This is a genomic window from Arthrobacter sp. BPSS-3 (genome assembly GCF_044628475.1).
Taxonomy (GTDB): domain Bacteria; phylum Actinomycetota; class Actinomycetes; order Actinomycetales; family Micrococcaceae; genus Arthrobacter.
The window spans coordinates 176,597-233,414 of sequence record NZ_JBIMMV010000002.1 but is presented as its reverse complement, the minus strand read 5'-3'; the positions used below and the strand labels follow the sequence as shown (position 1 = coordinate 233,414).

49 protein-coding genes and 2 tRNA genes (2 of these 51 cut by a window edge) are annotated in these 56,818 nt (G+C 70.3%); 18 read left to right on the top strand and 33 right to left on the bottom strand.

Annotation, left to right across the window (positions count from 1 at the left end):
• Positions 1–242: the end of a phosphomethylpyrimidine synthase ThiC gene (gene thiC, locus ACFVY3_RS04030; RefSeq protein ID WP_400159055.1), read on the top strand. Its footprint begins 1,474 nt before the window's first position; 242 of the gene's 1,716 nt are visible here — the last part of the coding sequence; its start codon lies off the left edge, out of view; its stop codon occupies positions 240–242.
• A 40-nt stretch (positions 243–282) separates the two neighbouring features.
• Here thiC and ACFVY3_RS04025 read toward each other — a convergent pair whose 3' ends face one another.
• Together ACFVY3_RS04025 and ffh are read right to left on the bottom strand one after the other, a co-directional pair.
• On the bottom strand, positions 283–1,032 hold the full coding sequence (locus ACFVY3_RS04025) for an alpha/beta fold hydrolase (protein ID WP_364134999.1): 750 nt from the start codon (positions 1,030–1,032) through the stop codon (positions 283–285).
• A 69-nt stretch (positions 1,033–1,101) separates the two neighbouring features.
• A complete protein-coding gene (ffh, locus tag ACFVY3_RS04020) occupies positions 1,102–2,682 on the bottom strand; it encodes a signal recognition particle protein (protein WP_364134996.1) in 1,581 nt (526 codons plus the stop codon).
• A gap of 150 nt (positions 2,683–2,832) precedes the next feature.
• On the opposite strand from ffh, the gene ACFVY3_RS04015 reads away from it, so the two are divergent.
• Positions 2,833–4,221, top strand: coding sequence for a glucose-6-phosphate dehydrogenase (locus ACFVY3_RS04015; protein WP_400158840.1), 1,389 nt, complete (start codon positions 2,833–2,835; stop codon positions 4,219–4,221).
• A gap of 112 nt (positions 4,222–4,333) precedes the next feature.
• Here ACFVY3_RS04015 and ACFVY3_RS04010 read toward each other — a convergent pair whose 3' ends face one another.
• Positions 4,334–4,672, bottom strand: a complete 339-nt coding sequence (locus ACFVY3_RS04010) for a P-II family nitrogen regulator (RefSeq protein WP_136322366.1) — start codon at positions 4,670–4,672, stop codon at positions 4,334–4,336.
• Positions 4,669–6,045 carry an ammonium transporter gene (locus ACFVY3_RS04005; protein ID WP_377970110.1) on the bottom strand — a complete coding sequence of 459 codons (1,377 nt, stop codon included), beginning with the start codon at positions 6,043–6,045 and terminating at the stop codon, positions 4,669–4,671. Before ACFVY3_RS04005 ends, ACFVY3_RS04010 begins: the two co-directional genes overlap by 4 nt.
• A gap of 227 nt (positions 6,046–6,272) precedes the next feature.
• On the opposite strand from ACFVY3_RS04005, the gene ACFVY3_RS04000 reads away from it, so the two are divergent.
• Complete coding sequence (locus ACFVY3_RS04000; protein ID WP_400158839.1) at positions 6,273–7,523, top strand: MFS transporter; 1,251 nt, start codon at positions 6,273–6,275, stop codon at positions 7,521–7,523.
• 26 nt (positions 7,524–7,549) lie between these two features.
• On the opposite strand, the gene ftsY is transcribed toward ACFVY3_RS04000, so the two are convergent.
• Positions 7,550–8,746, bottom strand: a complete 1,197-nt coding sequence (ftsY, locus tag ACFVY3_RS03995; RefSeq protein WP_400158838.1) for a signal recognition particle-docking protein FtsY — start codon at positions 8,744–8,746, stop codon at positions 7,550–7,552.
• A 56-nt stretch (positions 8,747–8,802) separates the two neighbouring features.
• The gene (gene smc, locus ACFVY3_RS03990; protein WP_400158837.1) at positions 8,803–12,411 is read right to left on the bottom strand and encodes a chromosome segregation protein SMC; all 3,609 of its coding nucleotides are present in this window, start codon (positions 12,409–12,411) and stop codon (positions 8,803–8,805) included.
• A gap of 263 nt (positions 12,412–12,674) precedes the next feature.
• Here smc and ACFVY3_RS03985 point away from each other — a divergent pair, with 263 nt between their 5' ends.
• Genes ACFVY3_RS03985 through ACFVY3_RS03975 form a run of 3 tightly spaced genes read left to right on the top strand, consistent with a single transcriptional unit; the run spans position 12,675 to position 17,400 of the window.
• Positions 12,675–13,697, top strand: a complete 1,023-nt coding sequence (locus ACFVY3_RS03985; protein WP_400158836.1) for a 3-oxoacyl-ACP synthase III — start codon at positions 12,675–12,677, stop codon at positions 13,695–13,697.
• On the top strand, positions 13,691–16,375 hold the full coding sequence (locus ACFVY3_RS03980) for an alpha/beta fold hydrolase (RefSeq protein ID WP_400158835.1): 2,685 nt from the start codon (positions 13,691–13,693) through the stop codon (positions 16,373–16,375). The genes ACFVY3_RS03985 and ACFVY3_RS03980 overlap by 7 nt, the downstream gene beginning before the upstream one ends.
• Positions 16,372–17,400, top strand: coding sequence for an NAD-dependent epimerase/dehydratase family protein (locus ACFVY3_RS03975; RefSeq protein WP_400158834.1), 1,029 nt, complete (start codon positions 16,372–16,374; stop codon positions 17,398–17,400). Before ACFVY3_RS03980 ends, ACFVY3_RS03975 begins: the two co-directional genes overlap by 4 nt.
• Here the strand turns inward: ACFVY3_RS03975 and mutM are convergent.
• The 5 genes from mutM to coaD all read right to left on the bottom strand — a co-directional run bounded on the left by mutM (position 17,336) and on the right by coaD (position 20,447).
• Positions 17,336–18,340, bottom strand: coding sequence for a bifunctional DNA-formamidopyrimidine glycosylase/DNA-(apurinic or apyrimidinic site) lyase (gene mutM / locus ACFVY3_RS03970; RefSeq protein WP_400158833.1), 1,005 nt, complete (start codon positions 18,338–18,340; stop codon positions 17,336–17,338). The genes ACFVY3_RS03975 and mutM overlap by 65 nt on opposite strands.
• An 8-nt stretch (positions 18,341–18,348) precedes the next feature.
• Positions 18,349–19,098 (bottom strand): ribonuclease III, encoded by a 750-nt coding sequence (gene rnc, locus ACFVY3_RS03965; protein WP_377970097.1) that lies wholly within the window; start codon positions 19,096–19,098, stop codon positions 18,349–18,351.
• A 21-nt stretch (positions 19,099–19,119) separates the two neighbouring features.
• The gene (rpmF, locus tag ACFVY3_RS03960) at positions 19,120–19,323 is read right to left on the bottom strand and encodes a 50S ribosomal protein L32 (RefSeq protein WP_056738282.1); all 204 of its coding nucleotides are present in this window, start codon (positions 19,321–19,323) and stop codon (positions 19,120–19,122) included.
• A gap of 36 nt (positions 19,324–19,359) precedes the next feature.
• Positions 19,360–19,884 (bottom strand): DUF177 domain-containing protein, encoded by a 525-nt coding sequence (locus tag ACFVY3_RS03955; protein ID WP_290257876.1) that lies wholly within the window; start codon positions 19,882–19,884, stop codon positions 19,360–19,362.
• A gap of 83 nt (positions 19,885–19,967) precedes the next feature.
• The gene (gene coaD, locus ACFVY3_RS03950; protein WP_290257515.1) at positions 19,968–20,447 is read right to left on the bottom strand and encodes a pantetheine-phosphate adenylyltransferase; all 480 of its coding nucleotides are present in this window, start codon (positions 20,445–20,447) and stop codon (positions 19,968–19,970) included.
• A gap of 48 nt (positions 20,448–20,495) precedes the next feature.
• Between coaD and ACFVY3_RS03945 the strand changes: the two genes are divergently transcribed.
• From ACFVY3_RS03945 to ACFVY3_RS03935, 3 genes are read left to right on the top strand one after another with little or no spacing between them, the layout of a single operon-like run.
• Positions 20,496–21,443 (top strand): SDR family NAD(P)-dependent oxidoreductase, encoded by a 948-nt coding sequence (locus tag ACFVY3_RS03945; protein WP_400158832.1) that lies wholly within the window; start codon positions 20,496–20,498, stop codon positions 21,441–21,443.
• Positions 21,440–22,651, top strand: a complete 1,212-nt coding sequence (locus ACFVY3_RS03940; protein ID WP_400158831.1) for an aminotransferase class I/II-fold pyridoxal phosphate-dependent enzyme — start codon at positions 21,440–21,442, stop codon at positions 22,649–22,651. The genes ACFVY3_RS03945 and ACFVY3_RS03940 overlap by 4 nt, the downstream gene beginning before the upstream one ends.
• Positions 22,648–23,436: a spermidine synthase gene (locus ACFVY3_RS03935; RefSeq protein WP_400158830.1), complete on the top strand. Its 789-nt coding sequence runs from the start codon at positions 22,648–22,650 to the stop codon at positions 23,434–23,436. The genes ACFVY3_RS03940 and ACFVY3_RS03935 overlap by 4 nt, the downstream gene beginning before the upstream one ends.
• Positions 23,437–23,464: 28 nt before the next feature.
• Here ACFVY3_RS03935 and ACFVY3_RS03930 read toward each other — a convergent pair whose 3' ends face one another.
• Positions 23,465–23,950 carry a MarR family winged helix-turn-helix transcriptional regulator gene (locus tag ACFVY3_RS03930; RefSeq protein WP_400158829.1) on the bottom strand — a complete coding sequence of 162 codons (486 nt, stop codon included), beginning with the start codon at positions 23,948–23,950 and terminating at the stop codon, positions 23,465–23,467.
• Between the two features lie 230 nt (positions 23,951–24,180).
• Between ACFVY3_RS03930 and ACFVY3_RS03925 the strand changes: the two genes are divergently transcribed.
• A complete protein-coding gene (locus ACFVY3_RS03925; RefSeq protein ID WP_290257510.1) occupies positions 24,181–25,158 on the top strand; it encodes an ABC transporter substrate-binding protein in 978 nt (325 codons plus the stop codon).
• A 3-nt stretch (positions 25,159–25,161) separates the two neighbouring features.
• Here the strand turns inward: ACFVY3_RS03925 and rsmD are convergent, their stop codons facing one another.
• The 4 genes from rsmD to ACFVY3_RS03905 are packed head-to-tail and all read right to left on the bottom strand — an operon-like array spanning position 25,162 to position 30,155.
• Positions 25,162–25,764, bottom strand: coding sequence for a 16S rRNA (guanine(966)-N(2))-methyltransferase RsmD (gene rsmD, locus ACFVY3_RS03920; RefSeq protein WP_400158828.1), 603 nt, complete (start codon positions 25,762–25,764; stop codon positions 25,162–25,164).
• A gap of 18 nt (positions 25,765–25,782) precedes the next feature.
• Complete coding sequence (locus ACFVY3_RS03915) at positions 25,783–28,044, bottom strand: ATP-dependent DNA helicase RecG (RefSeq protein ID WP_400158827.1); 2,262 nt, start codon at positions 28,042–28,044, stop codon at positions 25,783–25,785.
• Positions 28,034–29,101 (bottom strand): DAK2 domain-containing protein, encoded by a 1,068-nt coding sequence (locus ACFVY3_RS03910; protein WP_400159054.1) that lies wholly within the window; start codon positions 29,099–29,101, stop codon positions 28,034–28,036. Before ACFVY3_RS03910 ends, ACFVY3_RS03915 begins: the two co-directional genes overlap by 11 nt.
• Before the next feature lie 22 nt (positions 29,102–29,123).
• The gene (locus ACFVY3_RS03905; protein WP_400158826.1) at positions 29,124–30,155 is read right to left on the bottom strand and encodes a thiamine-phosphate kinase; all 1,032 of its coding nucleotides are present in this window, start codon (positions 30,153–30,155) and stop codon (positions 29,124–29,126) included.
• Between the two features lie 71 nt (positions 30,156–30,226).
• Between ACFVY3_RS03905 and ACFVY3_RS03900 the strand changes: the two genes are divergently transcribed.
• A complete protein-coding gene (locus ACFVY3_RS03900; RefSeq protein WP_400158825.1) occupies positions 30,227–30,730 on the top strand; it encodes a DUF3515 domain-containing protein in 504 nt (167 codons plus the stop codon).
• Between the two features lie 27 nt (positions 30,731–30,757).
• Here the strand turns inward: ACFVY3_RS03900 and ACFVY3_RS03895 are convergent, their stop codons facing one another.
• From ACFVY3_RS03895 to ACFVY3_RS03875, 5 genes are all read right to left on the bottom strand, one after another.
• Positions 30,758–31,906 (bottom strand): D-alanine--D-alanine ligase family protein, encoded by a 1,149-nt coding sequence (locus tag ACFVY3_RS03895; RefSeq protein WP_364135782.1) that lies wholly within the window; start codon positions 31,904–31,906, stop codon positions 30,758–30,760.
• A gap of 32 nt (positions 31,907–31,938) precedes the next feature.
• Positions 31,939–32,997 (bottom strand): NAD(P)H-dependent glycerol-3-phosphate dehydrogenase, encoded by a 1,059-nt coding sequence (locus tag ACFVY3_RS03890; protein WP_400158824.1) that lies wholly within the window; start codon positions 32,995–32,997, stop codon positions 31,939–31,941.
• Positions 32,994–33,818: a lysophospholipid acyltransferase family protein gene (locus ACFVY3_RS03885; RefSeq protein WP_400158823.1), complete on the bottom strand. Its 825-nt coding sequence runs from the start codon at positions 33,816–33,818 to the stop codon at positions 32,994–32,996. Before ACFVY3_RS03885 ends, ACFVY3_RS03890 begins: the two co-directional genes overlap by 4 nt.
• Before the next feature lie 9 nt (positions 33,819–33,827).
• On the bottom strand, positions 33,828–35,153 hold the full coding sequence (murA, locus tag ACFVY3_RS03880; RefSeq protein ID WP_400158822.1) for a UDP-N-acetylglucosamine 1-carboxyvinyltransferase: 1,326 nt from the start codon (positions 35,151–35,153) through the stop codon (positions 33,828–33,830).
• Positions 35,154–35,288: 135 nt separating this feature from the next.
• Positions 35,289–36,701: a PLP-dependent aminotransferase family protein gene (locus ACFVY3_RS03875; RefSeq protein ID WP_400158821.1), complete on the bottom strand. Its 1,413-nt coding sequence runs from the start codon at positions 36,699–36,701 to the stop codon at positions 35,289–35,291.
• Here ACFVY3_RS03875 and ACFVY3_RS03870 point away from each other — a divergent pair.
• The gene (locus ACFVY3_RS03870) at positions 36,700–37,626 is read left to right on the top strand and encodes a DMT family transporter (RefSeq protein WP_400158820.1); all 927 of its coding nucleotides are present in this window, start codon (positions 36,700–36,702) and stop codon (positions 37,624–37,626) included. The genes ACFVY3_RS03875 and ACFVY3_RS03870 overlap by 2 nt on opposite strands.
• A gap of 322 nt (positions 37,627–37,948) precedes the next feature.
• The gene (locus tag ACFVY3_RS03865; protein ID WP_400158819.1) at positions 37,949–39,448 is read left to right on the top strand and encodes an HNH endonuclease; all 1,500 of its coding nucleotides are present in this window, start codon (positions 37,949–37,951) and stop codon (positions 39,446–39,448) included.
• Between the two features lie 65 nt (positions 39,449–39,513).
• Here ACFVY3_RS03865 and leuD read toward each other — a convergent pair whose 3' ends face one another.
• Both leuD and leuC read right to left on the bottom strand, forming a co-directional pair.
• On the bottom strand, positions 39,514–40,116 hold the full coding sequence (gene leuD, locus ACFVY3_RS03860) for a 3-isopropylmalate dehydratase small subunit (RefSeq protein ID WP_290257497.1): 603 nt from the start codon (positions 40,114–40,116) through the stop codon (positions 39,514–39,516).
• Positions 40,117–40,125: 9 nt separating this feature from the next.
• Positions 40,126–41,580 carry a 3-isopropylmalate dehydratase large subunit gene (gene leuC, locus ACFVY3_RS03855; RefSeq protein ID WP_400158818.1) on the bottom strand — a complete coding sequence of 485 codons (1,455 nt, stop codon included), beginning with the start codon at positions 41,578–41,580 and terminating at the stop codon, positions 40,126–40,128.
• Positions 41,581–41,726: 146 nt separating this feature from the next.
• Between leuC and ACFVY3_RS03850 the strand changes: the two genes are divergently transcribed.
• Positions 41,727–42,446, top strand: coding sequence for an IclR family transcriptional regulator (locus ACFVY3_RS03850; RefSeq protein WP_400158817.1), 720 nt, complete (start codon positions 41,727–41,729; stop codon positions 42,444–42,446).
• A 38-nt stretch (positions 42,447–42,484) separates the two neighbouring features.
• Positions 42,485–43,036 carry a DUF1697 domain-containing protein gene (locus tag ACFVY3_RS03845; RefSeq protein ID WP_400158816.1) on the top strand — a complete coding sequence of 184 codons (552 nt, stop codon included), beginning with the start codon at positions 42,485–42,487 and terminating at the stop codon, positions 43,034–43,036.
• Here the strand turns inward: ACFVY3_RS03845 and ACFVY3_RS03840 are convergent.
• The 4 genes from ACFVY3_RS03840 to ACFVY3_RS03825 form a co-directional block, all read right to left on the bottom strand.
• Entirely contained in the window at positions 43,033–44,649 is a 1,617-nt protein-coding gene (locus ACFVY3_RS03840) for a GTPase (protein WP_400158815.1), read from the bottom strand. The genes ACFVY3_RS03845 and ACFVY3_RS03840 overlap by 4 nt on opposite strands.
• Positions 44,646–46,439 carry a dynamin family protein gene (locus ACFVY3_RS03835; RefSeq protein WP_400158814.1) on the bottom strand — a complete coding sequence of 598 codons (1,794 nt, stop codon included), beginning with the start codon at positions 46,437–46,439 and terminating at the stop codon, positions 44,646–44,648. The genes ACFVY3_RS03840 and ACFVY3_RS03835 overlap by 4 nt, the downstream gene beginning before the upstream one ends.
• 97 nt (positions 46,440–46,536) lie before the next feature.
• A tRNA-Glu gene (locus ACFVY3_RS03830) sits at positions 46,537–46,609 on the bottom strand.
• A 108-nt stretch (positions 46,610–46,717) separates the two neighbouring features.
• Positions 46,718–46,789 (bottom strand) — tRNA-Gln (locus ACFVY3_RS03825).
• A gap of 344 nt (positions 46,790–47,133) precedes the next feature.
• Between ACFVY3_RS03825 and ACFVY3_RS03820 the strand changes: the two genes are divergently transcribed.
• Positions 47,134–48,564, top strand: coding sequence for a hypothetical protein (locus tag ACFVY3_RS03820; protein WP_400158813.1), 1,431 nt, complete (start codon positions 47,134–47,136; stop codon positions 48,562–48,564).
• Positions 48,565–48,608: 44 nt separating this feature from the next.
• Here ACFVY3_RS03820 and ACFVY3_RS03815 read toward each other — a convergent pair whose 3' ends face one another.
• The 6 genes from ACFVY3_RS03815 to ACFVY3_RS03790 form a co-directional block, all read right to left on the bottom strand.
• The gene (locus ACFVY3_RS03815) at positions 48,609–49,355 is read right to left on the bottom strand and encodes an HAD family hydrolase (RefSeq protein ID WP_400158812.1); all 747 of its coding nucleotides are present in this window, start codon (positions 49,353–49,355) and stop codon (positions 48,609–48,611) included.
• A gap of 2 nt (positions 49,356–49,357) precedes the next feature.
• Entirely contained in the window at positions 49,358–50,905 is a 1,548-nt protein-coding gene (gene gltX, locus ACFVY3_RS03810) for a glutamate--tRNA ligase (protein WP_400158811.1), read from the bottom strand.
• Positions 50,906–51,008: 103 nt separating this feature from the next.
• On the bottom strand, positions 51,009–51,785 hold the full coding sequence (locus ACFVY3_RS03805) for a fumarylacetoacetate hydrolase family protein (protein WP_290257489.1): 777 nt from the start codon (positions 51,783–51,785) through the stop codon (positions 51,009–51,011).
• Between the two features lie 10 nt (positions 51,786–51,795).
• Positions 51,796–52,581 (bottom strand): MBL fold metallo-hydrolase, encoded by a 786-nt coding sequence (locus ACFVY3_RS03800; RefSeq protein ID WP_364134908.1) that lies wholly within the window; start codon positions 52,579–52,581, stop codon positions 51,796–51,798.
• A 47-nt stretch (positions 52,582–52,628) separates the two neighbouring features.
• Positions 52,629–53,741, bottom strand: a complete 1,113-nt coding sequence (locus tag ACFVY3_RS03795; RefSeq protein WP_400158810.1) for a branched-chain amino acid aminotransferase — start codon at positions 53,739–53,741, stop codon at positions 52,629–52,631.
• 112 nt (positions 53,742–53,853) lie between these two features.
• The gene (locus tag ACFVY3_RS03790) at positions 53,854–54,906 is read right to left on the bottom strand and encodes a 3-isopropylmalate dehydrogenase (RefSeq protein WP_400158809.1); all 1,053 of its coding nucleotides are present in this window, start codon (positions 54,904–54,906) and stop codon (positions 53,854–53,856) included.
• 150 nt (positions 54,907–55,056) lie between these two features.
• Between ACFVY3_RS03790 and ACFVY3_RS03785 the strand changes: the two genes are divergently transcribed.
• Together ACFVY3_RS03785 and ACFVY3_RS03780 are read left to right on the top strand one after the other, a co-directional pair.
• Positions 55,057–56,250, top strand: coding sequence for a sensor histidine kinase (locus ACFVY3_RS03785; protein WP_400158808.1), 1,194 nt, complete (start codon positions 55,057–55,059; stop codon positions 56,248–56,250).
• A gap of 2 nt (positions 56,251–56,252) precedes the next feature.
• Positions 56,253–56,818, top strand: the 5' portion of a protein-coding gene (locus ACFVY3_RS03780; RefSeq protein ID WP_400158807.1) for a response regulator. It continues 163 nt past the right edge of the window; 566 of the gene's 729 nt are visible here — the first part of the coding sequence; it begins with the start codon at positions 56,253–56,255; its stop codon lies beyond the right edge, outside the window.

Here is a 56,818-nt window from a genome sequence, read left to right as displayed (position 1 = left end):
CCGAGGCCTTCCACGACGAGACGTTGCCCGCCGAGCCGGCCAAAACGGCGCACTTCTGTTCCATGTGCGGGCCGAAGTTCTGCTCGATGCGGATCAGCCAGGACATCCGGAACGAGTTTGGTTCCGCCGAGGCGCAGGCGGCCCGGGCCGACGCGGGCATGCGGGAGAAGAGCGAGGAGTTCCTCGCCTCCGGCGGCAAGGTCTACGTGCCGGATCCGGGTGTGGGGGCTGCCCGGGACTAGCAGGCTGGGGCTAGGAGGACCGGAGTTAGGAGGCGCGGGGCTAGGAGGCGCGGGCGTGCCGGCTGCGGACGACGTCGGCGATAAAGGAGCGGATCGCCCGGTCCCCTTCCGGTGAGTCCTGCGGCCGGTGCCCGCCCGGGGCGGTGCGGTGCCGGGCGCCGGTCTCCACGAGGTAGCCGGCGATCTCCTCGTACAACGGTTCCCAGCCGCCGGTGAGGACCAGGGTGGGGACGCCGGGGACGATGTGCAGGGGCGCCTCCCAGGCCGGGGCCTGCAGCCGGAGCCGCCGCGCCTCCCGGGCGTTGTCCGCCGCGACTTCCCCGGCGGCGCCGTGCAGCGGGGCGTGCGCGGCGAACACCCGGCGGACGAATTCGCGGTGGAAGTCCTCGTCGCCCAGGCTGTGCCGGACGTCGAAGAGCGGTTCCATCAGGGCCCGGTGCGCGGCGGTGGCCGGCAGTTCCGCCGTCAGGGACAGGCAGGCCGGTTCCACCAGCGTGAGGGACTGGACCAGGTCGGGCCGTTCGACGGCAGCCATCATCGCGGCGATGGCGCCCTGGGAGTGGGCGACGACGTGGCCTCCGGCGGCACCGCGGCCGTCGTCGGCCAGCGCGCCGAGGACGATCCCGGCGTCGGCCGCGAAGTCGGTTTCCAGCGGCTCGGCCACCGGGTCGAAGCCGTGCCGGCGGAGGAAGAGCGCGTCATAGGCCAGCGCCATGCCGTGCTGTTTCGGCCACGCCGCGGCACCGAAACTGCCGGCCCCGTGGACGAAAACTACGCGCTCCTTGAACATGCTCCAAGCCTATTCCACGGGTCCGTCAACGGGGCCGCGACATACGCCGCGGCCCGCCGCAGCGTGTCGCTACTTGCTGCCGCCGAGGAACTTGTCGAAGCCCTTGGGCAGGTTCAGCTGGGAGGGGTCGAAGTCGCCCTGCTGGCCGAAGGAGGCGCCGGTGGGGACGGCCTTGGCGCCGGCTGCGCGCCGTGCCTCCGCGTCCTTGAGCTCCTGCGCGGCCTTGGCCGGGTTGCCGGAGCGGGCCTTCTTCTTGGGCGCGGGCTTGTTGCCCTTGCGGGCCCCGCCGCCCATGCCCGGCATCCCGGGCATCCCCGGAATGCCGCCGCCGGCGGCCATCTTCTTCATCATCTTCTGCGCCTGGGCGAAGCGTTCCAGCAGGCCGTTGACCTCGGAGACGTGCACGCCGGAGCCGCGGGCGATGCGGGCGCGGCGGGAACCGTTGATGATCTTCGGCGCGACCCGCTCGTGCGGGGTCATGGACCGGACGATCGCCTCAACCCGGTCGATTTCGCGCTCGTCGAATTGCTCGAGCTGCTGCCGGATGTTCTGCGCGCCGGGCATCATCATGAGCATTTTCTTCATCGAGCCCATGTTGCGGATCTGCTGCATCTGGGCGAGGAAGTCCTCGAGGGTGAAGTCTTCCTGGTCGGCGAACTTCTTCGCCATCCGGGCCGCTTCGTCCTTGTCCCAGGACTTCTCGGCCTGCTCGATCAGGGTGAGCACGTCGCCCATGTCGAGGATGCGGGAGGCCATGCGGTCCGGGTGGAAGAGCTCGAAGTCGTCCAGGCCTTCGCCGGTGGAGGCGAACATGACCGGCTTGCCGGTGACCGACGCGACGGAGAGCGCGGCACCGCCGCGGGCGTCGCCGTCGAGCTTGGAGAGCACGATGCCCGTGAAGTTCACGCCCTCGTCGAACGCCATGGCGGTGTTGACCGCGTCCTGGCCGATCATCGAATCGATGACGAACAGGACTTCGTTCGGGACGATGGCCCGGCGGATCTGGCGCGCCTGCTCCATCATGTCCGCGTCGACGCCGAGGCGGCCGGCGGTGTCAACGATCACGACGTCGTGCAGGGTGCGCTTGGCTTCCTCGACGCCGGCGCGGGCGACGGCGACCGGGTCGCCGGCCGGGTGGTCCAGCTCGGTGGAGGTGGCGCCGGGGTGCGGGGCGAACACCGGTACGCCGGCGCGCTGGCCGACGACCTGCAGCTGGGTAACGGCGTTGGGGCGCTGCAGGTCACAGGCCACCAGCATGGGGCTGTGGCCCTGGGACTTCAGGTGCTTCGAGAGCTTGCCGGCGAGGGTGGTCTTACCGGCGCCCTGGAGGCCGGCGAGCATGATGATGGTGGGGCCGGTCTTGGCCAGCCGGATCCGGCGGGTCTCGCCGCCGAGGATCTCGACGAGTTCCTCGTTGACGATCTTCACGATCTGCTGGCTGGGGTTCAACGCACCGGAGACCTCGGCGCCGAGGGCACGCTCGCGCACGCGGGAGGTGAATTCGCGGACCACCGGCACGGCGACGTCGGCGTCAAGCAGGGCACGGCGGATCTCCCGGACCGTGGCGTCGACGTCGGCCTCGGTCAGGCGGCCCTTGCCGCGAAGGTTCTTGAAGGTTGCTGTCAACCGGTCAGAGAGTGAATTGAACACGCGCCGTGCACTTCTTTCAGTGGATCTGCAGCTGGCGTCCGGAACGGCGCGCCAGTGTCGGAACTGTCTCGCCGGAACGAACCGGCCCGACAACGGGACTCGACTATCTAGGGTACCAAGACCCGGCTCGGAGGTGGCATGCTGGCGTAGGTGACCAGTGAACCGACGGTAAAGACCCTGCTCATCCTCGGCGCGTCCGGCGACCTGACCGGCCGGCTGCTGCTTCCGGGCCTGGCCCGGCTGGTGGCCCGCGGCCACGCCGCCGGCCTGACCCTGGTGGGCGCCGGCTCCGACGACTGGAGCCAGGAGCAGTGGCTGGAGCGGCTGGACACCGCCTTCGCGGACGCGAATTCGCAGGCAAACACGGACGGAAAACGCGAACTCAAGCGGATCCGCACCTCCACCAGCTACCACCGCCTGGATGTCACCTCAGGCGGCGAGCTCGCGTCCCTGCTGGCCGGGCTGGACGGCCCGGTGGCGGTGTACTTCGCGCTGCCGCCGAAAATCAGCCAGCTGGCCTGCGAGGCACTGACCCCGGAGGAAGTCCCCGCCGGCACCCGGCTGGTGATGGAGAAGCCCTTCGGCTCCAGCGAGGAATCGGCCCGGCACCTGAACAAGACCCTCGCCGCTCTGGTCCCCGAGGACCACATCCACCGGGTGGACCACTTCCTGGGCAAGGCCACGGTCCTGAACATCCTGGGCCTCCGCTTCGCGAACACCTTCCTGGAGCCGGTCTGGAACCGTGAGCACATCGAGAAGGTGGAAATCATCTTCGACGAGGACCTCGCGCTCGAGGGCCGGGCCCGGTACTACGACGGGGCGGGCGCGCTGCGGGACATGATCCAGAGCCACCTGCTGCAGATCATGGCCCTGATGGCGATCGAGCCGCCGGCCTCCGTGGACGAACGCGACCTGCGGGACGCCGTCGCCACCCTCCTGCGGGCCAGCAGCATCAAGGCCCCCTACGCAAAGAACACCCGCCGCGCCCGGTACTCGGCCGGCTCGATCGATGGCCGCAAGGTCCCGGACTACGCGAAGGAAAAGGGCGTCGACCCGTCCCGGAACACCGAGACCCTCGCCGAGGTCCGGGTGGACATCGACAACTGGCGCTGGCAGGGCGTGCCGTTCATGCTCCGGTCCGGGAAGGCACTCGGTTCCATGCGCAAGGAGGCCATCGTGACGTTCCGCCCGGTGCCACACCTGCCCAAGGGGTTCACCGGCGTCGACTCCCCCAACCAGTTGCGGATCGGCTTCGGCCCCGACACCCTGCAGTTCGACGTCGACGTCAACGGCCCCGGGAACGTGCTCAGCCTGGACCGGGCCACCCTGAAGGCGGAGTTGAGCGCCTCGGACCTGCTCCCCTACGGCGAAGTCCTCGAGGGTGTCCTCAGCGGCGACCCGCTGCTCTCGGTCCGGGCCGACACCGCCGAGGACTGCTGGCGGATCGTGGAGCCGGTCATCAAGGCCTGGGCCAGGGACAGCGTGCCGCTGGAGGAATACCCGGCCGGCACCCCGGGCCCCGAGGGCTGGCCTACCTAGGTCACCCGGCTGAACACAAAAGCGGGCCGGGCACCTGTTCAGGTGCCCGGCCCGTTGTTCGCAACCCTCATTCGCGTTCCGCTGAGTCGGTCCGCGGCTGGAGGGATTGCAGCTAGATGGCGGCCGCGCCGCGTTCGCCGGTGCGGACCCGGACCGCCTCGAAGACGTCCATGGTCCAGACCTTGCCGTCGCCGGCCCGGCCGGTGTTGGAGCTGGCGATGATGACGTCGAGGATGTCATCGGCCTGCTCGTCGGTGGCCAGTACCTCCACCCGGATCTTCGGCAGCAGGTCCACGTTGTACTCGGCGCCGCGGTAGACCTCGGTGTAGCCGCGCTGCCGGCCGTAGCCGCTGGCCGCGCTGACCGTCAGGCCCTGCACCCCGTAGGCTTCCAGGCCTTCACGGATGGCGTCGAGTTTTTCCGGTCGGACGATGGCGGTGATCAGTTTCATGCTTCCACGCTTTCTTTGCCTGCTGCGGTCTGCTTGCCGTGCTGCGGGACGCCGGCGATGTCCTCGGCCGGGAGCTGGACGGCCTCGCCGCCGAGCGACTTGCCGGTGATGATTTCGTGCAGCGGCTGGAAGCTGCCGCCCCGGCCGCTGAGGCCGAACTCGTAGGCGGTCTCGGCGTGCAGGCTGAGGTCCACGCCCACGACTTCCTGCTCCTGGGAGACCCGGAAGCCCATCAGCTTGTGGATCGGGAAGGCGATGATGAAGGTCATCACGGCGGTGAAGATGATCGAGAACAGGGCGGCCAGGGCCTGGGCGACGAGCTGGGTGCTGCCGCCGCCGTAGAAGAGGCCGGCGGTGCCCTGGGACGGGGTGGCCAGGAAGCCGATGGCCACGGTGCCGACGACGCCGGAGACCAGGTGGACGCCGACGACGTCGAGCGAGTCGTCGTAGCCGAACTTGAACTTCAGGCCGACGGCCAGGGCGGAGGCGACACCGGCGACGACACCCAGGATGATGGCGCCCAGCGGGGAGACGTTGGCGCAGGCCGGGGTGATGGCGACGAGGCCGGCGACCACACCGGATGCCGCACCGAGGGAGGTCGGGTGGCCGTCACGGAACCGCTCCACGGCGAGCCAGCCGAGCATGGCGGCGGCGGGGGCGGCGAGGGTGTTGACCCAGATCAGGCCGGCCTGCTCGACCGTGGCAGCGGCGCCGGCGTTGAAGCCGAACCAGCCGAACCAGAGGATGGCGGCACCGAGCATGACGAACGGGATGTTGTGCGGGCGGTGGTTCGGGTCCTTGCCGAAGCCCTTACGGTTGCCGATGACCAGGACCAGGATCAGGCCGGCGATACCGGCGTTGATGTGGACCACGGTGCCGCCGGCGAAGTCGATCACGGGGGCGAACGTCTGGCCGAACCAGCCGTCCTTGGAGAAGAGGCCGCCGCCCCAGACCATGAAGGCCATGGGGGCGTAGACCAGGGTTGCCCAGATCGGGGTGAAGATGACCCAGGCGGAGAACTTGGCACGGTCGGCCACGGCACCGGAGATCAGGGCCACGGTGATGATCGCGAAGGTTGCGGCGTATCCGACCTTCAGCAGGTCAGCCGGATCGGTGAAGTTGTGCAGCCCGAAGTGCGTGAACGGGTTGGCGAAGATCTGGAAGAAGTTGTCTTCGTTGCTGGTGGCCATGGAGGCACCCCACAGAACCCAGACAATGCCGACGGTGCCGATGGCGACGAAGCTCATCATCATCATGTTCAAGGCTGACTTGGCGCGCGTCATGCCGCCGTAGAAAAATGCCAGGCCCGGGGTCATGAACAGCACGAGCGCTGCTGCGACCAGGAGCCAAACGAGACCCGCGGTGAGTTCCATGGTCTGCGTCCTCTCTTGCTCTTAGGTGCGGATCCAGTCCGCAAGTTCAACGCATTTTGCGTTCTACAAAGAGTCTGCTGGCGTAGTGTTTCACCGGCTCGGGATTTAGATTGCCGGGCTGTTACAAGAACCTCCCGGAAGTAAATGGTGCGTCTCGCGCTTGTTACGGTTGTGTTTCACGCGGACCCATCCCCCCACCGGCCTCTCAAGGCATCGAAAGCAGCACCATGAGTAAAACAGCCCGTCCCGCCAGGGATTCCAGCCTTCTTTCCGCCCTGCGCCCCTCCCGCGGACCGCGGCTCCCCCGCGACATCAAGGTGATGCTGGCCGCGGCCTTCCTGATCGCGCTGGGCTTCGGGCTGGTGGCGCCGGTGCTCCCCCAGTTCGCGACGACGTTCGACGTCGGGGCGACGGCGGCAGCGGTGATCGTGAGCATCTTTGCCTTCATGCGGCTGATGTTCGCCCCGGCCGGCGGCGCGCTGATCGTGCGGCTGGGCGAGCGGCCTGTGTACGTCGCCGGGCTGCTGATCGTGGCGGCGTCGACGGCGGCGTGTGCCTTCGCCCAGGATTACTGGCAGCTGCTGGTGTTCCGCGGCCTCGGCGGCGCCGGCTCGGTGATGTTCACGGTGGCGTCGATGGCCCTGGTGGTCCGGCTGGCCCCGCCCGAGAGCCGCGGCCGGGTTTCCGGCGCGTACGCCTCGGCCTTCCTGATCGGCAACGTCTGCGGCCCGATCGTCGGCGGCCTGCTGGCGGGATTCGGCCTGCGGGTGCCGTTCCTGGCCTACGCCGCCGCGCTGGTGCTGGCTGCCGCCGTCGTCCAGACCCAGCTCACGCACGTCCCCTCCGGGTCCCGGGAGGCCGGCACGGCCGCCCCGGCCATGCTGCTGCGCGACGCGGTGAGGGACAGCGCCTACCGGGCCGGGCTGGCCTCCAGCTTCGCGAACGGCTGGGCAACGTTCGGGGTGCGGATGGCGACGGTGCCGCTGTTCGCCGTCGCGGCCCTCGGTGCCGGGGCGTCCTCCGCGGGCTGGGCGCTGGCGGCGTTCGCCGCGGGTAACGCCGTGGCGCTGACCTTCTCGGGACGGCTCGCGGATTCCGCCGGCCGGAAGCCGATGATGCTGGCGGGCCTGGTGGTCACCGGCCTGGCCACCGCCTCGATCGGCCTGACGCACGATCTGCCGCTGTTCCTGTTGGCCTCCACGGTCGCCGGCATCGGCTCCGGCCTGCTGGGCCCGGCGCAGCAGGCGGCGATCGCGGACGTGATTGGCAACGAACGCTCCGGCGGCAAGGTGCTGGCGGTGTTCCAGATGACGCAGGACAGCGGCGCGATCGTGGGGCCGGTGATCGCCGGCCTGCTGGCGGACCGGCTGGGTTACGGCTGGGCCTTCGGCGTCACCGGCGGGGTGCTGCTGGCCGCGGCCGCCGGATGGCTGCTGGCGCGGGAGACGTTCCGGCCCGCAGCCCCGGCGGCCGCTTAGGGCAACCGGTCCAGCTCAGGATCGCGCTAGTTCAGGATCGCGTCCACGAAGCTGTCGGCGTCGAACGGGGCCAGGTCGTCCGCGCCTTCGCCCAGGCCCACGAGCTTGACCGGGACGCCCAGGGTCTTCTGGATCGCGACGACGATGCCGCCCTTGGCGGTGCCGTCCAGCTTGGTGAGCACGATGCCGGTGATGTTGACGACCTCGGCGAAGACCCGGGCCTGGTTCAGGCCGTTCTGCCCGGTGGTGGCGTCCAGGACCAGCAGCACTTCGTCGACCTCGGCGAGCTTTTCAATGACGCGCTTGACCTTGCCGAGTTCGTCCATCAGGCCGACCTTGTTCTGCAGGCGGCCGGCGGTGTCGATCATGACGACATCGACTTCCTGGTCGATGCCGGCCTTCACGGCCTCGTAGGCGACGGAGGCGGGGTCCGCGCCGTCGATGTCGGACTTGACCGTGGGGACGCCGACGCGCTGGCCCCAGGTGGCCAGCTGTTCGGCGGCGGCAGCGCGGAAGGTGTCCGCGGCGCCGAGCAGGACGTCCTTGTCTTCGGCGACCAGGACGCGGGCAAGCTTGCCGACTGTGGTGGTCTTGCCGACGCCGTTGACGCCGACGACCATCATCACGGCCGGCTTGTCCGCGTGGCGCTGGACGTTCAGGCTGCGGTCCATGGTCGGGTCGACGAGCTTGAGCAGTTCCTCGCGCAGCAGCGCCTTGACCTCTTCCGGGGAGCGGGTGCCCAGGACCTTGACGCGGGCGCGGAGTGCGTCCACCAACTGCATCGTCGGCTCAGTGCCCAGGTCCGCGAGCAGCAGGGTCTCCTCGACCTCGTCCCAGACGTTCTCGTCGATCTTGTCGGAGGACAGGAGGGCCAGCAGGCCCTTGCCGAGGACGTTGTTGGACTTGGCGAGGCGTTCGCGCAGCCGGGTCAGCCGGCCGGCGACCGGCAGCGGCGTCTCGACCGGGACGGCCTCCAGGCCGGCGGCGTCGTCCGGCACCTCCACGGTTCCGAGGTCCTCGAGACCTTCGGTGTCCCGGGCGGGGGCGCCGGCCCGGTCCTCCAGCAGGGTCCCGCCGCCGGTGCCCTGGACGGGGTCGTTGGCGTCACGCTGCGTGGGGTAGTTGGTGATGTTCCTCCGGGTCCTCACGAGCACCGGAATGAGGGCACCGATGACCACCAGGGCAACGATTATGGGCAGGATGATAGGGAGGATGTCGTTCACTCCCCTAGCTTCTCATAACCGCTAAAGCCGCCGTTCAGCGGCCCAATCGGCCCCGGTCAGACCTCGGCGCCGAGCCGCTGGCTGATTACGGTGGAGACGCCGTCGCCGCGCATGGTGACGCCGTAGAGGGCGTCGGCGACCTCCATGGTGCGCTTCTGGTGGGTGATGACGATCAGCTGGCTCGATTCGCGGAGCTCCTCGAAGATCGTGATGAGCCGGCCCAGGTTGGTGTCGTCGAGGGCCGCCTCCACCTCGTCCATGACGTAGAACGGCGAGGGCCGGGCCTTGAAGATGGCCACGAGCAGCGCCACGGCCGTCAGGGACCGCTCGCCGCCGGAGAGCAGCGAGAGGCGCTTGATCTTCTTCCCTGCGGGGCGGGCCTCCACCTCGATGCCGGTGGTCAGCATGTCGCTGGGGTCGGTCAGGACCAGCCGTCCCTCACCGCCCGGGAAGAGCCGGGCGAAGACCCGGACGAACTGCCGGGCGGTGTCCTCGAAGGCCTCCGCGAAGACCTTCTGGACCCGGTCGTCGACGTCCTTAATGATGTCCAGCAGGTCCTTGCGGCTGGCCTTGAGATCCTCGAGCTGGGTGCTGAGGAACTGGTGGCGTTCCTCCAGTGCGGCGAATTCCTCCAGGGCCAGCGGGTTGACCCGGCCCAGGGCGGCGAGGTCCCGTTCGGCCTTCCGCAGCCGTTTCTCCTGCTCCTCCCTCACGAAGGGTTTGCCCTCGAGGATGGCGCGGCCGTCCTCGTCCACTGGCGCACGCAGGGCCGCCCATTTGTCCCCGGTCTCCTCCGCAGGCACCGGGACGGGCTGGTCCGGGCCGAAATTTTCGACCAGCTGGTCCGGGCTGAGCCCGAGTTCCTCGACACTGCGCAGCTCGAGTGCCTCGATCTTGAGTCGCTGCTGGGCCCGCGCCAGCTCGTCCCGGTGTACGGAGTCGGTCAGTTCCGCCAGTTCGCGGGCCAGCGCGTCGTTGCCGGTCCGAACCTCCGCCAGATCCTGGTCCAGCCGTGTGCGGCGCTCCTCGGCAAGGTCCCGGTCCACGCGGGCCAGCTCGACCGACACGTCCAGGAAGCGGGCCACCTGGGCGACGGCTGCGGAGACGGCGGCGGCGCGGCGGGCCTGCAGGGCGCGGCGGCGGGCGCGTTCGGCTGCCTCGGCGCGGGCCTGCCGCTCCGTGGCGGCGGCCCGTTCCAGCGAGGAGGCACGGTTGCTGATGGCAGTGAGCTGTTCCTCGGCGCTGCGCAGGCCCAGCCGGGCATCCATCTCGGCCGCGCGGGCCGCGGCCGCGGCCTGGGCGAGGGCGTCCCGTTGGTCCTGGGAAGGTTCCTCCTCCGCGGGGGCCTCCTGCGCGGCGGCCAGCCGGGCGGCCACCGTTTCCAGGGCACCCTGCTCGACCGCGACGGCGGCCTCGGCGCGGGCCAGGGAGGCGGCCAGGCGTTCGCTCTCCCCCACGGCGCTGCGGAGCACGGAATTCAGGTGCCCCAGGCGTTCGGCCACGGCGGCGAGCCGGGCGTCGGACTCGTGGAGTTTGTCCAGGGCAGCGTCCGCGCGCTCCTGCGCTTCCGCCCGCCGGGGCGCCGCGGCCGCCAGGGCGAAGCGGGTGCGTTCCAGCTCCGCGGTCACGGCGGCCAGCCGGGCGGCGGCGTCGTCGACGGCGGCCTGTACCTCCAGCAGCGACGGGGCCGAAGCCGAGCCGCCGCGGACGGCAAGCGCGGTGAAGACATCCCCCGCCCGGGTGACGGCGGTCAGCTCCGGGTGGTCGGCCAGCAGGGACGCGGCGGCGTCGTCGTCCTCGACGACCGCGGTGCCGGCCAGCAGCCGGTCCAGCAGCCCACGCACGGGCACGGCGTCCGCCGCGTCGGCCGCCGGAGCAACCAGTCCGGCCGCCGGGCGTGCCCCGGCCGGCAGCGCCGCTGTCCAGGGCACGTCGTCCCTGCTCCCGGCACCGGCCGCGGCGAGCAGCAGCGACGCACGGCCGGCGTCCTCTTCCCGGAGCAGGCAGAGCGCGGCGGTGGCCGCGGCAAGGTCGGCCACCACGACCGCGTCGGAGCAGTGGCCCAGCGCCGCCGCGATGGCGGCCTCGTAGCCGGCTTCGACGGCCAGCATCGACGCGAGCGGGCCGAGAATCCCGGCGAGGCCGGAGGAGGCGACGTGGCCGGAGCCATCCTTGCGGTTCAGGCCGAGCTGCAGGGCTTCGTGCCGGGCCGCGAGGGCACCGCGTTCCCGGTCGGCATCGCGTTCGGCGGCCTTCAGCGCGTCGATCTCGGCGGTGACGGCGTCGAGTGCCTCGCTGGCGGCCTCGTACTCGGCATCGAGGCTCTCTTCCCCGTCCTCGACGCCGGCCACCTGGGACTCCAGGGCGGTGAACTCGGCCTGGGCCTGGCGCCGTCGTTCCTCGCCAGCGGTCAGTGATTCCCGCAGCCGGCCCACCTCGGCCTGCGCGGATTCGACCCGGGAACGGGCCGCGCCGACCTGCCCGGCCAGCCGGGCCAGGCCCTCGCGCCGGTCCGCGGCGGCCCGCAGCAGGGCGTCGAGGCGTTTGGATTCGGCGGCGGACGCGGCCTCGGCCTCCTGCTTGGCAGCAGTGGCGTCCGCGAGCGCGTCCCGCCGCAGCCGGATCTGCTCTTCCAGCCCGGCCTGCTCGGCCCGGACCCGGGCGGCCTGCTGGTCCAGGTGGTCGGGGTCCCGGCCCGTCGCGGGTCCCGGGTCCGCGGCGCCGAGCAGGCGCCGGCGTTCCTCGGCCAGCGATCCGAGGGAGCGGAGCCGTTCCCGCCCGGAGGAGAGCCGGTACCAGTTGTCACGGGCGGCGTTGAGGGCGGGCGTAGCCTCGGCGGCCTGCTGCTCCAGTTCCGCCTGGCGGCGCCGGCCCAGGTCCAGGTCCCGTTCGACGACGGAGCGCCGGGCCTTGAGCGCCGATTCGTCCGCGACGTCCCGGGCAAGCGTGGACTGCAGCCGGACCAGGTCGTCGGCGAGGAGCCGTGACCGCGCGTCCCGGACCTCGAACTGGACGGTCTGCGCGCGGCGTGCAACGGCGGCCTGCTTGCCCAGCGGCGTCAACTGCCGCCGGATCTCGGCCGTCAGGTCCCCGAGCCGGGCCAGGTTGGCCTGCATGGCCTCCAGCTTCCGGACCGTCTTTTCCTTCCGGCGCCGGTGCTTGAGGATGCCGGCGGCCTCCTCGATGAAGCCGCGCCGGTCCTCGGGGGTGGCGTGCAGGACCTTGTCCAGCTGGCCCTGGCCGACGATCACGTGCATTTCCCGGCCGAGGCCGGAGTCGGAGAGCAGTTCCTGGATGTCCAGCAGCCGGCAGGGGGCACCGTTGATGGCGTACTCGGACCCGCCGGTGCGGAACAGCGTGCGCGCGATGGTGACTTCGCTGTACTCGATCGGGAGGGCGCCGTCGCTGTTGTCGATGGTCAGCGACACGTGCGCCCGGCCCAGCGGGGGCCGGCCGGAGGTGCCGGCGAAGATGACATCCTCCATCTTGCCGCCGCGCAGGGTCTTGGCGCCCTGTTCGCCCATCACCCAGGACAGGGCATCCACCACGTTGGACTTGCCGGAACCGTTGGGACCCACCACGGCGGTGACGCCGGGTTCGAACTCAAAGGTCGTCGCGGACGCGAATGACTTGAATCCGCGGACGGTCAGGCTTTTGAGATGCACGGTGGTTCCGGTCTCCTGCTGTGGGGTAGGTAGATGAAGCAGTGGCAGCCGCTACCGGCTACATACAATCTACTGCGGGGCACCGTCAGAATCCGCGCCATCGCGGTTCCGGCGGCGCGCTGGGCCCCTCCGTCCCCGCCGTCGATGCCGTGGACTGCATATGCAGGAATGGATGTGCAGCGGGCATAGTTAAGCACTTGGGCTTGTGCTTGACGGCGCAGTGAGCCGCAGGAGCGCAGGACAGATACGAACAGAGGCTTGATTTGATAGGCAATGCCACCTTCCGGCACACCAACACCGCGTTGCTTTCGGTGAGCAGCGTCGAGGCGCCCACGATCGTGAGTTCCCGCGACTTCGACCAGGCCCTGGCCGGGACGCTGCGCCGGTTGAAGTTCCCGCCGCGCCTGCTGGAGCGGGTCGCCGGGATCACGCACCGGCGCTGGTGGGCCCCTGGGACGGCGTTCGACGACGCCGCCGTGGAAGCCGGCGCCAAGGCCCTCGCCGAGTCCGGAATCGCGGCCTCCGACGTCGGGCTCCTGATCAACACCTCGGTCACCCGCCGGAACCTCGAACCGTCTGTCGCGGTCAAGATCCACCACGGGCTGGGACTGCCCTCCTCGGCCATGAATTTCGACCTGGCCAACGCCTGCCTGGGCTTCGTCAACGGCATGACCCTGGCCGCCACCATGATCGACTCCGGCCAGATCAAGTACGCCGTGATCGTCAACGGCGAGGACGCACAGGCCACCCAGGAGGCCACCCTGGCCCGGCTGCAGCGCCCCGAGACCACCCGCGAGGACTTCAACCGCGAGTTCGCCACCCTCACCCTCGGCTCCGGCGCCGCGGCCGCCGTGCTGGGTCCCGCGGACCAGCACCCGGGCGCGCACCGGGTCGTCGGCGGCGTGGTCCGCGCCGGCACCGAACACCACGAACTCTGCGTCGGCGGCATCGACGGCATGGCCACGGACACCAAGGGACTGCTCGACGGCGGCCTGCAGCTGGTGGTGGACGCGTGGCGCGAAGCCCAGCCGGAGTGGGACTGGGCCTCGATGGACAGGTACGTCACCCACCAGGTCAGCAACGCCTACACCCAGGCCATCATCGACGCGATCGGCCTGGACCCGGACAAGGTGCCGATCACCTTTCCGCACTGGGGCAACGTGGGCCCTGCGTCCCTGCCGATGACCCTCGCCGCAGAGGCGCAGACCCTCACCAGCGGTGACCGCGTGCTGTGCATGGGCGTCGGTTCCGGCCTGAACACCGCGATGGTGGAAATCGCTTGGTAGCCGCCACCTGGCCCGGCGTCGATCCCGCCTGGTCCCGCGAGATCGACGTGCCCTCCACCTCCGGCCTGGACGTGTCCGGCCCGGACAGAGCCGGCACAAGGCGCCGCTGGCACATTCTGGACAACGCGGCCCAGCTGGCCGAGCGCGGCCTCACCCCCGCCGGCACCCTGCTCTGCGTCCACGGCAACCCCACCTGGTCCTACCTCTGGCGGACCCTGCTGGCCGCCGGAACCGACCCCGCCCACCCCTGGCGGGTGGTGGCGGTGGACCAGCTGGACATGGGATTTTCCGAACGGACCGGCACCTTCCGCCGGCTGCAGGACCGGATCGATGACCTTGGAAACCTCACCGACGCGCTCGGCCTGACGGGGCCGGTCGTCACGGTCGGCCACGACTGGGGCGGGGTCATCAGCCTCGGCTGGGCACTGGCCCACCAGGACCGGCTCGCCGGCGTGGTCCTCACCAACACGGCCGTCCACCAGCCCGCCGGGGTGCCCATCCCCGCGGCGCTGCGGCTCGCGCTGCATCCGGCCGTGCACCGCTGGGGCACGACGACGTCGGACGCCTTCCTGCGCGTGACCCACGCCCTGGCGCACCCGGCGCTGGACCCCGCGGTGCGCGCGGCGTTCATGGCCCCGTACCGCAATGCCCGCCGCCGCGCCGGGGTGGGCAACTTCGTGGCCGACATCCCGGCCGACGCCTCCCACCCCAGCTACCCGGCCCTGACCGCCGTGGCCGAGGGGGTGCGCGGACTCAGCGTCCCGGCGCTGATGCTGTGGGGACCCCGGGACCCGATCTTCTCCGACCGGTACCTCAAGGACCTGGTTGGCCGGCTGCCGCACGCCCAGGTGCACCGCTTCGAGGGTGCCGGCCACCTGGTGGCCGAGGACCGCAACATCGCGGATCCCATCTTCACCTGGCTCGCCGAGCAGGTTTCCGACGCCCCCACGGCCGAACCCGCCGCGTTGGCCGCCGCAGAGGCCGCCGGGACCGGGCCGCTCTGGGCGCCGCTGACTGTCCTTGCCTCGGGCCCCGACGCGGACCAGACCGCCGTGGCTGAGATGGCACCCCACGGTGGCGCGTCCCGCTCGCTCAGCTGGCGTGAACTGCACCGGCGCGTCACCGACCTGGCCCGCGGACTCAGCGGCGCGGGCGTCACGGCCGGGACCCGGGTCAGCCTGATGGTTCCGCCCGGCGTCGACCTCACCGTCGTCCTCTACGCCTGCCTCCGCGTGGGCGCCGTCGTGGTCGTCGCCGACGCCGGGCTCGGGCTCCGCGGCTTGAGCCGCGCCGTGCGGGGAGCCACCCCGGACGTGCTGATCGGCATCGACAAGGCCCTCGCCACGGCCGCCGCCCTCGGCTGGGAGGCCCGGCGCTTCAGCGTCCGCGACCTCCCGGCCGCCCGCCGCCGGATCCTCGGCGTCGAAACCTCCCTCGAACGCCTCGGTGACCCCGGCGCCGGCGACGGCGCGGCGGACGATGCCGGCCTGCCGCCCGTGCCGGCGGCAGACTCCCCCGCCGCCGTGCTGTTCACCTCCGGCTCCACCGGGCCGGCCAAGGGCGTCCGGTACACGCACCGGCAACTCGCCGCCATGCGGGACACCCTCGCCGCCACCCTGGACCTCCGCCCCGGCACACGCCTGGTGGCCGGCTTCGCGCCGTTCGCCCTGCTGGGCCCCGCCCTCGGCGCCGTGTCCGTCACCCCGGACATGGACGTGACCCGGCCACGCACCCTGACGGCCCGGGCCCTGGCCGCCGCGGCCGCCGCGATCGGCGCCACGGTGGTCTTCGCCTCGCCCGCCGCGCTGCGCAACGTCCTGGCCACCCGGGACACCCTCACCCCGGAGGGCCGGCAGGCCCTCGACGCCGTGGAGCTGCTGCTCTCCGCCGGGGCCCCGGTACCGCGAAGCCTGCTCGAGGACCTTCAGGACCTGGTCCCCGCAGCCGAGCTCCACACCCCCTACGGGATGACCGAGGCCCTTCCCGTGACAGACATCAACCTGGCGCAGATCCGGGAGGCCGCGGCCGACGCCGCCGCCGGGACGGTGCCCGGCGCCGGAAACGGCATCTGCGTGGGCCGGGCGGTGCACGGGGCCGAACTGGCGGTGGCCCCGCTCGTCGCGGACGGCACCGCGCCGGGCAACCGGCCGGTCACGGACGCGGGAGTGACCGGGGAAATCCTGGTCCGCGCCGCGCACGTCAAGGACTCCTACGACCGGCTGTGGCTGACCCAGCGCGAGAGCGCCCGGACGGCGGGCTGGCACCGCACCGGCGACGTCGGGCACCTCGACGCCGCCGGACGGCTCTGGGTGGAGGGCCGGATGGCGCACGTGGTCACCGCCCCGGGCGGCGTCGTCACGCCCGTCGGGGCCGAACAGGCCATCGAGGCATTGTCCGGGGTCGGACTCGCCGCCGTCGTCGGCGTAGGGCCGGCCGGCACCCAGGCGGTCGCCGCAGTCGTCGAGACCGTTCCGGCCGTCCGCAAGGCGGAACCGGCCGAGCCCGGGCTCGCCGGCCGGGTCCGCGCCGCCGCCCGGCAGGCCGGCGTCGAGGTCTCCGCCGTCCTGGCCGTCCCGGCCCAGCCCACCGACATCCGCCACAACGCCAAGATCGACCGGACACGGCTGGCCCGCTGGGCCGGCTCCGTGCTGGCCGGCGGCCGGCCCGGCACGCCGTGAGGGTACTGGTCACCGGCGCCAGCGGGCTGCTCGGCGGCGCCGTTGCCCGGCTGCTGGTGGAGCAGGGCCACGAGGTCACCACCTTCCAGCGCCGGCCCTCCGGGGTTCCGGGAGCCGCGGACCTGCACGGTTCCGTCACGGACGACGCCGCCGTGCGCAGTGCCGTCGCAGGCATGGACGGCGTCATCCACCTCGCCGCGAAGGTCTCCTTCACCGGCCGTCCCGAGGACTTCGACGAGGTCAACATCGCCGGCACCGCCCGGCTGCTGGCCGCCGCCCGTGACGCCGGCGTGCGGGACCTGGTGTTCGTCTCCTCCCCGTCGGTAGCCAATTCCGGGCAGGCGATCGCGGGCCTGGACGCCGAACCGGCGGACCCGGCCCGGGCGCACGGAGACTACTCCCGCACGAAGGCAGCCGCCGAACTGCTGGCCCTCGCCGCGGACGCACCCGGTTTCCGGGTCACCGCCGTGCGGCCACACATCGTCTGGGGACCCGGCGACACCCAGTTGGTGGAGCGGGTCCTGGAACGCGCCGCACAGGGCAGGCTGCCGCTGCTGGATGCCGGCGGCGCCCTGATCGACACGACATACATCGACAACGCAGCGGCCGCCATTGTGGCAGCGCTGCACCGCATGGACCGGGTCCACGGGCTGGCGCTGGTGGTCAGCAACGGCGAGCCGCGGCCGGTGGGTGAGCTGCTGGCCGGAATCTGCGCCGCGGGCGGCGTGCCAGCGCCCGCGTGGTCCGTGCCGGGACGCGTGGCCCGGGCCGTGGGGTCATTGGTGGAGAAGGCCTGGCTCCGGTCCGGCCGGGTGGAGGAGCCGCCGATGACCCGGTTCCTGGCCGAGCAGCTGTCCACGGCGCACTGGTTCGACCAGCGCCGGACCCGCGAGCTCCTCGACTGGACCCCCGAGGTCAGCCTGGACGAGGGGCTGGCCCGGCTGGCGGCGCACTACGGTGCTACCAGCGGCCGTTACGCGGACGCGGCTGGCACACCGGACAGGTGTGCGCCGAGCGGTTCATGAACTGCTCGCGCTTGATCAGGCTGACGATCCCGTTCGCGGCGCAGCGCCGGCACTCCTGGCCCTCCCGGCCGTAGGCGTTCAGGGACCGTTCGAAGTAGCCGGAGGAACCGTTGACGTTCACATAGAGCGAATCGAAGCTGGTACCGCCGGCGGCCAGGGCGTCGGTCATGACCTGCCGGGCCGCGTCGAGGACGCGTTCGGCGTCGGCGCGGCGCATCCGGTCCGTGGCGCGGGCGTAGTGCAGCTTGGCCAGCCACAGCGCCTCATCCGCGTAGATGTTCCCGATGCCCGAGACCAGGCCCTGGTCCAGCAGGGCGCGTTTCAGACCGGTCCGGCGCGCCCGGAGGCGGCGGTAGAACAGGTCGAAGGAAAAGTGCGGGTCCAGCGGATCGCGGGCGATGTGCGAGGCTTCCTCGGCGATCAGCGGCAGCGGGGTCTCGGCCAGGCCTCCCGGGCCGCCGTCCGCGGTGGGGATCAGCGAGGTCAGGAACAGGCCGCCGAAGATCCGCTGGTCCACGAATCTGAGCTGCTCCGGCATGCCCGCGGCCGGGCTGAGCCGCAGCCGGATCTTCAGGTGCTTCTCGTCCGGGACCTCGGCGTCCTGCATCAGGAGCTGCCCGGACATGCCCAGGTGCGCCATCAGGGCGACGTTCGCGGCGCGGCCTGAGGTTCCAGACCCGTCGGGCGCGGCCGCGTTGCCCTCTGCGCCACCGCCGGGCGCGTCCGGGGAGGCGTCCGCGAGCGGCAGCCAGAGGAATTTGCCGCGGCGGACCACGTCCAGGACGCGGGCGCCCTGCAGGTTGCCGATGAAGTCAGCGGGGCCGAGGGCGTGCCGGCGGACGGACCGCGGGTCCAGCACCTCGACGCCGGTGATGGTCCGGCCGCGGACCCAGCTCACCAGGCCGCGCCGGACCACCTCAACCTCGGGCAACTCGGGCAAGGGCGTTCCTAGCTGCCGGCCGGGGCGGCGGCGGAATCGCGGCGGCCCGCAACGTCAGCGGCGTCGCCGTCGGACTCCGCGGGGGCGGACAGCCGGCGCCACGCGTCGGCGGCGGCTTCCTGTTCCGCTTCCTTCTTGGAGTTGCCGGTGCCGGTGCCGTAGTCGGTGCCGCCGATGCGCAGCACGGCCTCGAAGGTCCGTGCGTGGTCCGGGCCGGACCCCTCGACGGCGTAGTTGATGGTGCCGAGCTGCCGGCTGGCGGCGAGCTCCTGGATGCTGGTCTTCCAGTCGGTGCCGGCGCCCAGCGCGGCGGCGTCCTTCAGCAGCGGACCCACCAGCCGCATGACCAGCTGCCGGGCCGTCTCCAGGTCATTGGAGAGGTAGGTGGCGCCGATCAGCGCCTCCATGGTGTCCGCGAGGATGGAGGCCTTGTTCTTGCCCTGGGTGAGCTTCTCGCCCTGGCCAAGGTAGATGTAGTCGCCCAGGTTGATGCTGCGGCCGATGCCGGCCAGCGCCCGGGTGCTGACGACGGCGGAGCGCCGCTTGGCCAGGTCACCTTCGGGAAGGTCCGGGTTGTCACGGTAGAGCGCGTCCGTGACCGAGAACCCCAGGATCGAGTCGCCCAGGAATTCGAGCCGCTCGTTGGTGGGGATGCCGCCGTTTTCGTAGGCGTAGGAACGATGGGTCAGAGCAAGACGAAGCGTCCCGGCGTCAATAGAGACACCGAGACGCTTCAGAAGCTCTTCAGTTGAAGACATCTTAGTCAGCCTGTTGGCGGATTAGACGTCTGCGACCTTGCGGCCCTTGTACTCAAGGAACAGCGCGGTGCCAGCCGAGTCGGTAACGACCTTTGCCTGGTGCGGCAGGCTGTAAACAACCTGGCCGTTTTCCACGGTCTTCACCAGGTGGGGGGCGGTTGCCTTCCACTGGGAGCGGCGGGCGCGGGTATTCGAGCGAGACATTTTCCGCTTGGGAACAGCCACGGCTAACTCATTTCTCTCTAGTCCAACACTTACAAATCAGTTTTGCCGGTCAGGCTTAGCCAGGTCGGCTAGGGCAGCCCAGCGAGGATCCAGGACCTCGTGGTGGTGCCCCGGCTCGTCTTCCAGGCGAACTCCGCATTCGGAGCAGAGGCCCTGGCAGTCTTCCCGGCACACCGGCTGGAACGGCAGCATGGTGACAACTGCGTCCCGCAACACCGGTTCAAGATCGATTAGATCGTGCTCGACTCGACGTTGCTCTTCTTCGTCTTCTCCGTCCGAGAATTCAGCATCCTCGTAGAAGAAAAGTTCTTGCACATTGACCTCTTGGTCATACGCAAGGGGATCCAGGCATCGACCGCATTCGCCGGTTACTTCGACGAACGCGGTGCCCGATACCAGAATTCCTTCGTGTACGGCCTCCAGGCGCAGATCCAGCTCGACATCCGAGCCTTCCTGCACACCAATGAGCGCCACGCCGAGATCACCCGGCGCGGGTACATGTTCTTTCAGTGTCCGCATGCTTCCCGGACTGCGTCCGAGGTCCTTGACGTCGAACGCCAGGGGCGAACTTGCATCTCGCTTAATGAGAACTCCTGTAGAACATATGACCGACGTACTATCTTAGCCTGATTCTTCGAGCGGACTCAAACCGCCCCGCCGGACCCCAAGCGCCGCAGAACCGACTTCGGCACGAACTCCGAGACGTCGCCGCCAAGGGTGTGGACTTCCTTGATCAGGGTGGAGGACAGGTGCAGGTAGTGCCCCTCGGCGGGAAGGAAGACCGTCTCGACGCCGGTGAGCTGGCGGTTCATGGTGGCCATGGGCAGCTCGTAGTCAAAGTCGGAGGAGGAGCGCAGCCCCTTGACGATCGCGGAGGCACCCCGCCGGCGGCAGTACTCGGCCAGCAGCCCCTCCCCCACGGGCTCGACCACGATTCCGCGCAGCGAGGCCAGCGTCTCCCGGGCCATGCCGATCCGTTCCTCGAGGGTGAAGCGGTACTTCTTGGCGTAGTTGGTGGAGACCGCGACGATGACCTCATCGAACAGGCTCGCGGCCCGTGCAATGACCTCCAGGTGGCCGTTGTGGATGGGGTCGAAGGAGCCTGGGCACACCGCGCGTCTCATCCTCCGAACCTACCGCATGGGGCTTGCGGGCCGGGATAGCATGGCGGCATGTCAGCATCGAAGAGTTCTTCTGCCGCGCCTGTGTCCGCGCCGTTCAGCGTTTCGGGAGGGACGGTCCTGGTGACCGGTGCCGCAATGGGCATGGGCCGGCTGTACGCCCTGCGCGCTGCCGGAGAGGGTGCCGCCGTCGTCATCCTCTGGGACGTCGACGCCGCGGGCCTGGCCTCGACCGCCGCAGAGGTCACCGCTCTGGGCGCGCGCGCCGTCGTCCGCCAGGTGGACCTGGCCAGCCGGGAGGCAATCGCCGACGCCGCCGCCGAGGCCGCCGCGGAGGGCCCCCTGACCCTGCTGGTCAACAACGCCGGGATTGTCCGCGGCGCCCTGTTCTGGGAGCACGACCCGGCCCGGGACATTGCCTTGACCATGGACATCAACGCCCTCGCCCCGATGTACGTCGCCCACGCCTTCCTGCCGGCGATGATGTCCGACGCCGGCCGTCCCCGCCGCATCCTGAACATCGCCTCCGCGGCCGGCACCGTCTCCAATCCGCGGATGAGCGTCTATGCCGCCTCCAAGTGGGCGGTGATCGGCTGGAGCGACTCGCTGCGGCTCGAACTCGAGCAGCAGGGCTTCGACCACCTCAAGGTCACCACCTTCTGCCCCAGCTACATCTCCACCGGCATGTTCGCCGGCGCCCGCGGACCGCTGTTCACGCCCCTGATGACCCCCGAGGATGCCATCAACCGCGCCTGGAATGCCATGCAGGAGGGCCGGCCGCAGCTGATCGCCCCGGCGACGGCGCAGCTGGGCAAGGTGCTGCGCGGGCTGCTGCCGGTGCGCGTCTGGGACTTCGTGGGCGGCAGGATCTTCGGCATTTACACCACCATGGACAAGTTCACCGGCCGGACCGGCACCCCCTCCGGCACGGCGGCCACCGGCGCTCCGTCCGGCCAGGCGGCGAACCAGTCACCGGACACGACGGCGGGCACGCCGTGACCCAGGTCCCGAATCCGGCACCCTGGCAGCGGACGGCCACCGGAGCGAACCTGCTCGGCGCCGACGGGACCCTGGGAGTCACCATCTTCGAGGAAATGACCACCCTGGCGCTCTCCACGGGCGCCATCAACCTGGGCCAGGGCTTCCCGGACGAGGACGGCCCGGCCGAGATCAAGGACGCCGCGCAGGCCGCCATCGCGGCCGGAGCCAACCAGTACGCACCGGGCAAGGGGATCATCGAGCTGCGCGAGGCCATCTCGTTGCACCAGGAACGCTTTTACGGCCTGACCCCGGACCCGCAGACCGAGGTGATCGTCACCACCGGCGCCACGGAGGCGATCGCCGCCGCGCTCCTGGCCCTGGTGGGCCCGGGCGATGAGGTCCTCACCTTCGAACCGTTCTACGACTCCTACGGCGCGATCATCGGTCTTGCCGGCGCCACGCATGTCACCGCGCCGCTGCTGGCCCCGGATTTCATGCCGGACCTGGACGCCCTGGAGGCCGCCTTCAGCGACCGGACCAAGGTGGTGCTGGTGAATAACCCGCACAACCCCACGGGGGCGGTCTTCCCCCGGGTGGTGCTGGAGCGCGTCGTCGCCCTCGCCCGCCGGCACGACGCCGTGATCGTCACCGACGAGGTCTACGAACACCTCACCTTCGGCCCCGCCCACCTTCCCGTCGCCGGGCTGCCCGGCGCCGGGGACCGCACCCTGACCATTTCGTCCGCCGGCAAGACCTTCTCCTTTACCGGCTGGAAGATCGGCTGGATCTCCGGCCCGGAGCAGCTGATCTCGGCCGTGCGCACGGTCAAGCAGTTCCTCAGCTACAGTTCCGGCACCCCGTTCCAGAGCGCGATCGCCCTGGGGCTCGGCCTGCCGGACGAGTTCTACGCGGGCATCGCGGACACCCTGCGGCTGAAGCGGGACATCCTCAGCGAGGGGCTGCGGGCCGCCGGCTTCGACGTCTTCACCCCGCAGGGCACGTACTTCGTCAACGTGGACACCGCGCCGCTGGGCATCACGGACGCCCTGGACTTGGCCCGGCGGCTTCCGGAGCTGGTGGGCGTCGCCGCGATCCCGGTCCCGGTGTTCTGCCACGCCGAGGGCGCCGAACGGACCCGCAGCCTGCTCCGCTTCGCGTTCTGCAAGCGGACGCCGGTGCTCGCCGAGGCCGCGGAGCGCCTGGCGACCCTCCGGGACCGGCTGTGAGCTCCAAGTCCCCGGCAGGCTCGCGGTTCCTGCGCACCACCGGCCAGCATGCCGCGATCGAACGGGACGAGTTCACCGACGGCGGCTACATCCTCAGCATCGGCGGCGCCGAACAGTCGCACGTCAACCTGGCCGAACCGGACGACATCTTCTACGAGTACCTGCGGCGGATCGGGCACATCGTCGACCTCGCCGCGCCGTGGGGCGAACCCGTCACGGCGCTGCACCTGGGCGCCGGCGCCCTCACCCTGACCCGGTACATCCAGGCGACCCGGCCCGGGTCGGTGCAGTACGCGGTGGAACTCGAACGCGAACTGCTGGACTTCGTGCTGGAGCGGCTGCCCATGCCGGAGGGCACGGAACTGCACACGGTCATCGGCGACGCCCGGGAGGCCCTGGCGACCCTGCCGCCGGAGCTGCGCTTCGACGTCGTCATCCTGGACATCTTCTCCGGCCCCGAGGCACCCGCCCACATCGCCTGCACGGAGTTCTACCGGGAGGCGGCCGCCCGCCTCACGCCGCGCGGGGTGCTGGTGGTCAACGTCGGCGACGAGCCGGGCCTGACCCTGGTCCGCAGCCAGGTGGCCGCGCTCCGCCGGGCCATGGCGGACGTCGCCGCGTTCGCCGAGTCCGGCCTGTTCTCCGGCCGCTACCCCGGCAACATCATCCTTGCCGGCACGCAGGGCCCCTGGCCGGTGCAGTGGACGGCCGCGCTCACCGCCCGCGGGCCGCACCCGGCGAAGTTGCTCACCGGCGTCGAGCTGGACGCGATCGCGGAAGCGTAAGGGGCCCGGGACCGCAGAACCCGGCTGCTCAGCCGAAGGCGATCTTCCGCAACAGCTCCCTCAGCTGGTCCCGCTCGGCGCCGCTGAGTGCGGCCAGGGACGTGTTCTCGGCGTCCCGCACCGCCCCCGCGGCCCGGCCGTACAGGTCCCGGCCGGCGGCGGTGGCCCGGATGACCTTGGACCGCCGGTCCCGCGGGTCGGCGGCGCGTTCCACCAAGCCGCGGGCCTCCAGCGCATCCACCAGCGAGACGATCTGGCTGGGGTCCAGGCGCAGGAAGCCGGAGAGCTCCCGCTGCGAGGGGTCGGTGCCGCTGCAGGCCAGGGCCAGCACGGAGTAGGAACGCACCTTCAGCTCCAGTGGCGCCAGCAGCGCGTTGGCGTGGCCGACGCCCACCGAGCGGGCGCGGGCGGCCAGAAACTCGATCTCGCCGGCCAGCTCGCTGGCCAGCAGGCGGTCCGGAACGGCGGCGGAGCCTTCCCCCTGGTCCGGGTCCGGCGTGAGTGGTGCGGCCACAAATCCTCGCAGTTCTTGGCGGGTGCGCAGGGCGCATGACAGCAGCAACATTACCCGCGGCCCCTGCCGCGGTCCTCCGGCGGCGCGCACAGAGATCGTTGGAAAAATAATGATTGACTTTATCAATTATGTGGGTTGTCATTTATGTAATCCGGGGCCCGCCGGAAAGGCGGTTAGCGGCCGTGCGGGCTCCGAAGGCCGGATAACTTACCCCAAGGAAGTGGACTGTTATGAAGAGACTGACCTTTGCCGCCGTCGGCGTTGCCGCCGCGGTGCTCCTGACGGCCTGCGGCGGAGGATCCCCGTCCGGCACCGGATCCGCGGCACCTGCCGCAGGGGCGGACGGTCTCCGCAGCATCAGCGTCGGCGTGATTTCGATCGCGCCGTCCGCTGCCGTGCAGATGGGCATCGACGAGGGCATCTTCGCCAAGCACAAGCTCAAGGTCGAGCTGCAGAGCGGGCAGGGCGGCGCGGCGATGCTTCCCGCCGTCTCCACCGGCACCATGAACTTCTCCGTCGGCAACCCGCTGTCCGTGCTCCTGGCCAAGAACAAGGGCCTGGACATGAAGATCGTCACCGGGTACTCCAACTCCCTGGCCACCGGCGAGGACATCAACGGCGTGGTCGCGAAGGCCAATTCCGGCATCACCTCCGCCAAGGACCTCGCCGGGAAAAAGGTCGCCGTCAACACCATCAACGCCCAGGGCGACCTGACCATCAAGGAGGTCGTCTCCCAGCAGGGCGGCGATCCGAACGCGGTGCAGTTCCTCGAACTGCCCTTCCAGGACATGGGCGCTCAGCTGGCGCAGGGCAACGTGGACGCCGTCTGGGTCCCGGAGCCGTTCCTGTCCAAGCTGCTGGCGGACGGCAACAAGCTGGTCACCTACAACAACCAGGCCGCGCTGCCCGGGCTCCCCACCATGGTGACGTTCACCAGCGGCAACTACGCCCAGCAGAACCCCGAGGTGGTCAAGGACTTCAAGGCCGCCATGACGGAGACGCTCAGCATGGCCCAGAGCAACCCCGACAAGGTCCGGGCGCTGCTGCCGGCGTTCATGAAGATGCCGGAAAACGTCGCCAAGACCCTGCGCCTGGAGAAGTTCGACGGCGCCGTGGACGAGCCGACGCTGACCAAGCTTGGTGCGCTGATGGCCAAGTACAAGATCGTTCCCTCGGAGCCGGACGTCTCCGGCACCATCCTGAAGTAGGGGCTACTCCCCGGCGTCGCCGGCGGTCTCCTCCGCCGGCACGCCGGGCTCGGCGAACCAGAGCCTGGTCTCGCCATATTTCTTCTCCGCGAACCGTTCCAGCCCCTCGGGCCAGGACGGTTCCGGCGTGCGGGCGGAGCGTTCGACCACGACGACGGCGCCCTCGGCCAGGTGCGGCAGGAGCTTGGCCAGCACGGCGGCCAGGGCGTCCTCCTCGAGCGGATAGGGCGGGTCCAGGAACACCAGGTCCCAACTGGTTCCCTCCCCCGCCCGTTCCAAAAACGATTCGACCTTGGAGCGGTGCACCGAGACCACCTTGCGCCGCAGCACGGTGTTGATCAGGTCCGCGTTGCGCTGGCAGACCTCGGAGGCCTTGGCAGCGAACTCCACCAGGTCCACGCCGGCGGCACCACGGCTGGCGCTTTCGACCCCAAGGGAGCCCGAGCCGGCGTAGAGGTCCAGCACGCGGGCGTCCGAGATCACCTCGAACGCGTCCAGCCGGGAGAACAGGGCCTCCTTGACCCGGTCCGTGGTGGGCCGGGTCAGCGAGCCCGGAACCCCCGCCAGGGTGGTGCCGCCGGCCGCGCCGGAGATGATCCGGCTCACGGCCGGCTCTCCTCAGTACTAACCGCGTTCAAGGAACGCCTCCTTCTCGGGGTTCAAATAATCGTCGATGGCGGCGGCCAGCGCCGCGTGGCGGGCCAGTCCCGGGTCCCCGCCGATGATCGCCTGCGCGTCCTGCCGGGCCCGGGCAATGACATCCTCGTGCTCGAGGACCCGCAGCAGCTTCAGGGTGGACCGGCCGCCGGACTGGGACGCGCCCAGGATGTCACCCTCGCGGCGGAGCTTGAGGTCCTCCTGGGAGAGTTCGAACCCGTCGGTGGTGGACGCCACGGCCTCGAGGCGCCGCCTGCTGGGGTGTCCCGGCTCCAGGGTGGTCACCAGCAGGCAGGTCCCGGGCAGGCCGCCGCGGCCCACCCGGCCGCGGAGCTGATGCAGCTGGGAGATGCCGAAGCGGTCCGCGTCCAGGATCACCATGAGGGTGGCGTTGTGCACGTCCACGCCCACCTCGATCACGGTGGTGGAGACCAGCAGCTTGGTCCGGTTGGCGGTGAACGCGGCCATGGTGTCGGACTTCAGCACCGGGTCCTGCCGCCCGTGCAGCGGCGCCACCGGCACCCCGGCGAGGGCCGGTTCGTCCTGCAGCAGTTCGACGACGCCGGTGACGGACGCTAACTCCCGGGCGCCGCCGCCGGCCAGGTCCGCGTCGCTGGGTTCGGCCTCGCCGGGGCTGAAGTCGCCGTCGTCGTCATCGCCGATCTTGGGGCACACGACGTAGACCTGGTGCCCGGCGTCGATCTCCTCGCGGGACCGGGACCAGATCCGCTGCGCCCAGGCCGGATGTTCGGCCAGTCCCACCACGTGGGTGGAGATCGGGGCGCGGCCCGCCGGCAGCTCGTCCAGCACGGAGGTCTCCAGGTCGCCGAAGACGGTCATGGCGACGGTGCGCGGGATGGGTGTGGCGGTCATGACCAGCAGGTGCGGGGGTTTGCTGGCCTTGGAGCGGAGCACGTCGCGTTGTTCGACGCCGAAGCGGTGCTGTTCGTCCACCACGATCAGGCCGAGGTCGTAGAAGGAGACGTTCTCACTCAGCAGCGCGTGGGTGCCGATCACGATGCCGGCGGTGCCGGAAGCGGCGTCCAGCATCGCCTGCCGGCGGGCGGCGGTGGGCATGGAGCCGGTCAGCAGCGTCACCTGCACCGAGTCGGGGCCGAACCCTCCGAGCAGCCCGTCGCGTGAGAGCGGGCCCAGGGTCCGTCGGATCGACTCGAAGTGCTGGGCGGCTAGAACCTCGGTGGGGGCCAGCAGCGCGGCCTGGCCGCCGGCGTCGACCACCTGCAGCATGGCGCGCAGGGCCACGATCGTCTTGCCGGAGCCCACCTCGCCCTGCAGCAGCCGGTTCATCGGTGAGTCCCCGGCCAGTTCCGCGGCGAGGGTCTTCCCGACGGCGGCCTGGCCGGCGGTCAGGGTGAACGGCAACTGCCGGTCGAAAGCGGTCAGCAGCCCCTCTGCCACGGGGCGGCGGGCGGTGGCTTCCTCGGCGGCCAGCTGGGAGCGGCGCCGGGCGAGGGCGGACTGCAGGACCAGGGCCTCCTGGTAGCGGAAGCGGTCCCGGGCGCGGCGCCAGTCGACGTGGACCTCCGGGGCGTGGATCAGCCGGTAGGCCTCGGCGACCGGCAGGAACTTTTCCCGGGCGGAGATCTCGGCGGGCAAAGGGTCCGGCAGCTCGGCCAGGTCAGCGGTCTCCAGCAGCGTGGCGATGACCTTCTGGATGGACCAGCTGGTCAGCTTTGCCGTGGCCGGGTACACCGGGATGGGCATGGCGGCGAGCTTCTCCGGGTCCATGCCCGGCACGTCCGGGTCCTCGTCCAGGAGCTGGAAGTCGGGGTTGGTCAGGCCCAGGCTCCCGCCGTAGCGGGTGATCTTGCCGGAGAAGAGCGCCCGGACACCCGGCTGCAGTTCCGCCCGGGCGCGGAAGCCGTTGAAGAAGCTGACCTTGAGCGTGCCCGCCTGCGCCGTCCCTGCCCGCGGTGCGGCACCGTTCGCACTCCCCGAGCCCGCGTCGTCGGAGATCACGACGTCGGTGATGGAGCCGCGGCGGGCGCGCATCTGCCGGGTGCTGTTGGAGAGCACCCGGGCGATGAGCGTGACTTCCTCATCGAGCGGCACCTCGCTGATGGGGGTCAGCTCGCCGCGGGTGACGTAGCGGCGCGGGAAGTAGTTCAGCAGGCCGCCAACGGTGGCGATGCCGAGGTGCTTCTCGATGACGGCGGCGGACCGCTTCCCGATCCGGCGGTCCAGGGCGAGGTTCAGCTCAGCGGACATGTCCGTCGGGGTCCGTGCTGCCGGCGGCGCCGGGGACGGCCGCCTCCGCGGGGTCCCGCGGGACGGCGAGGTCGCTGATGCTGGTCTCGGTGGGCTCGCCGAGGGAACGGATGAGCGCTACGGCGGGAGCCGCGTCGGGGACGTGCACGTGGACGCGCCAGCGGTAGGCGCCCTCGGCGTCGGCGTCCTTGCCTACCTGGCTCATGATCACCGACTCGCCGATCTCGTCCAGCCGCTGCCGCATGGTGGCGGCGTCCAGCGGGGAGAGCGAGATGGTGCACATGACCTCCACGCCCTCGTCCCGCGGCATGTCGGCGTGAATGTGCGGATCCTGCACGTCGTAACCGTGCAGTCCGTCCAGCAGGGCCTCCTGGAGCTCCTCCCCCAGCACGGCCGAGCGGAGGCAGTCGAGGATCAGCAGCATGCCGACGCCGCCGGCGTCCACCACCTTGGCGGCGTGCAGTGCCTCGAGTTGATCCTCGGTGTGGACGACGGCGCCCAGCGCGGCCTCGACGGCGGCGTCCAGGGCCAGGCCCAGGGTGTGGTTGCTGTCGTCCCCGCCGTGTTCGGCGTCGACGGCGGCCACGGCGCGGGCGGCGGCCTCCATGACCGAGAGCATGGTTCCGGGGACGGGGTCGCTCAGCGCGGACCAGGCCCGGAGCTGGGCGCGGTTCAGGGCGGCAGCCAGCAGCGGGGAGCTCATCCGGGGATGGCCGGCCAGCGGCTCGGCGACGGCGCAGAGGAAGACGGCGAACAGAGTCCCGGAGTTGCCGCGGGCCTGCTCGATGGCGGCCTGGCCGGCGCGGGCCAGGAGCGCCCCAACGTCGTGCTGGGCCGGATCCGGGGCAGGTACGGCGAACGGCTGGCCGCCGGCGGGCAGCTGCGGAAGGGCGGAGGTGTCCGTGGCGACGTCCTGCAGCGCGCGGGCGGCGGCACGGACGGTGAGGTAGAGGTTGGTGCCGGTGTCGCCGTCGGCCACCGGGAAGATATTGATGGCGTTCAGGCGGTCGCTGTGGTTTCCGAGCGTCGTTTCTGCCTTGCCCAACCACCGCTTCATCGCTTGCGCGTTGGCGGCAATCTTAGTCTGCAAAGTGATCCCATCCCACAGTGTCAGCGGGCTTGCCCGCTATGGTCACGGCCGGGCCGTCATTCGTTGCCCGGGCCTTTACCGAGCCTATCGCAGTGAAACCGGGAGGCAGCTGAACGTCGGCGGGAAAGGCCGCCAGCAGCCCGTGGTCCTCCCCGCCGCCCAGGACCCAGTCCAGCGGGTCCGTCCCCAGGAGGGCGGCGGCGTCCTGCAGCGGGGCGGCCAGTCGTTTCAGCGCGGCGGGGTCCAGGTCGAGGACGGCGCCGCTGGCGTCTGCCAGCCTGCCGCCGTCGCGGACCAGGCCGTCGGAAATATCCATCAGCGCGGTCGCCCCGGCGTCGCGGGCGGAGGGCCCGGCGGCGAGCGGGGGCCGCGGCCGGCACTGGGTGTCCAGCAGGGCGCGCTGTTCCCGGGTCAGGCGATCCACCGGGACCTCCGATTCGAGCAGGGCGAGGCCGGCGGCGGCGTGCCCGACGGTGCCGGCGAGGGCGAGCGTGTCCCCGGGCCGGGCGCCGGAGCGCAGCACGGGGGCGCGGCCGTCGAGGCTGCCGAGGATGGCGACGGAGACGGAGAGTTCGCGTCCGCGGCCGAGGTCACCGCCGGCGACCGCGCAGCCGCCGGCGCCGAGTCCGCTGATGCCGGCGCTGATGCCGTCCGCGAAGTCCTCCACCCAGCCCACGGTGGTTTCCGGGGGCATGGTCAGGCTGACCACCAGGGAGGTGGCCCGGGCACCCATGGCGTTGATGTCGCTGAGGTTCTGCGCGGCGGCCTTCCAGCCGACGTCGTAGCCGGTGGTCCGGTACCCGTTGTTCCACTGCAGCCGGAAGTCCTGGTCCGCCACCTGGGTGTCGATGCTGATCACGGTGCGGCCGTCCGGGGCGGCGACGATCGCGGCGTCGTCCCCGGGGCCCAGCAGCAGGACGTTGCCGTCGCCGGCGTTCAGGCGAGGAAAGATCCGTTGCAGCAGCTGCGACTCGGAGAGGTCGGCCACGGTCAGCGGGGTGGTGTTCACGATGTCAGGCACGTTCCTACGCTACCGTCCGGGTCCGACAGTGACGGTCCGGGCGCCCGCTCCGGCCGGGATAGGCTGGATGGATGCAGCAGCACCGCCAGTCCGGATCCCGTCACCCCCTCCGCTTCCTGGCCACCGCCGCCGCTGCCGGGCTGGCCTTGAGCGCCTGCTCCCCCGCGGTCGACGTAACCCCCGCCAAGGATGCGGCCAACCCGGCGTGCGCGCCCATGATGGTGGCGCTGCCGGATTCGATCGGCGACGCGAAGCTGCGTAAGACCAACAGCCAGGGCACCGCCGCGTGGGGGGATCCGTCCCTGCTGGTGCTGCGCTGCGGTGTGAACGTCCCCGGCCCCACCACGGACCGCTGCGTTACCGTCAATGGCGTGGACTGGGTCATCAAGGAGGGCGATCCGGTGTGGACTTTGACCACGTTCGGCCGCGAACCCGCCACCGAAATCCTGATGGACCCCAACAAGATCAGCTCCGCCACAGTCCTCGCGGAGCTGGCGAACGCCGCCGGCAAGGTGAAGTCCACCCGCAACTGCGTCGGCCAGCAGGACCTGCAGAACCTGCCCACCGGCAAGTAGCGGCGGGCAGGTTTTGGGTGTGGGCTGTTAGCGCAGGCCGGTCTTGCGGTGCAGGGCCAGGTAGATGAGCTCGTCGATCAGTTCCGCGTAATCCAGCCCGGAGGCCTTCCACATCTGCGGGTACATGCTCTTGGGCGTGAAGCCGGGCAGGGTGTTGATCTCGTTGATGATCAGTTCACCCTCGGGGGTGTAGAAGAAATCCACCCGGCTCAGGCCCTCGGCGCCGACGGCGTCGAACGCCACGGCGGCGAGCTCGCGGACCCGGGCGATGTCCTCTTCCGGCAGGTCCGCCGGGCAGCTCAGCGAGGCGGCGTCGTCCTCGACGTACTTGGCGTTGAAGTCGTAGAAGTCGTGGCCGCCGCCGGCCACCGAGATCTCGCCCGGCATGGAGGTGCGCGGGGCGTCCGTTCCCCGGCCTTCGAGCACGGCGCACTCGATCTCGCGGCCCACGATCCCGGCCTCGATCACCAGCTTGGGGTCGTGCCCGCGGGCGGTTTCGATCGCGGCGTCCAGGCCGTCCAGGGAGTCGACCTTGGAGATTCCCATCGACGAGCCCGCGCGGGCGGGCTTGACGAAGACCGGGAAGCCGAGGGCGTCGACGCGCTTGCGGACGCTCTCCGGGTCGGTCAGCCACTGGCGGTCCGTGACCGTGATGTAGGGCCCCACGCGCAGGCCGGCGGACTCGAAGACCACCTTCATGTAGTGCTTGTCCATGCCGACGGCCGAGGCCAGGACCCCGGCGCCCACGTAGCGGGTGTCCGAGAGCTCCAGCAGCCCCTGGATGGTGCCATCCTCGCCGAACGGGCCGTGCAGCAGCGGGAAGACCACGTCCACGGAGCCGAGTTCCTGCGGAACCTGGTTCGGGGCGGCCACGATCAGCTGGTGCTCGCCGCCGATCTCTGCCAGCGTCACGGTCTGCTCCGAGGGCGCCACCTCCGGGAGGGAGGACGCGGAGAGGGACCAGTCCCGGGTGTCCCCGGAGGCCAGGACCCACTGGCCCGTCTTGGCGATGCCGATCGGGATGACCTCGTACTTGGCCTTGTCGATCGCGCCCAGGACGCCGGCAGCGGTGACGCAGCTGACGGCGTGTTCGCTGGAGCGGCCACCGAAGAGCACGGCCACGCGGGGCCGCGCGGAGCCGGTCAGGGCGTCCGAGGTCAGGGCATCAGAGGTCAGGGCTTCAGGGGTCGGGGTGTTGTCCGGCACTGTCAGTAATCGCCTTCGGGTTTCAGGTCCCGGGACAGCAGCAGCGGTCCCAGTTGGTCTACGTGGAGTTTTCCGGCCAGCACGGCGACGACGGCGGCGGTGATGGGCATCTCGACGCCCAGTTTTCCTGCGAGCTCGTGGACGGCCTGGGCGGACTTGATGCCCTCGGCGGTCTGCGTCATCTCCGCGGTGACCTGGTCCAGGGTGAGTCCGGTGCCGAGCAGCCGGCCTGCGGTGTGGTTGCGGGAGAGGGCCGAGGAGCAGGTGGCCACCAGGTCGCCCAGCCCGGCGAGCCCGGCCATGGTACGGGCCTCCCCGCCCAGGGCCAGGGTCAGGCGGGAGGTCTCGGCGAGGCCGCGGGTAATGACGGAGGCCTTGGTGTTGTCGCCCATCTGCTTGCCCTCGCAGATGCCGACGGCCAGGGCGATGATGTTCTTGACGATGCCGCCGATTTCGACGCCGACCACGTCCAAGGTGGTGTAGGGCCGGAAGTAGGGTGCGGTGCAGCTGCGGGCCATCCACCCTGCGGGGCCGGATTCGGAGCAGGCAACCACGGACGCCGTGGGTTCCTCCCGGGCGATTTCCATCGCCAGGTTGGGGCCGGAGACGACGGCGACGCGGCCGGCCGGCAGGTCGAGTTCCTCGCGGATGACCTCACTCATCCGGGAATCGGTGTGCAGTTCCAGTCCCTTCATCAGGGATACCACGAGCGCATCGGGCGCGATCAGGTTCTTCCAGTCGCGAAGCTGCGGCCGCAGGGTCTGCGCCGGAACGGCGAGGATCACCAAGTCGGCGCCGTCCAGGACCTCGGCGACGTCGGTGGAGGCGGTGATGCTGTCCGGCAGCAGGATGCCCTTGAGGTACTGCTCGTTGCGGTGTTCGGCGTTGATCTGGTTGACGACGTCGGCCCGGCGGCCCCAGATCCGGATGGTGCGGTCCACGCCGGAGGCCGTGGCCGCGTCGGCGACGACCTTGGCGAAGGTGGTCCCCCAGGAGCCGGCGCCGAGGACGGCGACCCGCCGGGCCGAACCCTCCCAGCTGCGCGCGTGCTCCGCCGTCACGCGGTGCCGCCGTCGTTAGCAGTTCCAGGGGCGCCGCCGTCGGTAGCCGTGGTGGAGGGGCCGCTACTGGAGGGGTCGGTGCCGCCGCGTTCGACGAAGCGGCCGTGGGTGCTCTGGTTGTGCGCCGACGGGTCCCAGCGGACCAGCGGCGGCTGGCCGCCGCGCAGAGTCGCCAGCAGTTCGGTGATGGCATCCATGATGACGTTGGTGGCCTCGGTGAGGGTCGCCCGGTCCAGCGGACGTCCGGCGAAGGCGCTGAGGTCAACGGGGTCGCCCACCAGCACCCGGGAGGTTTTCCGTGGGAAGATGTGGAACCGCTTCGCGTAGCGCGGGAAGACTTCGTGGGCGCCCCAGTGGGCCATGGGCACCACCGGAATGCCGCTTTCCAGGGCCATCCGCGCGGCCCCGGTGTGGCCCTTCATCGGCCACAGCTCGGGGTCACGGGTCAGCGTGCCCTCCGGGTAGATGATGATGGCGCCGCCCTCGTCGACGACTTCCTTGGCGACCTGCAGCGCGTGGTTGGCCCCCGCCGTCGAGCGTTCCACCGGAATCTGCTTGGTGTTGCGCAACACCGAACCGAGCACCGGCACCTTGAAGAGGCTGCCCTTGGCCAGGAAGTGCGGCATCCGCTTCTGGTTGTAGAGCATGTGCCCGATCACCAGCGGGTCAATCTCGGTGCAGTGGTTCGGCGCCGCGATGAATCCCCCGGCGGGCAGCTTGTCCAGGCCGTCCCACTTCTTATTCATCAGCAGGTTCATGACCGGCCGGACGATACCGGCAACGATCACGAAGGTCGTCTGGCTCTTGGCCGTTTCTTTCATCGGGATCCGCTACCGGGCCGGGGTGATGTCGAAATCGGCGCCCAGGCCGGCGAGCTTTTCGGTGAAGCGCTCGTAGCCGCGGTTGATGATGTCGATGCCGGTGACCCGGGAGGTGCCGGTGGCGGCCAGCGCCGCGATCAGGTGGCTGAAACCGCCGCGAAGGTCTGGAACGTCGATGTCGGTGCCCTTGAGCTGGGTGGGTCCCGAGATGACGGCCGAGTGCAGGAAGTTGCGCTGGCCGAAGCGGCACGGGACACTGCCCAGACATTCGCGGTGCACCTGGATGTTGGCGCCCATCCGGACCAGGGCGTCGGTGAAGCCGAAACGGTTCTCGTAGACGGTCTCGTGGACGATCGATACGCCCTCTGCCTGGGTGAGCGCAACGATCAGCGGCTGCTGCCAGTCGGTCATGAAGCCGGGGTGGACGTCGGTCTCCAGGACCAACGGGCTGAGCTTGCCCCCCGGGTGGTAGAAGCGGATGCCGTCGTCGCCGATGTCCATGCCGCCGCCCACCTTCCGGTAGGTATTCAGGAAGGTCATCATGTCGCGCTGGGTGGCGCCCTCGACGAAGATGTCGCCGCGGGTCACCAGGGCAGCGGAGGCCCAGGACGCGGATTCGTTACGGTCGGACAGGGCGCGGTGGTTGTAGCCGCCCAGATCCTGGACACCTTCGATCCGGATGGTGCGGTCGGTCTGGACGCTGATGATGGCGCCCATCTTCTGCAGCACGGCGATGAGGTCGACGATTTCCGGCTCGGTGGCCGCGCCGGAAAGTTCGGTGATGCCCTCGGCGCGGGTGGCGCTGAGCAGGACCTGCTCGGTGGCGCCGACGGAGGGGTAGGGCAGCGCGATTTTGGCGCCCTTGAGTCCGTTCGGGGCGGAGATGTGGATGCCGCCGGGGCGCTTCTCGACGACGGCGCCAAACTGGCGGAGCACGTTGAGGTGGTAGTCGATCGGGCGGTCGCCGATCTTGCAGCCGCCGAGGTCCGGGATGAACGCCTCGCCGATCGCGTGGATCAACGGTCCGCACAGCAGGATCGGGATCCGGGAGTCGCCGGCATGGGCGTCGATGGCCGTGTGTGAGGCCGTCTTGGCGTTGGTGGGGTCCAGGGTCAGGTCTCCGGTGACGGGGTCCTTGTCCACCGTGACGCCGTGGAGCTGGAGCAGGCTGGTGACAACCTCAACGTCCTTGATCTCCGGGACGTTGCGCAGCACGGACGGCTCGTTGCCGAGCAGGGCGGCCACCATCGCCTTGGGGACAAGATTCTTGGCCCCACGGACGGTGACGCGGCCGGTCAGCGGGACGCCTCCGCGGATTGTCAGAACACTACTCATTTACCAGTTTCCTCACGACTACTCGCCCCCAAATCCTTACAAAGGCTCCCGCTAAGTGTAGGAGGTCGCGTTACCGATCTGAAATACGGCACGGTTCGACGGCGCCGCGTCCCGGCCCGATGGGCAGTTGGCTGACTATCGGCCGTTGCGCCCCAAGGCCTCCCCCAGCACCCGGGCGGCCCGGGGGAACGCCGCCGGGTTCGGGCCTGCATAGTTGAGCCGCAGGAAGGGGCCCGAGGCCTCAGCCGGGAACCAGCCGGCACCGTCGGCGATCACCACGCCTCCGGCCTCGCAGTCCCGGACCAGGCGGTCCATTTCGGTGCCGTCCGGGAGCCGGGCCCAGAGGTTCAGTCCCCCGACCGGGACGTAGGCCACGTGTGCCGCCGGCGCGTGCTCGCGGAGGCTGTCGAGCAGCAGGTCGCGGCGGGATTTCAGCTGGCTCTTGAGGCCGCGCAGGTGCGCCTGCCATCCGGGCTGGGTGACGACGTCGACGGCGGCGGCCTGGAGCAGGCCGCTGACGTACATGGACTCCGCCAGCCGGTCCGCGAGGATCCGTTCCCGGGCGGGTCCGCGGGCGATGACGGCCGCCACCCGAAGGGCCGGGGACAGGCTCTTGGTCAGGGACCGGAGGTAGACGACGTGGCCGGATCCGTCGCGGGCGGCGAGCGGCGCAGGGTCCGCGGTGATGCCGAAGTCGTGGGCCCAGTCGTCCTCGATCAGGAAGGCCCCGTAGCGTCGCACCACATCCAGCACCTGGTCGCCGAGGTTCCGCGTCCAGTGCGCGCCGGTGGGGTTGGCGAAGCTCGGTTGGGCGTAGAACGCCCGGGCACCGGTTTCCTCGAAGGCGCGGGCGAGTTCCTCGACGTCGGGCCCGTCCGGTCCACTCGGGATGGGGATGATGCGCACGCCGGCGCTGGCGGCGGCCAGGATGGCGCCCCAGTAGGTGGGCGACTCCATGAGCAGCGGCTGGCCGGCGCCCACCAAGGCGCGGAAGAGGGAGCTGAGTCCGCTCTGGGATCCCGGGAGGATCACGACGTCGGCCGCGACGGGCGGCGGGACGTCCGGCAGCGACGATGTGCCGAGCTCCTGCGCGAACCAGGCCTGGAGCTCCGGCAACCCGGCCACAGGCGGGCGGGCGACGGCCGCATCGCTCCGGGCGGCGCGGGTCAGGGCAGCACGCACCATACGGCCGGGCAGCAACTCTCGGTCCGGATAGCCGGCGTTGAAGGCGGTGACATCGTTTGGCACGTCGCGCATGGCGGCGGGATTGGGCCGAAGCGCGCCTGGCGTGGGACCCAGGGCCGCTGACTGCCACCCGTAGTCGGAGGGCCGGACCTGGGCGCGGGGACGGGCGAAGGTGCCCACGCCGGGCCGGCTCTCGATCAGCCCCTGTGCGGCCAGGGACCGGAGCGCAGACTGCACCGTGACGGGACTGGCCTGGTACTCGGCCACGAGCGCCCGCGTGGACGGCAGCCGGGCCCCAGGCGCGGCGGCCGACACCCAGGCCCGGAGGCCATCGGCGATCCGCAAACTGCTATTGTCAGACATGAAAGCCAATAGTAGCGCTACTGTCATTGTTTCCGCTCCGCTATCGACGGGGCAAGCCACGGGATACGGGTGGGGGCTCCTGGGCGTGGCGGCATTTTCGCTGACCGTCCCGATGACCCGGCTGACGGTGGGCGGGATGTCCCCGCTGTTCATTGGGGCCGGGCGGGCGGTGGTGGCCGCGGTCCTCGGCGGGGTGGTCCTGGCGGCTACCGGGCAGCCGTTCCCCTCCCGGCGGCAGTGGCTCCGTCTCGCCGTCGTTGCCGGGGGAATCGTTCTCGGCTTCCCGCTGCTGACGTCCTTTGCCCTCCGCACCGCAGCCGCCAGCCACGGCGCGGTGGTGATCGCGCTGCTGCCGGCCGCGACGGCCGCCGCCGTGGTCCTCCGCACCCGCACCCGGCAGGGGACCCGGTTCTGGGCGGCCACCGCGGCCGGGGCACTGGCGGCCGCCGCGTTCGGCCTGCTGCAGTCCGGCGGGATCGAGGGGCCGCAGTGGGCAGATGTGCTGCTGCTGGGCGCCGTGGCCTCGGCCGCCGTCGGTTATGCGGAGGGCGGCTTGCTGGCCCGTGAACTGGGCTCGTGGCAGACGGTGTCCTGGGCGCTGGTTGGCGCCTTCCCGGTCATGGCCGGCCTCACTGTTCTGTCTGTTGTCGCGCAACCGATCGACGCCGATCCCGGCCAGTGGGCGGCGTTCGGGTATCTGGCCGTGGTCAGCATGTTCCTCGGTTTCTTCGCCTGGTACCGCGGACTGGCGCTGGGACCGATGGCCAAGGTCAGCCAGATCCAGCTGGTGCAACCGGTGCTGAGCATCGGCTGGGCCGCGCTGCTCCTGGGCGAACCGGTGGGCTGGCTGACCGTCGCAGGCGGCCTGGCGGTCATTCTGTGCGCGGCCCTTGCTGTCCGGGCGAGGGTGGGCTCGTCGGGATAGGGGACGAACCCGTTCTCGGGGACCCGACGGCTCCCGGGGAGCCGGCCTACGGCACCCCAGCACCCCATTCTTTTATGCGCCCACGGCCCAATCACTAAATGTCATACCCTCGCTGTTGAATGGGTTCATGGAAGGCGGTCGGAAGCATTTCGAGGATTCAGTCGAGCCAACGGCATTCAATGCGGCGGCTCCGTGCTGGACCGCATTTGGGATCCGAAAGGAACGCTTAAAAGAGCTGCTGATGAACGCCACAGCAACCCCGGTAAGCGGCTCCTCTGCAGCTCTTCCCATAAATGTCAGACCCTCGCTGTTGAATGGGTTCATGGAAGGCGGTCGAAGGATTTTCGAGGATTCAGTCGGCGCGGTCGCGATGGGGGACGCGGCGGCGATCATCGATGAGCTCCGGGCGCTGGAGGACCGCAAGTCGGTGATCGCGGCCCGGCAGGCGAGGCTGGCGGTGGCGCTAGACCTGGTCCGGCGGCGGGAGCAGGCCGCTCTCGGCTTGCCCGCGGACCAGCTCGGCGCCGGGGTCGCGGCCGAGGTCGCCCTGGCGCGGCGGGAATCCCCGGCCAAAGGCTCCCGCCTCCTGGGTCTGGCCCGGGCGCTGGTCACCGAGATGCCGCACACCCTGGCCGCCCTCGACACCGGCCGCCTGAACGAATGGCGCGCCACCCTGCTGGTCCGCGAAACCGCCTGCCTGGACGCCGCCGACCGTGCCGCCGTGGACGGCGAACTCGCCGCCGACACCGGCACCTTCGACGGCGCCGGAGACCGCGCCATCATCTCCGCCGCCAAAGCCGCCGCCTACCGCCACGACCCACGCTCCGTCACCCAACGCGCAGCCCACGCCGAAACCGAACGCACCGTCAGTCTCCGCCCAGCCCCGGACACCATGTGCTACCTCACCGCCCTGCTCCCCGTCGCCTCAGGAGTCGCAGCCTACGCCGCCCTGACCCGGCACGCCGACACCGCCCGCGCCACCGGAGACCCCCGGACCCGAGGCCAGCTCATGGCGGACGCTTTGGTCGAACGGGTCACCGGCACACCCGGCGGCATCACCGGCATCGAGGTCCAACTCGTCATGACCGACCGGACCCTCCTCGCCGGCGACAACGAACCCGCCAGGCTCACCGGTTACGGCATCGTCCCCGCCGCATGGGCCAGGAAACTTCTAGTCACCGGCGGTACAGCGAACACCCGAGCAGGCGAAGCGACTCAACCCGAAGACCCGCCCGGGAACATAGCTGACTCATCACATGACGGCCTGGACTTCTCCGTCTGGATCCGCCGGCTCTACACCGCCCCCGCCACCGGGGACCTCATCGGCATGGACTCCCGGGCCCGGCTCTTCCCCGCCGGGCTGCGGCGCTTCATCGAAACCCGCGACACCACCTGCCGGACCCCGTACTGCGACGCACCCATCCGGCACCTCGACCACGTCGTCCCCTGGCACCGCGGCGGACAAACAACCGCCGCCAACGGCGCCGGACTCTGCGAAGCATGCAACCACACCAAAGAAACCCCCGGCTGGACCGCCCGACCCGTCAGTAGATCACAGCGCGTCAACGGGGCAGAACCCGTTGCCAGACCGCCCGATGGCCGTCATGCCCTCGAAGTGACGACACCCACCGGCCACGTCTATCCCTCTATCGCGCCGCCATTGCCGGGAACCTGCGGCGGCGGACCACGGAGATCCTATGCGGAGGCTCTCGTAGGCGACCTCGTTCTCTGTGGCGCCGAAGCGGAAACCCGCCGCAACAGGCGCCGCCCCAGGCAGCGTGCCAGGTTGCCTGGCCCAGGGGGTCACCCGCGAGCCCACTAAACCACACCGCCGCCGGGTAATAACCCGGCGGCGGTGGAAGCGGCAGCATTCTGCCTGCGACAGAATCAGCCCAGCTTGGCGGGCAGCGTCGTGGGCTTGAATGCCGGCCGCGTGGCCTCGTAGGCGGTGATGTCTTCCTCGTGCTGAAGGGTCAGCCCGATGTCGTCCAGACCTTCCAGGAGGCGCCAGCGGGTGTAGTCGTCGATCTCGAACGGAGCAACGACATTGCCGCACTCGACCGTCTTGGACACCAGGTCCACTCGGACCTCGGTGCCCGGAGCATTCTCCAGCACCTTCCAGATCAATTCGATGTCGTCCTGCGACAGCTCGGCGGCCAGCAGCCCCTGCTTGCCCGAGTTGCCGCGGAAGATGTCGGCGAACCGGGAGGACAGCACTGCCTTGAAGCCGTAGTCCTTGAGCGCCCACACGGCGTGCTCACGCGAAGACCCTGTCCCGAAGTCCGGCCCGGCCACCAGCACCGATCCCGCGGAGAACGGTTCCTGGTTAAGGATGAAGGACGGGTCCTTGCGCCAGGCGGAGAACAGGGCGTCCTCGAAGCCGGTCCGCGTGATCCGCTTGAGGTAGACGGCGGGGATGATCTGGTCCGTGTCGACGTTGCTCTGCCGCAGCGGGACGCCGATGCCGGTGTGGGTGGTGAACTTTTCCATCGTCTCTCCTTAGGCTGCGCTGGAGCGGTGTCCGGCGGACACGGGCTCGGGGTCAAGATCCGACGGCGAACTCAGGGTGCCGCGCACCGCCGTCGCCGCGGCCACAACCGGCGAGACCAGATGGGTGCGGCCGCCCTTGCCCTGCCGGCCTTCAAAGTTGCGGTTCGAGGTGGACGCGCAGCGCTCCCCCACTTCCAGCTGATCGGGGTTCATGCCCAGGCACATCGAGCAGCCGGCGAACCGCCACTCTGCGCCGAAGTCCTTGAAGACCTTGTCCAGCCCCTCCGCCTCGGCTTCCAGCCGGACGCGGGCGGAACCGGGAACCACCAGCATGCGGATGTTGGGGTCCTTGGTGCGCCCGCGGATGATCTCCGCGGCGGCGCGCAGGTCCTCCATCCGGGAGTTGGTGCAGGAGCCCAGGAAGACGGTGTCCACCCGGATGTCCTTCATCGGCGTCCCGGCCTCCAGTCCCATGTACTGAAGGGCGCGTTCCGCGGCGGCCTTGGCGTTCTCGTCGCCGAAATCCGCGGGCGAGGGCACCTTGTCGGACAGCGAGACGCCCTGGCCGGGGTTGGTCCCCCACGTCACGAAGGGCTCCAGCGTGTCGGCGTCGAGGTCCACCTGGGCGTCGAAGACGGCGTCGTCGTCCGTCCGCAGCGTGTTCCAGTACTCAATCGCTGCGTCCCAGTCCGCGCCCTCGGGGGCGTGCGGACGGCCCTGCATGTAGTCGTACGTCGTCTGGTCCGGGGCCACCATGCCGGCGCGGGCCCCGGCCTCGATCGACATGTTGCAGATCGTCATCCGGGCTTCCATGGACAGCGCACGGATCGCCGAGCCGCGGTACTCCAGCACGTAGCCCTGGCCGCCGCCGGTGCCGATCTTCGCGATGACCGCCAGGATGATGTCCTTGGCCGTCACGCCAGGGCGCAACGTGCCCTCGACGTTGATGGCCATGGTCTTGAACGGCTTGAGCGAGAGCGTCTGGGTGGCCATGACGTGCTCCACCTCGGAGGTGCCGATGCCCATCGCGAGCGCACCGAAGGCGCCGTGGGTGGAGGTGTGTGAATCGCCGCAGACCACCGTCATGCCCGGCTGGGTCAGTCCAAGCTGCGGGCCCACCACGTGGACGATTCCCTGTTCGGCGTCGCCCAGGGAGTGCAGGCGCACCCCGAATTCCTTGCAGTTGTTCCGCAGGGTCTCGATCTGCGTGCGGCTGGTCAGGTCGGCGATAGGCTTGTCGATCGCGAGCGTTGGGGTGTTGTGATCCTCGGTGGCGATCGTCAGGTCCGGCCGGCGGAGTTGGCGGCCGGCCAGCCGCAGCCCCTCGAACGCCTGCGGGGAGGTCACCTCGTGCACGAGGTGAAGGTCGATGAAGAGGAGGTCAGGCTGGGCGTTGGCGCCTTCGCCGTCCCCCTTGCGCACCACGTGCGCGTCCCAGACTTTCTCGGCCAATGTCTTTCCCACGGCCTGCTCCCTCCACTGCGTTCGCTGCTGCCAGTGCCGCCGGGATCAGCCCGGCGGCGTTGATGCTATCCACTGAATCAGCCCGCTGACCGAATAAGCCAGCGCAATGATTTGCATCTCAGATATTGAGACGGCAATATCATTACATGGACAACACTAGTGGCGTTGGCGTCATCGATAAAGCGGCACACGTACTCGACGCCCTCGAGGCCGGGCCCACCACCCTGGCCCAGCTTGTCGCGGCCACCGGCCTGGCCCGCCCCACGGTGCACCGGCTGGCGCTTGCCCTGGTCCACCACCGGCTTGTCAGCCGCGACATCCAGGGCCGCTTCGTCCTCGGCAGCCGCTTGGTGGAGCTGGCCTCCGCCGCCGGCGAGGACCGGCTGATTGCCTCCGCCGGCCCGGTCCTGATGCAGTTGCGCGACGCCACGGGCGAGAGCGCCCAGATCTTCCGACGCCAGGGCGACTGGCGCGTCTGCGTCGCCTCCGCCGAACGCCCCATCGGCCTGCGCGACACCATCCCGGTCGGGACCCAGCTGTCCATGAAGGCAGGCTCGGCCGCCCAGGTGCTCCTGGCCTGGGAGGACCACGACCGCCTGCTCGAAGGCCTGCAGGCCGCGCGCTTTACGCCCACCGTCCTGGCCGGAGTACGACGCCGGGGCTGGGCCCAGAGCCTCGGCGAACGTGAGCCCGGGGTCGCCTCCGTCTCGGCCCCCGTCCGCGGCCCGTCCGGACGCGTCATCGCCGCGGTCTCGATCTCCGGTCCCATCGAGCGCCTCACCCGCCAGCCGGGCCGCCTGCACGCCGAGGTGGTCTGCAACGCCGCCCGCACGCTGACCGAGGCGCTGCGCAAAACGAACGACTGATCCTCCCCGGCGTCGGCGGCCGGCGCTAGGCTGTGCGGATGAACAGCTATGCGGTCTTCCTTCGCGGGGTCAACGTCGGCGGCATCACCATCAAAATGGCCGAACTGAAGGATGCCCTGAAGCAGCGGCCCTTCGGCTCCGTGAAGACACTGCTGGCCAGCGGGAACGTGGTCCTGACCAGCGACCTGCCCGCGGCCGGGGTGAAGGCCGAGTTCGAGGAGTGCCTGCGCGAGGCTTTCGGCTACGACGCCTGGGTGGTGGTACTGCCCGCCGAACGCCTGGCGGAGCTGGTGGCCGCGTGCCCGTATCCGCCGGACGACGCCGGCACGCACAGCTACGTCACGCTGTCCTCCGACGCCGGCGCCCTCGCCGAACTGTACGACGCCGGAACCGCAGTGGACGGCGTGGAACTGACCTTGCTGGGCTCCGAGGCGGTGGCGTGGCTTGCCCCGGCCGGCGGCACCCTGGACAGCCCGTTCAGCAAGCTCTCCTCGAAACCGAAGTACAAGTCCTCCACCACCACGCGCAACCTGCGCACCCTGATCAAGGTCCGCGACGCCGCCGCGGACCTGCAGGGAGGGCGCGTCTAGGCCGCCGCCACCTTCAGGGCGCCGTTGAACGCGGCGAGCCGCCCGGCTTCGCGCTCGACGGGCGCCACCACTAAGTCACGGGCGACGGCGTCGACCGCGGCTTCCAGCCGGCGCCGCGCGGCCCGGGCCCGCGCCCTGGCGGCGATTCCTGCCAGGGTCCGCGCCGCCAGCGCCAACACCACACCCAGCAGCACTCCCCCGGCCACCAGCACCGTGGGCACCGGCCAGCCTTCGACGCGGGGAACCTCCGGAACCGGCAGCTGGAAGTAGCCCAGCGCCGCCAGTACCCCCAGCCACCCCAGCCCGGCCACCGCGGCCGCCAAACCCAGCCACTGCAGGACGTTGAAGACCCGCCACCACCAGGAGCCCCGCCCCGCGGACAGTTCGGTCCCGGCGATCGCCTGGTCAAGCGCGTCCGGGAGCTGCTCCCGGCCCTCCCGGGCTGCGGCGCGGATGGCCGCCCGCCACGGTCCCGGCGCGCCGTCGGAGGCGGCATCGGCGAAGTCCCGGACCGCAGCGTCGGTCCGCGCCCGCTCCGGCGCACCGGCGGGGGGCAGCGAGGTCCGGTTCAGCTGCGGCGGTTCCCCGGTCCGGCGCAGGTTCAGCCTGCGCAGGGGGTCCGGCCGGAGCCGGGCGAGCCAACGGGTCACCGGCCAGCCGGTCCGGCGCGTCGCCTCCAGCCGGTAAGAGGCGGCCACCGCGTCCACCACCAGCGGCACGTTGGCGGCCGTGGCCAGTTCCCGGGACAGGCGTTCCCGGCTGCCGGGCCGGACGCCGGCGGCCTCACCCGTCCCGGATTCTTCGGCCAAGCGGTGGGCCGCGTGGTCGACGTCGGCCGCCAGCCGCTGGGACAGCGCGCGCCGCTGCATGGCCACCTGGCGGATCGCGGCGCGGACCTTATCCACCCCGGTCCCCACGAGGGCCGAGGCTCCGAGGACCTGCACGGAACCCAGTCCGTCGCGGTGGAGCAGGGATTGGAGGGATTCCAGGACCGGCCTCACGTCGTGTTCCGGCAGCCGGTCTACCTGGTTGAGGACCACCAGGGTCACGGCGGCATGGGAGGCGAGCGGGGCGAGGAAGTCGTCATGCACCGCCGCGTCGGCGTATTTCTGCGGGTCCACCACCCAGACCAGGACGTCCACCAGGCCGGTCAGGCGCTCTGCGATGGCCCGGTTTTCGGCGCGGGTGGAGTCAATATCCGGCAGGTCCAACAGGATTAGTCCGGTGGAGTCGTCCGCGAAGCCGGGCACGGCCGCGGCGACATGCCGGTGGCGCACGTCCAGCCAGTCCAGGAGCTCTCCGCTGCCTTCGGCGCCCCAGATCCCGGCGAGCGGCTCCGACGTCGTGGGGCGGCGGGCCGCCGCCGTCGCGATGGCCGCGCCGGCCACCGCATTGAACAGCGACGACTTTCCGCTGCCGGTGGCCCCGAAGAAGCCCACCACGGTGTGTTCGGCGGAGAGGGAACGCCGCGAGCTGGCACGCTCCAAGACCTGCAGGACCCCGTCCAAGGTCTCGTCAGGCAGCACCCCGGCCGCCAGTTGCCGCGCGTCATCCAATGCTTCCAGCCGGCGGTCCAGGCGGGAGGCCTCCCGGGCCGAGGCGTGGCGGTTCATGAGGCCGCCAGCGCTGACAGGGCGGCGGCCCGCGCCTGCAGGTCCGAGGCCGGAACGGCGTCCGGCGCCGCGGCCTCGAGGCGTTCCAGGAACCGCTTACGTTCGTCGTCGAGGAGGCGCTGGCAGCGTTCCTGCAGTTCGGTGCGGGCGGTCCTGGCCAGCCGGCGCACGGCATCCTCGCCAAAGACCGCCTCCAGGACGCGCTGGCCGATCACGGCCGTTCCGCCGGCGACGCCGATCTCCAAGCCCGTGAGACCAGCGGTCATGGAGAAGACGACGATCATCAGCGCCGCACCGAGCCCATTGATTCCAAAGGACAGCCAGCGCGCCTGGGTGCGCTTGCCCTGCCCCTCGGTCCGGATCAGCTCCATCAGGCTTCCCTGCCAGGCCCGGATCTCGGCCGCGACGGCGTCCGCGAAGCCCGGCGAGGTGCCGGACAGGTCGTCGGTCCCCAGAAGGCGGCGGCCGGCCGGGTCGGAGCGCCAACGCCGGTCCGTCTCCTCGGCGGCATTTGCCGCCTCGTCGAGGATCACCGCTTGCAGGCCGGTCTCGATGGCTGTTTCGACGCGGACCGCCGGGGCCGGTTCGCCCCGGAAGAACGCTCCGACGCGGTCCCGCATCCGGCCGATGTTCTGTTCCATGACGCGGAAGAACTCCCCGGTGCCGACGAAGTCCTGCCACCGGGCGAGCACTTCTCCCCGCAGCAGGGCGCCGTCGCGGGTGGCGGCCTGGATGCGGCCGGCGGCGTCCCCGTAGGCGTTCGTGGCGTCCAGCTCCAGCTGCCGGGCCGCTTCCTGCTGCGCCGCGACGGCGTCTGCAGCGGCGGCGAACCTGGCGGCGAGACCTTTGATGGCGCCGTTGAGGGTCCGCCGGGCGATTGCGGACCTGCCGGCGGCGTCCGCCGCGATTCCGCGCAGCCAGGCAAGCAGCGGCGCCACCGTGGCCGGCGGCAGCATGCCCTCACGGTCCAGGGGCACCTCCGGGACGATGAACAGCCTCGCCGAGCCGAGGCCCTGGCGCTCGAGCATCGTCCGCAGGTCGCCGGCCACTTCGTCTTCGGCCGCCGGCGGCACGCGGTCCAGCACCACGGCCACGGTGATGTCTCGGGCGGCGGCGTCCAGCAACAGACGCCAAGGCACGGCGTCGGCGTAGCGGTTGGCCGTCGTCACGAAGATCCAGAGATCCGCCGCGGCGAGCAGTTGTCCGGCGAGACGGCGGTTCTCATCGGAGACGGAGTCGACGTCGGGGGCGTCCAGGAGGGCGACGCCGGCCGGGACCGCCGGGTCGCCGGCGAGGACCAGCGAGGTCACCGCGGCAGTCTCCCCGCCGACGGCGGGGACCGACGCGGGCTGCTCCGGGGGCGGCCCGGCGATGACAGTGCCGCGGATCCTGCCGAGCGTGGGCAGCACCCGCTGGTCCTCGAACCAGCCGGCGTCGGCCGGGTGGTGCAGGAGGATGGGCTGGCGGGTGGTGGGTCGGATCGCTCCGGCACGGGTGACAGGGTGGCCCACCAGGGCGTTGACCAGCGTGGACTTCCCGGCGCCGGTGGACCCGCCGACGACGGCGAGCAGGGGCGCGTCGAGGCTGCGGTAGCGGGGCAGGATGTAGTCATCCAGTTGGGCGGCGGCGTTGCGGACGTCGCGGCGGGCGTCTTCCACCCCGGGGAGGTCCAGCGGCAGGACCACGGTGGCCAGGTCGCGGCGGGCGGACTCCAGCAGCTCTACCGCGTTCATCTGGCGTGCGGCGGCCCGGCCCGCTTGGGCGGGACTGGTGCTCTCGTGGTCGCTCACAGCTTCATCATGGCAGGTCGGCGGTCCGGGACGGCCGGGCCGCGGCACTCCGGGCATAAAAAATCCCCCGGAGACCGTAGTCTCCGGGGGAAATTTGTGACCCCAGCGGGATTCGAACCCGCGTTACCGCCGTGAGAGGGCGGCGTACTAGGCCGCTATACGATGGGGCCTTGCACTTTTCCAGCTCGAAGATTGTTTCACATCTTCAGCTGTTCTCCAAATCGGTCGAACCGACTCAGATGCTCCGATTTTCCGCGGAAATCCGCGGATTTTCAGAGCTGGGATACCAGGACTCGAACCTAGAATGACGGTACCAGAAACCGTAGTGTTGCCAATTACACCATATCCCAATGTGACTTTCGGACCGGTTCCGCAGGCCTAAACCCGCGCTCCCGGCGCCTCAGCACGAGTAATTACTTTACCCGAGACTTTTGTCCGGCACAAATCGGCCCGAAGGCCCCGCCGGTACGCCCCCGAAGGCGCTCCTGGCGGCCGACGACTTCGGTCAATCTGCGAAAAACCCTTGCCAATCCGGCGCCGGTAAGTTTACTCTCGGTAAGTTACCAACGAGTAACCAAACCCTCCCCCAATCAAAAAGCAGCATCCCCACGGCCGGAGACGGCTGTTAGCTGCATCACACTGGCGGGGCCGGCAGCGAAGCCGTTGCCGGCTGAATCGTCGAGAGGAACAGAAAGTGCCACAGAGTCGTGTCGCCATCGCTCCGCCCCGTAACCGGGCCCAACAAATCGCCATCGCCGTCTTGGCGCTGCTGCTGATCGCCCTGCTGGGCTTCTACACCCTGGTCACGGGCCGGATCACCGACGGGTCCGCCCGCCTCAACGACGGCGCAGGCCAGGCCGCCGCCGGGGCACAGCAGCTCAAGGACGGCGCGGGGAAGCTCGCCGACGGCGCTGGCCAGGCCAATACCGGCTCGGGCAAGCTCTCGGACGGCGCGGAGAAGATCCACCAGGGCATCGCCGGCAAGCTCGCCCCCGGCGCGGACCAGCTGCAGCAGGGCGCGACCCAGCTCTCGGAGGGCGCGGTCAAGATCCAGACCGACGTGGACAACAAGCTCGCCCCCGGTGTCTACCAGGTGGACGACGGCGCCCAGAAGCTGGCGGCGGGTGCTGTCCAGCTCTCCGCCGCGCTGACACCCACGGCCGGTGGCAACGCGGAAAACAACCTGGCCGACGGCGCCACCCAGCTCAACGCAGGAGCCGGCCAGCTGGCCGCCGGCACGGGCCAACTGGCCGCCGGCACGGACCAGCTCGCCGCCGGTACCGACCAGCTCAAGGGCTACCGGGGCGCCAACAACAACCCCGAGGCCGGAACCGGAACGGCGGCCCTTGCCCAGGCGCTGGAGCAGCTGAATGCCGCCGCCAGTGATCCGGTCCAGGGCCTGGTTCCGCTGGCCGTGGTCAAGGACAAGATCGCCAAGATCCTCGACGGCGCCCACCGCCTGGACGCGGGCGCCTCGCAACTGCAGGCCGGGGCCGGTCAGCTCCGCAGCGGGGCTGCCCAGCTGAATACCGGCGCCGGGCAGCTGCATGCCGGAACCGGGAAGCTTACCGCCGGCTTCGCCACCCTGGCGGCCAAGCTCAACAGCCAGGACCCCAGCAACCCCGGCGTCGTCCTGGGCACCCGACTGCTGGCGGACGGCACCTCGAAAATCCGGGTGGGCATGGACGGTGTACCCGGCGATCCGGAGCACCCGGGCCTGCTGAAGGCTACGGCCAAGATGACCGACGGCAGCTCACGGCTCGCGGACGGAACCCTGGCACTGAACACGGGCATCAAGGGCGATCCCGCGGACCCGGCAAACCCGGGCCTGCTGAATGGATCCACCGCACTGGCCACCGGCGCCTCCGACCTTCACACCGGCAACAGTAAGCTCGCTGCGGGGTCCACGCAGCTCGCCACCGGCGCCGACAAGCTGGCCGACGGCAACGCGCAGATCGCCGCCGGCACCGGCACGCTTTTCTCCAGCGCCTCCGCGGTGTCGCCGTCGAGCATGATCAAGAACGACGTCGCCGTGGCCCTGGGGCTGGTGACCCTGCTGGCGCTCGGCGCCGTCGGCGCCTACCTGGCGCTGCGGAACCGGCGGCTCGCCCAGGCTCCGGCCTAAAGGACCGCCCAGGCCAGCCCGCCAGGCCGTCCAGGGACGTCAACTCAGGCGAGCAGGTCCAACAGCGAGGAGACCTCGCGTCCGCTGAACTCCGGCGCGGGGTCTCCGCCGCGGTTAAGCCACACGCCCAGCAGTCCGGCCGCCGTCGCGCCGTCCGCGTCGAGCAGCCGGTTGTCGCCGACGTAGAGCGTCTCGCCCGGGCCGGTACCGAGCAGGCGCACACCCTCGAGGTAGATGGCGGGGTCCGGCTTGGGGACGCCCACGGTGTCCGTGCCGACCAGCACGCCGATCCGCTCCAGCCCGGCGGCGTCGAGCTTCACGCGCTGGTAGTCGTGGACGTTGTTGCTCACGGCACCGTACGGGATCCCCGCGGCGTCCAGGGCGTCCAGCAGCGGAACCACGTCGTCGAAGGCGCGGATGTAGCTGTGCTGCAGGCTCGCGTAGGAGCTGACCCAGTGATGGGCCTGCTCCCCCTCGGCGAGCTCGACGCCGAAGTGCCCCAGTGCGGCGCGGCCGCGGAGCAGGCGCTGCTCGTTGAACGTCAGCTCGCCGGCCAGGTAGCGGTCGTAGTAGTGCGTGGTTTCCTTCGTGAAGATGCGGCCGAACTTCTCCCAGGAGGCCTCATCCAGGCCCGGGAGCAGATGCTCGCTGACGCCGCGCAGGGCCGCCGTCATGGCGAACTCCAGGTCCACCAGCGTGTCGTCGATATCGAAGAGCACGCCGGTGACGGCGGTGAGACCGGGCGCCAGCACGTCGGCCGCCCGGTCCCCGCCCCGCGTGGCGGCATCCATCATCAGCCGCGGAAGGCGCGCAGGCGGGCCAGGGACGAGTCCCGGCCCAGGATGACCATGGACTCGAACAGCGGCGGGGAGATCCGGCGGCCGGAGATGGCCGTGCGGACCGGGCCGAACGCCAGCCGGGGCTTGACGCCGAGGCCCTCGACCAGCGATTCCTTCAGGGCGGCCTGGATGCTCTCCGCGGTCCACTCCTGCAGCGGTTCCAGCGAGGCCAGTGCGGCGTCGAGGACTTCGGTGAGGTTCTCCGGGAGTCCCTTGCGGGCGTCGTCGGCCACGTCCACCGCGTCGTCGGCCTTGAAGAGGAAGGCGAGCATCTCGGGCGCTTCGCCGAGGAGCGAGATGCGCTCCTGGATCAGCGGCGCAGCCTCGGCGAGGATCTCCTCTTCGCGCGCGGTGAGCGTCTCCCCCACCAGGCCGGCGGCCTGCAGGTACGGGACCAGCCGGCCGCGGAAGTCCTCGGCGTCGAGCATGCGGATGTGCGTGCCGTTGATGGCCTCGGCCTTCTTGAGGTCGAAGCGGGCCGGGTTGGCCAGCACGTCGTGGACGTCGAAGTTCTCGATCAGCTGCTCCACGGTGAAGATGTCCTCGTCCGCGGAGAGGCTCCAGCCCAGCAGGGAGAGGTAGTTAAGCAGGCCCTCGGGGATGAAGCCGCGGTCGCGCAGCAGGAAGAGGTTGGACTGCGGGTCGCGCTTGGAGAGCTTCTTGTTGCCCTCGCCCATGACGTAGGGCAGGTGGCCGAACTCGGGCAGGTAGCTGGCCACGCCGATCTCCATCAGCGCGCGGAACAGCACCACCTGGCGGGGTGTGGAAGAGAGCAGGTCCTCGCCGCGGAGGACGTGGGTGATGCCCATCAGCGCGTCGTCCACCGGGTTGACCAGGGTGTAGAGCGGCGAACCGTCGGCGCGGACGATCACGTAGTCCGGGATGCTGCCGGCCTTGAAGGTGATCTCGCCGCGGACCATGTCGGTGAAGGTGACGTCCTCGTCGGGCATCCGCATCCGCAACACCGGCTGCCGGCCCTCGGCCTGGAACGCGGCGAGCTGTTCCTCTGAGAGGTTCCGGTCGAAGTTGTCGTAGCCAAGCTTCGGGTCGCGGCCGGCGGCGCGGTGGCGGGCCTCGACCTCCTCCGGGGAGGAGTAGCACTCGTAGGCGTAGCCGCCGGCGACGAGCTTGGCCACCACGTCCTTGTAGAGGTCCAGGCGCTGCGACTGCCGGTAGGGCTCGTGCGGGCCGCCCACCTCGACGCCCTCTTCCCAGCTGATGCCGAGCCACTTCAGCGCCTCCAGCAGCTGCTGGTAGCTCTCCTCCGAGTCGCGCGCCGCGTCCGTGTCCTCGATCCGGAAGACGAACGTGCCCTTGGTGTGCTTAGCGTGGGCCCAGTTGAACAGGGCGGTGCGGATCAGGCCGACGTGCGGGGTTCCTGTGGGCGAGGGGCAGAACCGGACCCGGACCGGGGTGTCCGCGGTGACTTCGCGGGAGGCTTCACGGTTCGGATCCGTGGTGGCAGAACTGGAGACGGCGTCGGGCGCGGTGGAAGTAGTCATAGTGGTACCAACTTTACCGCGTGCCCGGTACCCGTTCCCGCTGTGAAAACGGACAGCCGCACCGTGGCTCCACGGTGCGGCTGTCCGAAATCGGCGCGGTTTCCTACCGGCGGACGATCGGGTTGGAGAGGCGTCCGATGCCCTCGATCTCCACCTCGTAGCGGTCCCCGGCCTGGACGAGGCCGACGCCGGCGGGGGTGCCGGTCATGATGACGTCGCCGGGCAGCAGGGTGAAGGCGTGCGAGACGATCGAGACCAGCTCGCGGACACCGCGGATCATCTGGTTGGTGTTGCCGTCCTGGCGCAGTTCGCCGTTCAGGCGGCCCTGGATCTGCAGGTCCTCGGTGTCCAGTTCGGTTTCGATCCAGGGGCCCAGCGGGGCGGACGTGTCGAAGCCCTTGGCGCGGGCCCACTGCAGGTCGGTCTTCTGGACGTCCCGGGCGGTGAGGTCGTTGCCGCAGGTGTAGCCGAAGACGACGTCGTCCACACGCTCCTCGGGGACGTCCTTGCAGATCCGGCCGATCACGACGCACAGTTCGGCCTCGAAGGAGATCTCCTCGGAGAACTCGGGCAGGACCACGGGGTCGTTCGGGCCCACCACGGAGGTGTTGGGCTTGAGGAACAGCAGCGGCTGGGCGGGCACCTCGTTGCCGAGTTCGTGGGCGTGCTCCACGAAGTTGCGGCCGACGCCGACGACCTTGCTGCGCGGGATGATCGGCGCGAGCAGGCGGACGTCCTCCAGCTGGTGCTTCACGGAGGTCCGTTCGACGCCGTTGAAGAAGGGGTCGCCGTGGATGACAGTGATGACCTCACTGCCAGGCTCGCCTTCGACGATGCCGTAAAGGGGATCAGAATCAACTACAAACCGGGCGATACGCATGCGCCCTAGCCTACCGTCCGCGCAGGTAGTCCAACTGCGCGGCGACGGACAGTTCTGCGGCGGGCCGGACGGAGGGGTCGACGGCGGCGTAGACCGCGTCCGCGACCTCCACGACGCCGGCGTCCCCGCCGAGTTCGGCCAGGGCGGAGCGGATCTGGGAGAGCCGGTCCTGGCGGTGGTCGCGGTAGGCCCGGACGATCGTGTCCAGCGCGGGGAGGATGGGCCCGTGGGCCGGCAGGACCGTCGCCGGGCCGATCCGCTCCAGCCGGTCGAGCGAGTCGAGATAGTCCCCCAGCCGCCCGTCGGGGTAGTCCAGCACCGTGGTCCCGACGCCAAGGACGGTGTCGCCGGTGAGGACCGAGCCGTGTTCGCCGTCGCCGGGCAGATGGAAGCAGACGGAGTCGGAGGTGTGGCCCGGCGTCGCCAGCACCCGGATCTCGACGCCGGCGGCGTGCAGCACCTCACCGTCGGCCAGCGGTTCGGCGCCGTGGCAGTGCGCGGGGTCGGCGGCCCGCACGGGGGCGCCGGTCAGCTCCGCGAACCGGGCGGCCGCTGCCGTGTGGTCGGCGTGGCGGTGGGTGATCAGGATCAGTTCCACCGTCCCGGCCCGGCCGAGCGCGGCCAGATGCTCCTCATCCAGCGGGCCCGGGTCCACCACCACGACGGCGGAGGCCCCCGGGGCCGAGAGCACGTACGAGTTGGTCCCGTGCAGGCTCATCGGCCCCGGGTTGGGCGCCAGATGGAAGGCGGTCAGGTCGGTACTCCGGACCGGGGCCCGAACGTCGTCATGGATCACAGTCCCATCTTCCCACCGCGCCCGCCCGGAGGGCAGGGCCGGAGTGCTTACGCCAGGCGGGTCAGCCAGCCGTGGGTGTCCTCGACCGTGCCGGTCTGGATGCCGAGCAGCTGTTCGCGGATGGCCATGGTGGTCTCGCCGGCCTTGGCGTCCTCGGAGCCGATGAACTCGGTGGCGTCCTTGAGCACGCCGATCGGGGTGATCACGGCGGCGGTGCCGCAGGCGAAGACCTCGGCGATCTCACCGGAGGCCACGCCGTCGCGCCACTCGTCCAGGGTGATCTTCCGTTCGGTGACCTCGCGGCCCATGTCGCGGGCCACCTGGATCACCGAGGAGCGGGTGACGCCCTCGAGGATGGTGCCGGAGAGCGCCGGGGTGACCAGCGAGCCGTCCTTCATCACAAAGAAGACGTTCATGCCGCCGAGCTCCTCGACGGCGTTGTCGTTGAACTGGTCCAGGAAGAGCACCTGCTTGCAGCCGTTGGCCTCGGCCTCCTGCTGGGCGATCAGCGACGCGGCGTAGTTGCCGCCACACTTGGCGGCACCGGTGCCGCCGCGGCCGGCGCGGGCGTATTCGCGGGAGATCCAGATGGAAACCGGCTTGAGCTCGCCGCCGAAGTAGTTGCCGGCCGGGGAGGCGATCACGCGGAAGGAGACCTCGCGGGCCGCCCGGACGCCCAGGAACGCCTCGGTGGCGATCATGAACGGCCGCAGGTACAGGGCCTCGCCGTCGCCGGAGGGAACCCAGTCACGGTCGACGGAGACCAGTTCGCGGATGGCGGCGAGGAAGCACTCCTCGGGCAGCTCCGGCAGCGCGAGCCGGCGGGCGGACTTGTTCAGCCGGGCGGCGTTGGCCTCGGGCCGGAACGTCCAGACGGAGCCGTCCGCGTGGCGGTAGGCCTTCAGGCCCTCGAAGATTTCCTGGCCGTAGTGCAGGACCGCCGCGGAGGGGTCCAGCATGATCGGACCGTAGGGTTCGATCCGGGCATCGTGCCAGCCGCCTTTGCCCTCCGCGTCGACGCTGTAGTCGACGATCGCGGTGTGGTCGGTGAAGTAGTCGCCGAATCCCGGGTTGGCCAGGATGGCTGCGCGCTCTTCCGCGGACTTCGGGGTCGCCGAGAGCCGCTGCGCGAATTCGACGCCATGGGCAGTCTGGGTCATGGTTCCTCCATGGTCGGCTGCCCCGTGTTCAGCGTTGAACAGCGAGGCGGCGTTTGGTGATTCGAGTCAAGCTTACGCCCGATGCCGGGGTAACCCGCCGGGGCGGGACCAGCTAGAGACCGGCCGCAATCGCGTCACCGACGGCGGTGGTGCTGCGGGCCGTGCCGCCGCGCTTTTCGACGTCGGCAACCACTGCCGCCTCGACCTTGCGCGCCGCTTCGGCGAAGCCCAGGTGGTCCAGCAGCAGTGCTGCGGAGAGGATAGCGGCCGTGGGGTCCGCTTTGCCCTGGCCTGCGATGTCCGGCGCAGAGCCGTGCACGGGCTCGAACATGGAGGGCGCGGTGCGGTCCATGTTGATATTCCCCGACGCTGCCAGTCCGATGCCCCCGGTGATGGCGGCGGCGAGGTCGGTAATGATGTCGCCGAAGAGGTTGTCCGTGACGATCACGTCAAAGCGGGAAGGGTCGGTGACCATGAAGATCGTGGCGGCGTCCACGTGCAGGTAGTCATGGCTGACCTCCGGGAACTCCTGGGCCACGGCCTCGACCGTCCGCTTCCACAGGTGCCCGGCGAAGACCAGGACGTTGTGCTTATGCACCAGTGTGACGTGCTTGCGTTCGCGGAGGCTGGCGCGGCGGAAAGCGTCACGGACCACGCGCTCCACGCCGTGGGCGGTGTTCAGGGACACCTCGGTGGCTACCTCGTGCGGGGTTCCGGAGCGCAGTGTGCCGCCGTTGCCCACGTAGGGCCCCTCGGTTCCTTCCCGCACCACGATGAAGTCGATGGTTCCCGGGTTGGCCAGCGGGCTGCCCACCGTCCCGTACAACCGTGAAGGCCGCAGGTTGACGAAGTGGTCCAGGCTGAAGCGCAGCTTGAGCAGCAGTTCACGTTCGATGATGCCGGAGGGAATCCGGGTGTCGCCGGGGGCGGCACCCACTGCCCCGAAGAGGATCGCGTCGCGGGTCTTCAAGTCGTCGAGGACGTGGTCCGGCAGGGTCTCCCCCGTCGCCAGCCAGTGCTCGGCGCCGAGGTCATAGTGCGTCTGCTTGAGCTCCACGCCCTCGGCAGCCACGGCCTTCTCCAGCACTTTCACCGCCTCGGCAATGACCTCGGGGCCGATGCCGTCGCCGGGAATAACTGCAAGATCGATGGAGGATGAGCTCATGTTTTCAGGGTATCCAAGACATCCATATGCTGGGCAAATTGTCTCGCTATCCGGACAGAACGTGAGTGGGGCGGAACCGCGCTCTGTCAGCCACTGAGATCAGACCTCGGGATGAGGCGCCGCCCCGCCGCCGGAGCGTAGAGTTCCGGGGTGGAATTACGGCACAAGATCTATCACTGGCTTCGGGTCAACACGTTCCGTGTGGACCTGGTCCTCATGCTCTCGATCCTGCTGTTCTGCGGTCCGCCGTACCTCATGGCGGGCCGCCCTTGGCAATTTGTACTGTCCAGTGCCTTGGTGGTGCCGCTGGCGTGGCGGCGAACCCGCCCGGTGCATGCCGCGGCCGCCGTCGTGCTGGCGTGCCTGGTGCTGTGGGCCGCCGGCCTGCAACCCCTCGCCGGCCTGGTGGCCGTGCCGCTGACCATCTACGCGGTTGCCGCCTACGGCCCCGCCTGGGCCAGCCGGGCGGTCCTCGGTGCGGGCATGCTGGGTGGAGTGCTGCTGACGACCCGCAACCTGATCAGCACGGTTCAGACGGGCGTCCTTGGCCTCACGACAAGTGCCCTCTACACGGTCCTGATCTGGATGCTGGTGCTGTTCAGCTGGACGCTCGGGGATTTGACGCGGGTGCGGAGGCAGCAGGTGCGGACCTTGGCGGACCGGGCCCGAAGGCTTGAAATCGAACGCCAGCATGAACGCTCACTGGCCGCCGCGGATGAACGCGCCCACATCGCCCGGGAGATGCACGACATTGTGGCGCACTCCCTGTCAGTGATCATCACCCAGTCCGACGGTGCACGGTATGCCGCGGCAGCCAACCCGGCCGTGGCCACGGAGACGCTGGCCACCGTCGCCACCACAGCACGGACATCCTTGGCGGAAATGCGCCGCCTGCTCGGGGTGCTGCGGCACGGCGATGAATCCGCCACCCGCCCTTTGCCCGGGCTTGCGGACCTCGAGGAATTGTTCCTCGGCTTCCGCGCGGCCGGGCTGCCGCTCGCCGTGGAACAGTCCGGGGCACCCCGGCGCACGCTGCCCGCGGGTGCCGAGCTTACGGCCTACCGGGTGCTCCAGGAATCCTTGACCAACGTCCTCAAGCACGCAGGTCCGGTGGCCAAGGCACGGGCCTCGGTGCGGTGGCAGCAAAGAGGGCTCCAGATCGACGTGCACGACGACGGCCGGGGCGCCTCAGCCGATAGCGCCGGGACAGCTGCCGGGGCCGGCGGCAACGGGTTGCGCGGGATGCGGGAACGTATCAACCTTTACGATGGTTCGTTGGCGGCCGGCCCGGCCGCGGGCGGAGGCTTCCAGGTCACCGCTTTCCTCCCCTACACCGAGGCCTGAGCATGTCACTGGCGTTCGAACGCACTTCAACGGAACCGATCCGCGTGGCGCTGGTCGATGACCAGCAGTTGGTCCGCTCGGGTTTCAGCATGCTGATCAACTCCCAGCCGGACCTCGCCGTCGTGGTCGAAGCCGGCAACGGGAACGAAGCACTTCAGGCCATCGGCTCCGTGGCTGCCGACGTCGTCCTCATGGACGTCCGCATGCCCGGGATGGACGGCATCGAGGCCACCCGCCAGCTGATGGAGCGCGCGGCGGCCGCCCCTTCGGGGTCAGCCAGGTCGGAACTCCGCGTCGTCGTCCTGACAACATTCGACCTGGACGAATACGCGCTGTCGGCCATCCAGGCCGGAGCGAGCGGATTCCTCCTCAAGGACGCCCCGCCGGAGGAATTGCTGGATGCCATTCGTACCGTGCACCGCGGCGACGCCGTGATCGCCCCGTCCACCACCCGCAGGCTCCTGGACCACGTCGCGCCGCTGCTGCGCACCCAGGGCAACGAGCGGCCCGAACACCATGAGGCCGTCGGACGGCTCACCGCCCGCGAGCGTGAGGTGTTCATCCTCAT

What these genes read in the sequence shown, in the direction of transcription:
- ACFVY3_RS04025 (WP_364134999.1), bottom strand. Translation starts at nt 1,032, where the DNA reads ATGTTCAAGGAGCGCGTAGTTTTCGTCCACGGGGCCGGCAGTTTCGGT.
- ACFVY3_RS04010 (WP_136322366.1), bottom strand. Translation starts at nt 4,672, where the DNA reads ATGAAACTGATCACCGCCATCGTCCGACCGGAAAAACTCGACGCCATC.
- ACFVY3_RS04005 (WP_377970110.1), bottom strand. Translation starts at nt 6,045, where the DNA reads ATGGAACTCACCGCGGGTCTCGTTTGGCTCCTGGTCGCAGCAGCGCTC.
- ACFVY3_RS04000 (WP_400158839.1), top strand. Translation starts at nt 6,273, where the DNA reads ATGAGTAAAACAGCCCGTCCCGCCAGGGATTCCAGCCTTCTTTCCGCC.
- rnc (WP_377970097.1), bottom strand. Translation starts at nt 19,098, where the DNA reads ATGTCTTCAACTGAAGAGCTTCTGAAGCGTCTCGGTGTCTCTATTGAC.
- coaD (WP_290257515.1), bottom strand. Translation starts at nt 20,447, where the DNA reads ATGAGACGCGCGGTGTGCCCAGGCTCCTTCGACCCCATCCACAACGGC.
- ACFVY3_RS03945 (WP_400158832.1), top strand. Translation starts at nt 20,496, where the DNA reads ATGTCAGCATCGAAGAGTTCTTCTGCCGCGCCTGTGTCCGCGCCGTTC.
- ACFVY3_RS03925 (WP_290257510.1), top strand. Translation starts at nt 24,181, where the DNA reads ATGAAGAGACTGACCTTTGCCGCCGTCGGCGTTGCCGCCGCGGTGCTC.
- ACFVY3_RS03915 (WP_400158827.1), bottom strand. Translation starts at nt 28,044, where the DNA reads ATGTCCGCTGAGCTGAACCTCGCCCTGGACCGCCGGATCGGGAAGCGG.
- ACFVY3_RS03910 (WP_400159054.1), bottom strand. Translation starts at nt 29,101, where the DNA reads ATGAAGCGGTGGTTGGGCAAGGCAGAAACGACGCTCGGAAACCACAGC.
- ACFVY3_RS03900 (WP_400158825.1), top strand. Translation starts at nt 30,227, where the DNA reads ATGCAGCAGCACCGCCAGTCCGGATCCCGTCACCCCCTCCGCTTCCTG.
- ACFVY3_RS03885 (WP_400158823.1), bottom strand. Translation starts at nt 33,818, where the DNA reads ATGAAAGAAACGGCCAAGAGCCAGACGACCTTCGTGATCGTTGCCGGT.
- murA (WP_400158822.1), bottom strand. Translation starts at nt 35,153, where the DNA reads ATGAGTAGTGTTCTGACAATCCGCGGAGGCGTCCCGCTGACCGGCCGC.
- ACFVY3_RS03870 (WP_400158820.1), top strand. Translation starts at nt 36,700, where the DNA reads ATGAAAGCCAATAGTAGCGCTACTGTCATTGTTTCCGCTCCGCTATCG.
- ACFVY3_RS03875 (WP_400158821.1), bottom strand. Translation starts at nt 36,701, where the DNA reads ATGTCTGACAATAGCAGTTTGCGGATCGCCGATGGCCTCCGGGCCTGG.
- ACFVY3_RS03865 (WP_400158819.1), top strand. Translation starts at nt 37,949, where the DNA reads ATGGAAGGCGGTCGAAGGATTTTCGAGGATTCAGTCGGCGCGGTCGCG.
- leuD (WP_290257497.1), bottom strand. Translation starts at nt 40,116, where the DNA reads ATGGAAAAGTTCACCACCCACACCGGCATCGGCGTCCCGCTGCGGCAG.
- ACFVY3_RS03850 (WP_400158817.1), top strand. Translation starts at nt 41,727, where the DNA reads ATGGACAACACTAGTGGCGTTGGCGTCATCGATAAAGCGGCACACGTA.
- ACFVY3_RS03845 (WP_400158816.1), top strand. Translation starts at nt 42,485, where the DNA reads ATGAACAGCTATGCGGTCTTCCTTCGCGGGGTCAACGTCGGCGGCATC.
- ACFVY3_RS03840 (WP_400158815.1), bottom strand. Translation starts at nt 44,649, where the DNA reads ATGAACCGCCACGCCTCGGCCCGGGAGGCCTCCCGCCTGGACCGCCGG.
- ACFVY3_RS03815 (WP_400158812.1), bottom strand. Translation starts at nt 49,355, where the DNA reads ATGGATGCCGCCACGCGGGGCGGGGACCGGGCGGCCGACGTGCTGGCG.
- gltX (WP_400158811.1), bottom strand. Translation starts at nt 50,905, where the DNA reads ATGACTACTTCCACCGCGCCCGACGCCGTCTCCAGTTCTGCCACCACG.
- ACFVY3_RS03805 (WP_290257489.1), bottom strand. Translation starts at nt 51,785, where the DNA reads ATGCGTATCGCCCGGTTTGTAGTTGATTCTGATCCCCTTTACGGCATC.
- ACFVY3_RS03795 (WP_400158810.1), bottom strand. Translation starts at nt 53,741, where the DNA reads ATGACCCAGACTGCCCATGGCGTCGAATTCGCGCAGCGGCTCTCGGCG.
- ACFVY3_RS03790 (WP_400158809.1), bottom strand. Translation starts at nt 54,906, where the DNA reads ATGAGCTCATCCTCCATCGATCTTGCAGTTATTCCCGGCGACGGCATC.